General features: G+C 71.5%; 53 protein-coding genes and 2 pseudogenes (1 of these 55 only partly in view). 29 read left to right on the top strand and 26 right to left on the bottom strand.

Translation table 11 applies throughout. The features are described 5' to 3' along the window. The 3 genes in view from ACTWQE_RS13125 to ACTWQE_RS13115 are tightly spaced (at most 10 nt apart) and all read left to right on the top strand, a layout consistent with a single transcriptional unit that may run on beyond the window. A protein-coding gene (locus tag ACTWQE_RS13125) for an ABC transporter permease (RefSeq protein ID WP_443329078.1) crosses the window boundary here: on the top strand, window positions 1-96 show its end. It extends 912 nt beyond the left edge of the window; the window shows 96 of its 1008 coding nt (coding positions 913-1008); its start codon lies off the left edge, out of view; its stop codon occupies window positions 94-96. Between the two features lie 10 nt (window positions 97-106). Beyond that, window positions 107-1165, top strand: a complete 1059-nt coding sequence (locus tag ACTWQE_RS13120) for an ABC transporter ATP-binding protein (RefSeq protein ID WP_443329077.1) — start codon at window positions 107-109, stop codon at window positions 1163-1165. After that, on the top strand, window positions 1158-2309 hold the full coding sequence (locus ACTWQE_RS13115; protein WP_443329076.1) for an ABC transporter ATP-binding protein: 1152 nt from the start codon (window positions 1158-1160) through the stop codon (window positions 2307-2309). Before ACTWQE_RS13120 ends, ACTWQE_RS13115 begins: the two co-directional genes overlap by 8 nt. 88 nt (window positions 2310-2397) lie before the next feature. Here the strand turns inward: ACTWQE_RS13115 and ACTWQE_RS13110 are convergent, their stop codons facing one another. The 6 genes from ACTWQE_RS13110 to ACTWQE_RS13085 form a co-directional block, all read right to left on the bottom strand. After that, window positions 2398-3522, bottom strand: coding sequence for an ABC transporter ATP-binding protein (locus ACTWQE_RS13110; protein WP_443329075.1), 1125 nt, complete (start codon window positions 3520-3522; stop codon window positions 2398-2400). 12 nt (window positions 3523-3534) lie between these two features. Beyond that, a complete protein-coding gene (locus ACTWQE_RS13105) occupies window positions 3535-4599 on the bottom strand; it encodes an ABC transporter ATP-binding protein (protein ID WP_443329074.1) in 1065 nt (354 codons plus the stop codon). 11 nt (window positions 4600-4610) lie between these two features. Then, window positions 4611-5588, bottom strand: a complete 978-nt coding sequence (locus ACTWQE_RS13100) for an ABC transporter permease (protein ID WP_443329073.1) — start codon at window positions 5586-5588, stop codon at window positions 4611-4613. A 109-nt stretch (window positions 5589-5697) separates the two neighbouring features. Then, window positions 5698-7494 carry an ABC transporter substrate-binding protein gene (locus ACTWQE_RS13095; protein WP_443329072.1) on the bottom strand — a complete coding sequence of 599 codons (1797 nt, stop codon included), beginning with the start codon at window positions 7492-7494 and terminating at the stop codon, window positions 5698-5700. Between the two features lie 100 nt (window positions 7495-7594). Continuing rightward, window positions 7595-8626 carry an ABC transporter permease gene (locus ACTWQE_RS13090; RefSeq protein WP_443329071.1) on the bottom strand — a complete coding sequence of 344 codons (1032 nt, stop codon included), beginning with the start codon at window positions 8624-8626 and terminating at the stop codon, window positions 7595-7597. 465 nt (window positions 8627-9091) lie between these two features. After that, window positions 9092-11212 (bottom strand): prolyl oligopeptidase family serine peptidase, encoded by a 2121-nt coding sequence (locus tag ACTWQE_RS13085; protein WP_443329070.1) that lies wholly within the window; start codon window positions 11210-11212, stop codon window positions 9092-9094. A 295-nt stretch (window positions 11213-11507) separates the two neighbouring features. Here ACTWQE_RS13085 and ACTWQE_RS13080 point away from each other — a divergent pair, with 295 nt between their 5' ends. The 4 genes and pseudogenes from ACTWQE_RS13080 (at window position 11508) to ACTWQE_RS13065 (ending at window position 15371) form a co-directional block, all read left to right on the top strand. Beyond that, a complete protein-coding gene (locus ACTWQE_RS13080) occupies window positions 11508-11702 on the top strand; it encodes a hypothetical protein (protein WP_443329069.1) in 195 nt (64 codons plus the stop codon). Between the two features lie 34 nt (window positions 11703-11736). Continuing rightward, complete coding sequence (gene mshB, locus ACTWQE_RS13075; protein WP_443329068.1) at window positions 11737-12651, top strand: N-acetyl-1-D-myo-inositol-2-amino-2-deoxy-alpha-D-glucopyranoside deacetylase; 915 nt, start codon at window positions 11737-11739, stop codon at window positions 12649-12651. Continuing rightward, window positions 12648-13016, top strand: coding sequence for a DUF6113 family protein (locus ACTWQE_RS13070; protein ID WP_443329067.1), 369 nt, complete (start codon window positions 12648-12650; stop codon window positions 13014-13016). The genes mshB and ACTWQE_RS13070 overlap by 4 nt, the downstream gene beginning before the upstream one ends. A 153-nt stretch (window positions 13017-13169) precedes the next feature. Continuing rightward, window positions 13170-15371 (top strand): annotated as a pseudogene (locus ACTWQE_RS13065) (hypothetical protein). A 233-nt stretch (window positions 15372-15604) separates the two neighbouring features. On the opposite strand, the gene ACTWQE_RS13060 reads toward ACTWQE_RS13065, so the two are convergent. Next, on the bottom strand, window positions 15605-16435 hold the full coding sequence (locus ACTWQE_RS13060; RefSeq protein ID WP_443329066.1) for a transglutaminase family protein: 831 nt from the start codon (window positions 16433-16435) through the stop codon (window positions 15605-15607). A 17-nt stretch (window positions 16436-16452) separates the two neighbouring features. Then, entirely contained in the window at window positions 16453-17514 is a 1062-nt protein-coding gene (locus tag ACTWQE_RS13055; RefSeq protein ID WP_443329065.1) for a GNAT family N-acetyltransferase, read from the bottom strand. A 139-nt stretch (window positions 17515-17653) separates the two neighbouring features. On the opposite strand from ACTWQE_RS13055, the gene fdxA reads away from it, so the two are divergent. Together fdxA and dapC are read left to right on the top strand one after the other, a co-directional pair. Next, entirely contained in the window at window positions 17654-17974 is a 321-nt protein-coding gene (gene fdxA, locus ACTWQE_RS13050) for a ferredoxin (RefSeq protein ID WP_018089397.1), read from the top strand. Between the two features lie 99 nt (window positions 17975-18073). Further along, window positions 18074-19168 (top strand): succinyldiaminopimelate transaminase, encoded by a 1095-nt coding sequence (gene dapC / locus ACTWQE_RS13045; protein WP_443329064.1) that lies wholly within the window; start codon window positions 18074-18076, stop codon window positions 19166-19168. 113 nt (window positions 19169-19281) lie between these two features. On the opposite strand, the gene ACTWQE_RS13040 is transcribed toward dapC, so the two are convergent. Continuing rightward, window positions 19282-19707, bottom strand: a complete 426-nt coding sequence (locus ACTWQE_RS13040) for an ATP-binding protein (RefSeq protein ID WP_443329063.1) — start codon at window positions 19705-19707, stop codon at window positions 19282-19284. 301 nt (window positions 19708-20008) lie between these two features. Further along, window positions 20009-20953 carry a heavy metal transporter gene (locus ACTWQE_RS13035; RefSeq protein WP_443329062.1) on the bottom strand — a complete coding sequence of 315 codons (945 nt, stop codon included), beginning with the start codon at window positions 20951-20953 and terminating at the stop codon, window positions 20009-20011. Window positions 20954-21009: 56 nt separating this feature from the next. On the opposite strand from ACTWQE_RS13035, the gene dapE reads away from it, so the two are divergent. Both dapE and ACTWQE_RS13025 read left to right on the top strand, forming a co-directional pair. Next, window positions 21010-22080 (top strand): succinyl-diaminopimelate desuccinylase, encoded by a 1071-nt coding sequence (dapE, locus tag ACTWQE_RS13030; RefSeq protein ID WP_443329061.1) that lies wholly within the window; start codon window positions 21010-21012, stop codon window positions 22078-22080. 92 nt (window positions 22081-22172) lie between these two features. Beyond that, window positions 22173-22994: a TIGR00730 family Rossman fold protein gene (locus ACTWQE_RS13025; RefSeq protein WP_443329060.1), complete on the top strand. Its 822-nt coding sequence runs from the start codon at window positions 22173-22175 to the stop codon at window positions 22992-22994. Between the two features lie 247 nt (window positions 22995-23241). Here ACTWQE_RS13025 and folP read toward each other — a convergent pair whose 3' ends face one another. Next, complete coding sequence (folP, locus tag ACTWQE_RS13020) at window positions 23242-24102, bottom strand: dihydropteroate synthase (RefSeq protein WP_443329091.1); 861 nt, start codon at window positions 24100-24102, stop codon at window positions 23242-23244. Window positions 24103-24437: 335 nt separating this feature from the next. Between folP and ACTWQE_RS13015 the strand changes: the two genes are divergently transcribed. After that, complete coding sequence (locus tag ACTWQE_RS13015; RefSeq protein WP_443329059.1) at window positions 24438-24827, top strand: DivIVA domain-containing protein; 390 nt, start codon at window positions 24438-24440, stop codon at window positions 24825-24827. Then, window positions 24824-25417, top strand: a complete 594-nt coding sequence (locus ACTWQE_RS13010) for a DNA-3-methyladenine glycosylase I (protein ID WP_443329058.1) — start codon at window positions 24824-24826, stop codon at window positions 25415-25417. The genes ACTWQE_RS13015 and ACTWQE_RS13010 overlap by 4 nt, the downstream gene beginning before the upstream one ends. A 353-nt stretch (window positions 25418-25770) precedes the next feature. Here ACTWQE_RS13010 and ACTWQE_RS13005 read toward each other — a convergent pair whose 3' ends face one another. Continuing rightward, window positions 25771-26571 (bottom strand): enoyl-CoA hydratase-related protein, encoded by an 801-nt coding sequence (locus ACTWQE_RS13005; protein ID WP_443329057.1) that lies wholly within the window; start codon window positions 26569-26571, stop codon window positions 25771-25773. Between the two features lie 313 nt (window positions 26572-26884). Here ACTWQE_RS13005 and ACTWQE_RS13000 point away from each other — a divergent pair, with 313 nt between their 5' ends. Next, complete coding sequence (locus ACTWQE_RS13000; protein WP_003966491.1) at window positions 26885-27052, top strand: DUF3117 domain-containing protein; 168 nt, start codon at window positions 26885-26887, stop codon at window positions 27050-27052. Window positions 27053-27525: 473 nt separating this feature from the next. Here ACTWQE_RS13000 and ACTWQE_RS12995 read toward each other — a convergent pair whose 3' ends face one another. Further along, window positions 27526-28188, bottom strand: coding sequence for an O-methyltransferase (locus ACTWQE_RS12995; RefSeq protein WP_443329056.1), 663 nt, complete (start codon window positions 28186-28188; stop codon window positions 27526-27528). A gap of 139 nt (window positions 28189-28327) precedes the next feature. Here ACTWQE_RS12995 and sigE point away from each other — a divergent pair, with 139 nt between their 5' ends. The 5 genes from sigE to ACTWQE_RS12970 all read left to right on the top strand — a co-directional run bounded on the left by sigE (window position 28328) and on the right by ACTWQE_RS12970 (window position 33566). Beyond that, complete coding sequence (sigE, locus tag ACTWQE_RS12990; protein WP_443329055.1) at window positions 28328-29119, top strand: RNA polymerase sigma factor SigE; 792 nt, start codon at window positions 28328-28330, stop codon at window positions 29117-29119. Then, a complete protein-coding gene (locus ACTWQE_RS12985; RefSeq protein ID WP_443329054.1) occupies window positions 29116-30006 on the top strand; it encodes an anti-sigma factor family protein in 891 nt (296 codons plus the stop codon). The genes sigE and ACTWQE_RS12985 overlap by 4 nt, the downstream gene beginning before the upstream one ends. Window positions 30007-30111: 105 nt before the next feature. Then, window positions 30112-32163 carry a trypsin-like peptidase domain-containing protein gene (locus tag ACTWQE_RS12980; protein ID WP_443329053.1) on the top strand — a complete coding sequence of 684 codons (2052 nt, stop codon included), beginning with the start codon at window positions 30112-30114 and terminating at the stop codon, window positions 32161-32163. A gap of 120 nt (window positions 32164-32283) precedes the next feature. Continuing rightward, window positions 32284-32751 (top strand): sec-independent translocase, encoded by a 468-nt coding sequence (locus ACTWQE_RS12975; RefSeq protein WP_443329052.1) that lies wholly within the window; start codon window positions 32284-32286, stop codon window positions 32749-32751. Window positions 32752-32870: 119 nt separating this feature from the next. After that, window positions 32871-33566, top strand: coding sequence for a hypothetical protein (locus ACTWQE_RS12970; protein WP_443329051.1), 696 nt, complete (start codon window positions 32871-32873; stop codon window positions 33564-33566). A gap of 240 nt (window positions 33567-33806) precedes the next feature. Here ACTWQE_RS12970 and ACTWQE_RS12965 read toward each other — a convergent pair whose 3' ends face one another. The 3 genes from ACTWQE_RS12965 to ACTWQE_RS12955 all read right to left on the bottom strand — a co-directional run bounded on the left by ACTWQE_RS12965 (window position 33807) and on the right by ACTWQE_RS12955 (window position 36840). Then, window positions 33807-34940, bottom strand: a complete 1134-nt coding sequence (locus ACTWQE_RS12965) for an Mrp/NBP35 family ATP-binding protein (protein ID WP_443329090.1) — start codon at window positions 34938-34940, stop codon at window positions 33807-33809. A gap of 75 nt (window positions 34941-35015) precedes the next feature. Next, on the bottom strand, window positions 35016-35576 hold the full coding sequence (locus ACTWQE_RS12960; RefSeq protein WP_443329050.1) for a DUF1003 domain-containing protein: 561 nt from the start codon (window positions 35574-35576) through the stop codon (window positions 35016-35018). Continuing rightward, complete coding sequence (locus tag ACTWQE_RS12955) at window positions 35566-36840, bottom strand: magnesium transporter MgtE N-terminal domain-containing protein (RefSeq protein WP_443329049.1); 1275 nt, start codon at window positions 36838-36840, stop codon at window positions 35566-35568. The genes ACTWQE_RS12960 and ACTWQE_RS12955 overlap by 11 nt, the downstream gene beginning before the upstream one ends. Window positions 36841-37014: 174 nt before the next feature. On the opposite strand from ACTWQE_RS12955, the gene ACTWQE_RS12950 reads away from it, so the two are divergent. Then, entirely contained in the window at window positions 37015-37761 is a 747-nt protein-coding gene (locus ACTWQE_RS12950) for a hypothetical protein (RefSeq protein ID WP_443329048.1), read from the top strand. A 137-nt stretch (window positions 37762-37898) separates the two neighbouring features. On the opposite strand, the gene ACTWQE_RS12945 is transcribed toward ACTWQE_RS12950, so the two are convergent. Next, window positions 37899-38432, bottom strand: coding sequence for a hypothetical protein (locus ACTWQE_RS12945; protein ID WP_443329047.1), 534 nt, complete (start codon window positions 38430-38432; stop codon window positions 37899-37901). 195 nt (window positions 38433-38627) lie between these two features. Between ACTWQE_RS12945 and ACTWQE_RS12940 the strand changes: the two genes are divergently transcribed. Then, window positions 38628-39503 carry a DMT family transporter gene (locus ACTWQE_RS12940; RefSeq protein ID WP_443329089.1) on the top strand — a complete coding sequence of 292 codons (876 nt, stop codon included), beginning with the start codon at window positions 38628-38630 and terminating at the stop codon, window positions 39501-39503. An 81-nt stretch (window positions 39504-39584) separates the two neighbouring features. On the opposite strand, the gene ACTWQE_RS12935 is transcribed toward ACTWQE_RS12940, so the two are convergent. Next, complete coding sequence (locus ACTWQE_RS12935; RefSeq protein ID WP_443329046.1) at window positions 39585-40691, bottom strand: magnesium and cobalt transport protein CorA; 1107 nt, start codon at window positions 40689-40691, stop codon at window positions 39585-39587. A gap of 486 nt (window positions 40692-41177) precedes the next feature. Here ACTWQE_RS12935 and ACTWQE_RS12930 point away from each other — a divergent pair, with 486 nt between their 5' ends. Further along, entirely contained in the window at window positions 41178-41762 is a 585-nt protein-coding gene (locus tag ACTWQE_RS12930; RefSeq protein WP_443329045.1) for a suppressor of fused domain protein, read from the top strand. Between the two features lie 164 nt (window positions 41763-41926). On the opposite strand, the gene ACTWQE_RS12925 is transcribed toward ACTWQE_RS12930, so the two are convergent. Next, entirely contained in the window at window positions 41927-43180 is a 1254-nt protein-coding gene (locus ACTWQE_RS12925) for an MFS transporter (RefSeq protein WP_443329044.1), read from the bottom strand. A gap of 164 nt (window positions 43181-43344) precedes the next feature. Between ACTWQE_RS12925 and ACTWQE_RS12920 the strand changes: the two genes are divergently transcribed. The 3 genes from ACTWQE_RS12920 (at window position 43345) to ACTWQE_RS12910 (ending at window position 45671) form a co-directional block, all read left to right on the top strand. After that, a complete protein-coding gene (locus ACTWQE_RS12920) occupies window positions 43345-43983 on the top strand; it encodes a DUF6758 family protein (protein WP_443329043.1) in 639 nt (212 codons plus the stop codon). A gap of 158 nt (window positions 43984-44141) precedes the next feature. Then, the gene (locus tag ACTWQE_RS12915; RefSeq protein WP_443329042.1) at window positions 44142-44996 is read left to right on the top strand and encodes a PHP domain-containing protein; all 855 of its coding nucleotides are present in this window, start codon (window positions 44142-44144) and stop codon (window positions 44994-44996) included. Window positions 44997-45065: 69 nt separating this feature from the next. Beyond that, on the top strand, window positions 45066-45671 hold the full coding sequence (locus ACTWQE_RS12910; RefSeq protein WP_443329041.1) for a MarC family protein: 606 nt from the start codon (window positions 45066-45068) through the stop codon (window positions 45669-45671). A 95-nt stretch (window positions 45672-45766) separates the two neighbouring features. Here the strand turns inward: ACTWQE_RS12910 and ACTWQE_RS12905 are convergent, their stop codons facing one another. Next, a complete protein-coding gene (locus tag ACTWQE_RS12905; protein WP_443329040.1) occupies window positions 45767-45919 on the bottom strand; it encodes a hypothetical protein in 153 nt (50 codons plus the stop codon). 261 nt (window positions 45920-46180) lie between these two features. Here ACTWQE_RS12905 and ACTWQE_RS12900 point away from each other — a divergent pair, with 261 nt between their 5' ends. Beyond that, complete coding sequence (locus ACTWQE_RS12900; protein ID WP_443329039.1) at window positions 46181-47113, top strand: NYN domain-containing protein; 933 nt, start codon at window positions 46181-46183, stop codon at window positions 47111-47113. A 352-nt stretch (window positions 47114-47465) separates the two neighbouring features. Here the strand turns inward: ACTWQE_RS12900 and ACTWQE_RS12895 are convergent, their stop codons facing one another. Both ACTWQE_RS12895 and ACTWQE_RS12890 read right to left on the bottom strand, forming a co-directional pair. Further along, complete coding sequence (locus tag ACTWQE_RS12895; protein WP_443329038.1) at window positions 47466-48332, bottom strand: alpha/beta fold hydrolase; 867 nt, start codon at window positions 48330-48332, stop codon at window positions 47466-47468. 426 nt (window positions 48333-48758) lie between these two features. Beyond that, window positions 48759-50579, bottom strand: a complete 1821-nt coding sequence (locus ACTWQE_RS12890; RefSeq protein WP_443329037.1) for a DEAD/DEAH box helicase — start codon at window positions 50577-50579, stop codon at window positions 48759-48761. A gap of 464 nt (window positions 50580-51043) precedes the next feature. Between ACTWQE_RS12890 and ACTWQE_RS12885 the strand changes: the two genes are divergently transcribed. Further along, window positions 51044-51781 (top strand): ferritin-like fold-containing protein, encoded by a 738-nt coding sequence (locus ACTWQE_RS12885; protein WP_443329036.1) that lies wholly within the window; start codon window positions 51044-51046, stop codon window positions 51779-51781. 163 nt (window positions 51782-51944) lie between these two features. Here the strand turns inward: ACTWQE_RS12885 and ACTWQE_RS12880 are convergent, their stop codons facing one another. From ACTWQE_RS12880 to ACTWQE_RS12865, 4 genes are all read right to left on the bottom strand, one after another. Next, on the bottom strand, window positions 51945-52211 hold the full coding sequence (locus tag ACTWQE_RS12880) for a hypothetical protein (protein WP_443329035.1): 267 nt from the start codon (window positions 52209-52211) through the stop codon (window positions 51945-51947). A gap of 301 nt (window positions 52212-52512) precedes the next feature. Then, window positions 52513-52740 (bottom strand): DUF3107 domain-containing protein, encoded by a 228-nt coding sequence (locus ACTWQE_RS12875; RefSeq protein WP_443329034.1) that lies wholly within the window; start codon window positions 52738-52740, stop codon window positions 52513-52515. A gap of 144 nt (window positions 52741-52884) precedes the next feature. Further along, on the bottom strand, window positions 52885-53526 hold the full coding sequence (locus ACTWQE_RS12870; RefSeq protein WP_443329033.1) for a TetR/AcrR family transcriptional regulator: 642 nt from the start codon (window positions 53524-53526) through the stop codon (window positions 52885-52887). A gap of 157 nt (window positions 53527-53683) precedes the next feature. Then, the gene (locus tag ACTWQE_RS12865; protein ID WP_443329032.1) at window positions 53684-53902 is read right to left on the bottom strand and encodes a hypothetical protein; all 219 of its coding nucleotides are present in this window, start codon (window positions 53900-53902) and stop codon (window positions 53684-53686) included. A 124-nt stretch (window positions 53903-54026) separates the two neighbouring features. Between ACTWQE_RS12865 and ACTWQE_RS12860 the strand changes: the two genes are divergently transcribed. Together ACTWQE_RS12860 and ACTWQE_RS12855 are read left to right on the top strand one after the other, a co-directional pair. Further along, window positions 54027-54998, top strand: a complete 972-nt coding sequence (locus ACTWQE_RS12860; protein WP_443329031.1) for an alpha/beta fold hydrolase — start codon at window positions 54027-54029, stop codon at window positions 54996-54998. A gap of 8 nt (window positions 54999-55006) precedes the next feature. Beyond that, window positions 55007-55788: pseudogene (locus ACTWQE_RS12855) on the top strand (hypothetical protein); the annotation flags it as partial.

Raw genomic sequence — 55788 nt, 5'->3', positions numbered from 1 at the left:
CTGCTCTGGCCGGCCGGCGCGCTGAGCATCACAGTGCTGGCGTTCATCATGCTCGGCGACGCGGTGCGCGACGCCCTCGACCCCAAGCTGCGCTGAGGAGCCCGCCATGACCACCCTGCTGGACGTGCGCGACCTGCGGGTCGAGTTCCGTACGAGGGACGGTGTCGCCCAAGCCGTCAACGGGGTGTCCTACGGCGTCGACGCGGGGGAGACGCTGGCCGTGCTCGGCGAGTCGGGCTCCGGCAAGTCCGTCACCGCGCAGGCCGTCATGGGCATCCTCGACACCCCGCCCGGCTTCATCACCGGCGGCGAGGTCCTCTTCCGGGGCGAGGACCTGCTCACCATGGGCCGGGAGGACCGCCGGAGGATCCGCGGAGCCAGGATGGCGATGATCTTCCAGGACGCGCTGTCCTCGCTGAACCCGGTCGTTCCGGTGGGCGCACAGCTCGGCGAGATGTTCCGGGTCCATCGGAGGATGTCCCGCCGGGACGCGAAGCTGAAAGCCGTGGAGCTGATGGAACGGGTGCGGATCCCGGCCGCGCGCAGCCGCGTCGGTGACTATCCGCATCAGTTCTCCGGCGGTATGCGGCAGCGCATCATGATCGCTATGGCGCTGGCCCTGGAACCGGAACTGATCATCGCGGACGAGCCGACCACCGCTCTTGATGTGACGGTCCAGGCCCAGGTGATGGATCTCCTTGCCGAGCTGCAGCGCGAGTACGGGATGGGTCTGATCCTGATCACCCACGACCTCGGTGTGGTCGCCGACGTCGCCGACAGGATCGCGGTGATGTACGCGGGGCGGGTCGTGGAGACCGCACCGGTGCACGAGCTGTACAAGCGCCCCGCGCACCCGTACACCCGGGGCCTGCTCGACTCGATCCCGCGCCTGGACCGGAAGGGGCGGGAGCTCTCCGCCATCCGGGGCCTGCCGCCCAACCTCATGGCCGTCCCGCCCGGTTGCCCCTTCCATCCCCGCTGCCCCCGGGCCCAGGACGTCTGCCGGACCGACCGGCCGCCGCTCCATCCGGTCACCGAGCCGGGGTTCCCCGTGCCGGCGGACGGGGCCGGCCCTCCGGGGGGCGGGCGGGGGGCGGAGATCCGCGCGGAGATCCCCGGCCGCGCCAGTGCCTGCCACTTCTGGAAGGACGAGCTGAATGCCTGAGCCGATCCTCGAAGTGCGCGAGCTGGCCAAGCTCTACCCCCTCACCCGGGGCGTCGTGTTCAGAAAGCACATCGGCGCGGTGAGGGCGGTCGACACGGTCTCCTTCGACCTGATGCGTGGTGAGACCCTCGGCATCGTGGGGGAGTCCGGCTGCGGCAAGTCGACCCTGGCGAAGCTGCTGGTCCATCTGGAGCGGCCGACATCCGGACGGATCCGCTTCCGGGGCGAGGACGTCAGCAGGCTGTCCGGCCGGGCGCTGAAGGCCGTACGCCGGAACATCCAGATGGTCTTCCAGGACCCCTACACCTCGCTCAACCCCCGGATGACCGTGGGCGACATCGTCGGCGAGCCGTACGAGATCCATCCCGAGGCCGCGCCGAAGGGCGACCGGCGACGGAAGGTGCAGGAGCTGCTGGACGTCGTCGGCCTCAACCCGGAGTACATCCACCGCTATCCGCACCAGTTCTCCGGAGGCCAGCGCCAGCGCATCGGGATCGCCCGCGGCCTCGCCCTCCGGCCGGAGATCATCGTCGCGGACGAACCGGTCTCGGCCCTGGACGTGTCCGTCCAGGCGCAGGTGGTCAACCTGCTGGAGAGGCTCCAGGACGAGTTCGACCTGTCGTACGTCTTCATCGCGCACGACCTGTCGGTGGTCCGGCACATCTCCGACCGGGTGGCGGTGATGTATCTCGGCCGCTTCGCCGAGACCGGCACCGAGGAGCAGATCTACGAGCATCCGACCCACCCCTACACCCAGGCGCTGCTCTCGGCCGTGCCGGTCCCCGATCCGGAGGCGCGCGAGCGGCGGGGGAGGATTCTGCTGTACGGCGATGTGCCGTCCCCGGCCGACCCGCCGTCCGGCTGCCGGTTCCGTACGCGCTGCTGGAAGGCGCAGGAGCGGTGCGCGCTGGAGGTGCCCGTGCCGGCGGTCCCGGAGGCGTTCCGCCACGCCGGGGGCCCGGCGGCACATGACTCGGCATGCCACTTCGCCGAGGAGAGGCCGGAGGTCGTAGCGGCCCGGCCCACGGAACCGACCGGACGGGGAGAGCCCCCTCGGCCCGAGGAGCCGGCGGAGCCGGGCAGCAGCGTGCGGCAGGGCGACCGGGTGCGGCCCGACGGGGAGACGCCCCAGCCCCAGCCCTGACAGGGGACAGCGTCGCCGGTACGCCGGACCCCCGTCCGCGGGGCGCGGCGGGCGCGGGTCCGGCGTGACCGGAGCTACCGGCCCGGCGTCACGTCGGGTCCTTGGACGCCTCGATCGCCGCCAGCGCGGGATCGAGGATGACGTCCTCCTCGCGCGCCGCGGTCGTCGGCTCCTCGGGGAAGTGGCACGCCGTCAGGTGCCCTTCGCGGTTGCCGCTGATCCGCACCAGCGGCGGCTCCTGGGTCGCGCACCGCTCCTGCGCCTTCCAGCAGCGCGTACGGAACCGGCAGCCGGACGGCGGGTCGATGGGGGACGGCACGTCGCCGGCGAGACGTATCCGCTCGCGGCCCTCGCTCTCCTCCTCATCGGTCAGCACGGCCTCCGGGACGGCCGACAGCAGCGCGTGGGTGTACGGGTGACGGGGGCGGTTGTAGAGGGAGTCCCGGTCTCCGACCTCCACCACCTTCCCGAGGTACATGACTGCCAGCCGCTGCGAGAAGTGCCGGACGATGGCCAGGTCGTGCGCGATGAAGAGGAAGGCGATCCCCAGCTCCCGCTGGAGCTCCTGGAGCAGATTGACGACCTGGGCCTGGATCGAGACGTCCAGGGCCGAGACCGGCTCGTCCGCGACGATCAGCTTCGGCTCCAGCGCCAGGGCCCGGGCGACTCCGATGCGCTGGCGCTGGCCGCCGGAGAACTCGTGCGGGAAGCGGTTGTAGTGCTCGGGGTTGAGACCCACGGTCTCCAGCAGCTCGCGTACCCGCTTCTCCCGGCCGCCCGGCGGGTTGATGCCGTTGATCTCCATCGGACCGCCGATGATCGTGCCCACCGTCTGCCGCGGATTCAGTGACGAGTACGGATCCTGGAAGATCATCTGGATCTCGGAGCGGATGGGGGCCAGCTGTTTGCGGCCCGCGTGCGTGATGTCCTGCCCGCGGTAGAGAATCTTCCCGCCCGTGGGCTCCAGCAGCCGGGTGAGCAGCCGGCCGGTGGTGGACTTTCCGCAGCCGGACTCGCCGACCAGGCCGAAGCTCTCGCCCGCGTGGACGCTCAGATCGACGCCGTCGACGGCCTGCACCGCGCCGACCCTCCGCTTGAAGGGGAAGCCGCCGTGCACGGGGAAGTGCTTGGTCAGACCCTCGGTGCTGAGCAGGGGTTCCCCCGCGGCGGAGGCGGAGTCCTGAGGCTCGGTCAGGGTGAGATGGTCACTCATGTTTCGGTCTCCCTAGCCCAGCCGGGGCTTGATCTGCTCGATGAAGAACGTCTGCTTCTGCTGCGCCGTGAGATGGCAGGCCGCTCCGCGCCCGGCGGGCAGGGAAGGCCGGTCCGCGGTGCACGACAGACCGGCTCCGACGTCGCCGGCGAAGGCGCAGCGAGGATGGAACGGGCAGCCCGGCGGCGGATTCAGCAGGCTCGGCGGGGTGCCGGGGATGGGCGCCAGCGCCTCGTTGACATCGCCGCCGAGCCGCGGCATGGAGCTCAGCAGACCCCAGGTGTACGGGTGCCGGGGCGCGCGGAGCACCTCCCTGACGGTGCCCCGTTCGACGGCCCGACCCGCGTACATGACCAGCACATCGTCCGTGACATGGGCGACGACGCCCAGGTCGTGAGTGATCAGAATGATCGCCGAACCGAACTCCTGCTGAAGGTCCTTGAGCAGATCGAGGATCTGTGCCTGGACGGTGACGTCGAGCGCCGTCGTCGGCTCGTCCGCGATCAGCAGCTGGGGGTTGCAGATCAGCGCCATCGCGATCATCGCGCGCTGCCGCATACCGCCGGAGAACTGGTGTGGATAGTCGTCCACCCGGAGCGTGGGCTGCGGGATGCCGACCTTGTCCAGCATCTCGATCGCCCGTCGCCGGGCGTCCCGCTTGGACGCACCGGTGTGCTTCCGGTACGGCTCGGCGATCTGCCGGCCCACGGTGTAGTACGGCGAGAGCGCCGTCAGCGGGTCCTGGAAGATCATCGCCATCTTGTTGCCGCGCAGCGACTCCAGGGTGCGCTCCCGCGCGCCGGTGATCTCCTGGCCGTCCAGCAGGATCTCGCCGGAGATCTCGGTGGACTCGGGGTTGTGCAACCCCAGTACGGAGAGGTTGGTCACCGACTTGCCGGAGCCCGATTCGCCGACGATGCCCAGAGTCCGGCCGCGCTCCAGATCGAAGGAGAGACCGTCGACGGCCTTGACGACGCCGTCCTCGGTGGAGAACCGGACGTACAGATCGCGGACCGAGAGGAAGGGGTCCGACCCGGTCGGGGCCGGAGTGTCCTCGGTCTTGGTGAGTGTGGTCACGGGTCGCTCTCCTAGGACAGACGCACGCGCGGGTCGATGAAGGCGTACAACGCGTCCACGATGATGTTGAAGAGAAGAATGAAGGCGGCGCTGAAGAGCATCACGCCCATGGTGAGCGGGAGGTCCTTGTTCTGGACCGACTGCACCGCGAGGCGTCCGATGCCGGCGAGGCCGAAGGTGTACTCGGTGACGATCGCTCCGCCGAACAGCGCGCCGAGGTCCATGCCCAGGATGGTGACGATCGGGGTGAGCGAACCACGCCAGGCGTAGCGGAAGAAGACGAACCGGCTCGACATGCCCTTCGCCCGGGCCGTACGGACGTGTTCCTCCTGCAGCTGCTCGATCATCGTCGAGCGGGACATACGGGTGTAGTTCGCGGTGAAGATCGCCGACATGACCAGCCAGGGAATCAGCAGACCCATGAACCAGCGCGCGGGGTCCTCGGAGAGGGGCACATAGGCCGGGGCGTCGAGCCAGCCGGTGCTGTAGACGAAGATGCCGAGCACGACCGGGCCGAGGAAGTAGATCTGCATCGAGTTCAGCACCAGGGACACGGAGCTGAAGGTCTTGTCGATCAGCGTGCCCTTCTTCCAGGCGGCGATCATGCCGGCGCCGATGCCCACGGTCAGGAAGGACACCAGCCCGCCCACGGTGAGGGAGACCGTGGTGGGGAAGCGGTCGATGATGGTGTCCCAGACCTGCTCGTTGTTGTTGAAGGAGACACCGAAGCAGGGCGCCGGGCAGTGGCCGACGGCGAAGTCGCGTCCGGCGACGATCCCCGACATGTACTCCCAGTACTGCAGCAGTACGGGCTTGTCGAGGCCGAGGTTCTCGTGGATGACCTTCAGCGCGTCGGGGGTGCAGTTCTTGCCGCAGGCCAGCAGAGCCGGGTCCTGCGGTACGGCGAAGAAGAGAAAGAAGGTGAAGGCACTGATCAGAAGGAGAATGGCGCCAGCGCCGAACGTCCGGCGAAGGAGAAATTGAAGCATGGCAGGTCGCTGCTCTCAGGACGGCGGCTGTGACGGGGGGTGGGCGGAGCGGGGCCCCGGGAGTGCGCGCTCCGCCGTGCGGGCACTCCCGGGGACTGCTGCCGAGGGGTTACTTCTTGAGGAACAGGCGGGTGACGTCGATGTAGTTGGTCACCGTGCTGTACCGGGCGCCACCGATGTTGGAGCCGTAGATCTGCAGCTGCTTGGTGTAGTACAGCGGGGCGGCCGGGTTGACCTTCTCCACGATGTACTGGTGCAGCTCGGTCCACTCCTTGGTGGCCTCCGCCGGGTCGGCGATCTTGACGATCCGGGCGATCTCGGCGTTAACATGCTTGTCGTTGATGTGCGAGTAGTTCGCAGCGCCGTCCTGGATCTGGGTGCCGTCGTAGGACGGCGGAACGACGGTGCCGGCCGACGGCCAGTCCTGGCCCCAGCCCGTCATGTAGACGTCCAGGTTGTTCTTGACCTTGCCGACCTGCTCGTACCAGGTGGCGTTGTCGATCTCCTTCTTCTGGACGTCGAAGCCGGCCTTCTCCAGGGCGTTCTCGATGATGACGGACTGCTTCTGGCGGTGCGGCACGTTGGCGTAGGCGTAGACGAGCTTCATGCCCTCCTTGCCGGCCTTCTTCAGCAGCGCCTTGGCCTTCTCCGGGTCGCCGTTGGGCTTCTTGAGCTTGCCGTACGGGTCGTAGCCCTTGACATAGCCCGGGAGGGTCGGGGCCAGCAGACCCCCGGCCGGTTCACCGCCGTAGGTGCCGCCGTCGGGCCGCAGAACCTGGGCGTTCGGCATCGCGTAGGTGATCGCGTCGCGGATCCGCTTGTCCTTGATGCGGTCCATGTTCATGTTCAGCTGCCAGACGTACGGCTGGTATCCCCGGATCGTCCGCTTGCTGGCCGCCGGGTCCTGGACGACGGCTTTGACCTGCGTCGAGTCGACGGAGCCGCTGAACTGGACGGCGTTCTTGGCCTCTCCGCGGTCGGCCAGAATCCGCTTGGTCTGGTCGGCGCGGCTGTGGTTGAGCGTGATGTTGAACCCGCCGACGTACTGGTGGCGGACGGAGTCGGTCTTCGCGTCCCAGTTCGTGTTCTTGACGAGCTTCATGGATTTGCCGGCCTTGAAGTCGGCGATCTTGTAAGGGCCGAGCGAGACCGGCTTGGTGTCGTACTTCTCCTTGGTGTCCGTCTTCTCGGGCACGATGGAGTAGCCGGGCATGGTCAGGGCCTGCGGCAGGTCCGGCTGCGGCTCCTTGAAGTGGAACGTGACGGTCTTGTCGTCCGGCGTCTCGAGGACGGAGTCCGGCAGGTGCTTGCCCTTGTACGGGCCGTCCGGCAGCGCCTCGCGGTACGTGGTGCCGGCGCCGGAGAGCCACTGCTGCAGATAGGTGGGGCCGTCGGATAAGAACTTCGCGTACAGCCGCTCGACCGAGTGACGGACGTCGGCCGAGGTGATGGGGTGCCCGGTCTCGTCCTTGATGCCGTCCTTGAGCGTGTACGTCCAGGTCTTGCCGCCGTCGGACTGCTTGCCGGAGTCGGTCGCGAGGTCACCGACGACCGTCTTGTTGCCCTTCTCGTCCTCCTTGAACTGCGTCAGGCCGCGGTGGATCAGCTTGGCCAGCAGGTTCGCGTCGCTGACGTAGATCTGCCCCGGGTCCTGGTGCGAGAAGTCGTCCTCCTGGAAGACGCGGACGGTCCCGCCGTTCCTGGCGCCCTTGACCTGCTCGGCCGGGCCGGTGGAAGCCTTGGCGTCGCCGTACTCGACCGCCTTCGACTGCGATGCGGCGTCCTCCTGGGTGCTGGACTTGTCCTCGCTGTTCTTGCTGCCGCTGCTGCATGCCGTCAGCGCCAGCGAGCCGGCCGCAAGGGCGACGACGATGGCGCGCGCTCTGCGCGAACGAATCGAATCCATGACGCTGAATCCACCTGTCTGTCGGTTGTTGTCCCTCTGCTGCGCTGCCTGCATCCGGTGTCCCGGAGTAGGGGAGGCAGCCGCCCCCTCAAGTGGACGATCAACGTCCTGCTTTGGGGTCGAAAGCGTCCCGGACGGAGTCGCCGAGAAGGTTGAAGCTCACGACGAAGATCACCATGGCCACGCCCGGGAAGAACATGTACGTCGGGTCCTCTTCGTAGATCCGGCCCGCGATGGCGAACATCCGGCCCCAGTCCGGGGTCGGCTCGACGTATCCGACACCGACGAAGGAGAGGAAGGCCACGCTGAGGATCGAGGACGGGAGCATGTACGTGCCCTGCACCAGGATCGGGGTGACCAGGTTGGGCAGCAGCTCCTTGCGGATGATCCGCCAGCGGGAGGCCCCGGACACCTTCGCGGCCTCGACGAACTCCCGCTCGCGCAGGGAGAGCACCTGGCTGCGGACCAGGCGGGACATCCCCATCCAGCCCAGGAACCACATCACCAGAATGATCGCTGTGGCCCGGATGTAGGTGGGGGTCTCCTCCTGCGGGTCGACGAAGACGGCGACGACCACCGGCATGAAGGCGATGAAGAACAGCTGGCTGGGAAAGGCGAGCAGAAAGTCCGTCAGCCGACCGAGCCAGTAGTCGACCTTGCCGCCGAAGTAGCCGCCGACCAGGCCGATCAGCACCCCGGTGGTGACCATCGCGATCGTCACCACCACGGAGGTGTAGAGCGAGGTGCGCATGCCGTAGATCAGTTGCATGAACACATCGCGGCCGAGGTCGGGCTCGAGGCCGAACCAGTGCTCGCCGGAGATACCTCCGTTGGGGCCGGTGGGGAAGCCGAACTCGTCCAGCAGGTCGAGGCTCTCCTGGCCGTAGAGCGTGTAGGGGTCCTTGCCGTACAGCCACGAGATGACCGGGGCGAGCGCGGCCACCACGAAGAATAAGAGCACGACAAACGCCGAAATCACGCCGGTGCGGTCGCGCTTGAAGCGCATCCACATCAACTGGCCTGGTGAACGGCCTTCGAGAGACCGGTCCTTCCGGTCGGATCCCTTCGCCGGGTTCGCGGAAACCTTCGCTGCATCAGTTGTCGTCACGGCAGCATCGGTTGGACTAGACATGGCGTTTCCCTGCCCCCGGAGCGAAATGTGCTTGACAAAGAACGGGTGCGCTATCGCTGCTGAATGAGCGGAACTCTTGCGAGCGATTCAACGCGCGTCAAGGGGCAAAGCGGTGGGGAGGGGTCGACTCCACGCTTCTTGAGCGAAAATTTCGCAGATTGAGGTCATCGCGTGCTTGACGGGAACGGTCAGTGACCGACTTTTCCGTAAAAACATCCATCAACTTCGTTAACATGGCGGTAACTTAACCGTCGCAACACCGATATACGGACGAGTCAACCTGGTGAACGTACGGCCGTGCGGGTGCCGTGGACCGGCCGGAGGCGGTGTTCCGCCGCCGGCCGGTCGCCTGCCCGGGGCTCTGTCCTGCTCAACCGGGGCACCCCGGTGAAAGGCCCCGTGAACACCGCCACGGCTGTATGGGCATCGGTGCCGGCCCTTTATGGACGCTGTCCGCGTCCGACCTCAGGAAACGCCCAGCGATCGCTTGAGAAAGGCGACTTGGAGCAGGAGGAGGTTTTCGGCCACCTGCTCCTGCGGAGTCATATGGGTCACGCCGGACAGCGGGAGCACTTCGTGCGGGTGGCCGGCCGCGAGCAGCGCCGAGGACAGCCGCAGGGTGTGTGCCGCGACGACGTTGTCGTCCGCGAGGCCGTGGATGACCATCAGCGGCCGGGCCTCACCCGCCGCGGCCGACAACCCCTCGTCCGTGACGAGCGAATTCGCCGCGTAGACCTCCGGCCGGCGGTCCGGCCGGCCGAGATACCGCTCCGTGTAATGCGTGTCGTACAGCCGCCAGTCCGTGACCGGGGCGCCCGCCACACCCGCGTGGAAGACGTCGGGGCGGCGCAGCACCGCGAGCGCCGCGAGATAACCGCCGTAGGACCAGCCGCGGATGCCGACCCGGCTCAGGTCGAGGGGGTGTGATGCGGCCAGTGCCCGCAGCGCCTCCACCTGGTCGTCGAGCGTCACGCCCGCGAGGTCGTTCGCGATGGCCTTCTCCCAGGCGGGCGAGCGCCCGGGGGTTCCGCGGCCGTCGGCGACGACGACGGCGAAGCCCTGGTCGGCGAACCACTGGGATGTCAGATGCGGGTTGTGGGCGGCGACGACCCGCTGACCGTGCGGGCCTCCGTAAGGATCCATCAGAACGGGCAGGGGGCCGTCCCCGTCGCGGTGGCCGGACGGCAGCAGTACGGCGCACGGAATACGGCGTGCGCCCCCTTCGCACAACCGTGCGCGGGCCGTCAGTACGGGTTGCTCCGCGAACGAGGCGATGGTCGCGACGGGCTTGCCGTCCCGGAGGACGCGGACCGTGGCACCGGGGCCGGTCAGCGAGGTGGAGGCGAGCACGGCCACCGCGCCGGAGCGGACCGCCGAATGCACCCCGCGGCGTTCGGAGATCCGCTCCACCCCGAGGTCGCTCACGCGGTGGACATGGATCTCACCCGTTTCGGGCGCGGCCGCCTCGGGACCCGCCGAGGCCGAGACCAGTACATCGTCGTCGGATACGTCGAGGACGGCTCGTACGTGAAGCTGGGGGCCGGTCAGGGGCCGGTCCCCGACCATCAGCACCCGCGCCCCGCCCTCGTCGGCGATCCGGACCAGCCGGCCGTCCGGCGTCCAGACGGGGACGCCGGGGAACAGATCCAGCCACACCGGGTCCTCGTCGGCGTGCAGCATCCTGGTGAGGCCCGTCCCGGTGTCCACGGCGAGGCACAGCTGGCTGCGCTGGTCACGGGCCTGGACGAGGAGGAGGGGCGGACCGGCGGCGGACCAGTGCACGCGCGCCAGATACGGATAGCGCTCGCGGTCCCACTCGACGTCGGTGCGGGAGCCGTCCAGACCGAGGAGGACGAGCCGTACATCGGCGTTGGGCGTCCCGGCGGCCGGGTACGCCACCTCGGCGGGCTGCCGGTCCGGGTTGGCGGGGTCGGCGATCCACCAGCGCTGTACGGGGGATTCGTCGACGCGGGCGACGAGCAGCCGGTCGCTGTCGGGCGACCACCAGAAGCCGCGGGAGCGGTCCATCTCCTCGGCGGCGATGAACTCGGCGAGGCCATAGCCGGTACGGTCGCCGTCGGGTGCGGCCAGGGCCCGGTCGCCCTCGCCGTCGGCGCCGACGACGCGGAGGGCGCCCTGTGCGACATAGGCGACGTGCCGTCCGTCGGGGGAGGGGCGCGGGTCCACGACGGGGCCGGGGACGGACAGTTCACGGGCCGTGCCGACGCGCAGCTCCGCCGTGAACAGCCGACCGGAGAGCGCGAACGCGGCCAACTCGACGGCCTCGTCCACCGCGTAGCCGACGACGCCCGCCGAGCCTTCGCGGCTCCGCTCGCGCCGCGCCCGTTCCTCGGCGGACAACTCCTCCGACGCTCCGCCGAGCAGGGCGGCCGGATCGGCGGCGATGCGCTCCTGGCCGGATTCGAGGTCGTACACCCAGAGCAGATGGGCCCGGTCGGTTCCCGTCCGGGACCGCAGAAAGGCCACACGGGAGCCGTCCGGCGACACGGTGAAGGCCCGCGGGGCTCCCAGGGTGAAGCGCTGGGTGCGGGCGTGCTGGCGCGGAAAGGAGAGCTGTCCGGTCATGCGGCGACCCTAATCCGGGAGAGGCCTGGCGGGAGGGCGGTCGGGGAACCTGTCGTTCCGGTGCCGTCGGCGGTGCGCCGGTTCCCTTCGGCGGACGGCGCGGCCGGAACCCTCCGCCGGGCCGCGGAGGGGCACGCCCGGGCGGGGCGACCCCTGCGCCCCTCGTCTGCTCCCGTGCACCGATCCGTGCCGACGCACGGAAAGTTATGATCAGTTGCGCATGGTGGGTATGAAGCCCGTGGCATCTGTATGTTGTGCGTCCGTTGGCCCGACCGCGTCTTGGAGGTGAACCGTCGTGGCACTCTCGATTTCGGCGGTGGTGCTGCTGGCGATCATCGTCTTCCTGCTGGTCCGGAAATCCGGACTCAAGGCCGGACACGCGGTGGTCTGCATGCTGTTGGGGTTCTATCTGGCGAGCTCGTCCATCGCCCCGACCATCAGTGAGCTGACGACGAACGTCGCGGGGATGATCGGCGAGATCAAGTTCTGAGAACCCAAGGGCCCCGGGCTCGTACGCTGTAGCCATGACCGACCTGCCCTCATCCGGGCGTCGCCTGCTACTGGTGCATGCGCATCCGGACGACGAGACGATCAACAACGGCGCGACCATGGCCAAGTACGCGGCGGAGGGTGCCCACGTCACCCTGGTGACGTGCACCCTCGGCGAGGAAGGCGAAGTGATCCCGCCCGCCCTCGCCCATCTCGCCGCGGACCGCGAGGACGCCCTCGGCGACTACCGCCTGGGCGAACTCGCCGCCGCCATGGAGGAGCTCGGCGTCACGGACCACCGTCTCCTCGGCGGCCCCGGCCGCTACCGCGACTCCGGGATGATGGGCGTCGCCTCGAACGACCGGCCCGAGTGCTTCTGGAGAGCCGACGTCGACGAGGCGGCGGCCCATCTCGTCGAGGTGATGCGGGAGATCCGGCCGCAGGTCATGGTGACCTACGACGAGCAGGGCGGCTACGGTCACCCCGACCACATCCAGGCGCACCGCGTCGCCATGCGGGCCGCCGAACTCGCCGCCGAGCGCGCGTACCGGCGGGACCTGGGCGACCCGCACGTGATCGACAAGATCTACTGGAACTGTCTGCCGCGTTCCGTCGTGGAGGCGGGCTTCGCGAAGCTGCGTGCCGAGTCGCTCGAGTTCGCGGGGATCGCCGAGCCGGAGGATCTGCCGGGCGTGGTCGAGGACGCGGAGGTGACGGCCTGGATCGACGGCCGGCCGTACGCGGCGGCGAAGACGGCTGCCATGCGCGCCCATGCCACCCAGATCGCCGTCGACGGTCCCTTCTTCGCGCTCTCGAACGACCTGGGGCAGCCGCTCCTGGTGGAGGAGCACTACCGGCTGGTGTGGGGGAGCCCGGAGGGCGATCTTCCGGAGAACGATCTGTTCGCCGGGGTCTCCCGGGTGGAGGCCTCGGGGAGGGCCGCGCGGTGACCGCGGGGCGACTTGCCGCCTATGCGGCTTTCTTTCTGGTGGGTGTGGCCACCGGGGCGGCGGGCGCGCTCGTACAAGCGGCGTGGTTCCCGGGCGGGTTGCTGCTCGCGCTGCTCGCCATCGCCGGTCTCTGTTATGGGGGAGTGAGGACGACCGGCACCCGCGTCGGAGCGGGCGCGGCGGCGGGCGGCTGGCTGATCGCCGTACTGCTGCTGACCCCTGCCCGGCCGGAGGGCGACTTCCTCTTCGGCGCGGGCCTGGGATCGTACGTCTTTCTGCTGGGCGGGATGCTCGTCGCTGTGATGTGTGCCACCCTGCCGCACCTGCCCCCCTCGGGCGGACAGCCCGCCCGACGTGGCAAGTGACGTGACAAAACGCTCCACCCTGCCGAGTTCCGGCCTGGACGGACGATGCGGTGGGCCAGGGTGGGGCGTCGGCACCGCCCAGTATGGTGGTGCGCGCCGCCGAGCCGCCCGCGCGAGGTATGACGGGCGGCGGAGCTAACCGGGAGAACCGCCTTGAGCCGTGAATCTGACAGTTCGTCCTCCGGGCCCAACGGGCGCGCAGGAGCCGCATACCCGTCGGGGACCCCACCGTACGGTTCCCACGAGTATCCGTCGCTGCACCCGCCGCAGGACGCCGTGTACGACGGCCCCGAGGCCGAGGAGACCGGTCCGGTCCCGAAGCCGCAGGAGCCCAGAACCGAGACCACGCTGACCACCCGGATCCGGATCAACATCCCCGGCTCCCGGCCCATCCCGCCGGTCGTCATGCGCAAGCCGGTCGAGGAGAGCGACGCCGAAGCCGCGGCGGCCGCGGCCCCCCCGGCTTCGCCGGTCCCGCCGTCGGCTTCTGTTCCCGCACCCCGGGAGGAGCCCAAGGCCGCGTCGGGCAGTGACGGCGGCAGCGATGCCAAGACCAGTGACTGGTTCGCGCCGCGGAAGTCGTCCCCGACGCCGGCACCGCCTCCCGCGTCGGCTCCCGCTCCTCCTCCCGCGGGCCGCGAGCAGCAGCGCTCGGACGTGCCGTACTTCTAGGAGGGTGCGGGCGGCGGCAGCGGCTCGACTCCCGCGTTCGGCACCGGCTCGGACACGGGTTCCGGGCCCGCGTTCGGCGGCTCGGGCGCCGCTTCCGGCTCTCCGTTCGGCTCCGGTCCGGATGCCGCTTCCGGTTCCGGCTCCCCCTATGGCGCTGGCCCGGACACCGGATCCGGGCCCGCGTTCGGCTCCGGATCCGGCTCCGGATCCACGCCTCCCGTCGGTTCCGGCCGTCCCGGCTCCGGGCCCGCCGGGCCGACCAGTGCCGCGAGCGGCGACATGCCGCTCCTGCCGAACGACTTTCTGCAGGGCCCCGGCGGCGCCGGCCGGGGTGAGGACTCCCAGCGGCTGAGCCAGCAGCCTCCCGGCCCCGGCGACCGCCGTCCGCATGCCCCCGGCATCGGAGCGGTCGGGGGAGCGCCACCCCGCCCCGGCCCGGCCGTGCCCGGCGGACCCGGCGGTCCGGGGTCGCCCTTCGACCGGAGCGCTCCTCCCGGCCCCAGCGGTCCTCCGGGACTCGGCGGTCCTCCCGGGCCCGGGGGTTCCGTGGGCCCGGGGCACGGCGGCCCCGCGGCGCCGCCCGGGGGCGGACCCGATCACGTATCCGGGGACACCCTGGTCAGCGGCTTCCCCGCGGTCCCGTCCTCCGGTCACTCCGCCTTCCCCGGCGCCCCGACGTCCGACCGCGGCCCGCAGCCCGCGCCGGACACGGCCGGCGCATCCACCCGGCCCCAGAAGAAGGGCCGCTCCAAGCCGGTCCTCGCCGGCGCCGGGGTGGTCGGCCTGCTCTGCGTCGCGTACGGCGCGGGCCTGCTGCTCGACCACGCGGAGGTCCCGAACGGCACCACCGTGCTCGGTGTGGACATCGGCGGCTCGACGAAGGTAGCCGCGGAGGCGAAGCTCGACGAGGCCCTCGGCACCCGCAGCGAGGCGCCCCTGACCGTCACCGTCGACGGCAAGGAGCAGCAGCTCAAGCCGTCCACCGCGGGGCTGGCCATCGACACCGAGACGACGGTCCGCAACGCCGCGGGCCGCGACTACAACCCGGTGTCCGTCATCGGCTCGCTCTTCGGCGGCGCCCGTGAGGCGGAGCCGGAGATCGTGGTCGACGAGGAGAAGCTCACGGCCGCGCTGAAGACACTCGCGGGCGAGACCGGTGGCTCCAAGGACGGCGGCATCAAGTTCGTGCGCGGCAAGGCTGTCGCCGTACCGGGCACGACCCACAGGGCGCTCGACGTCGACCGGTCCGTCGCGGCCGTCGACGAGGCGTACCGCGGGCGGGCCGAGACCGGGCAGGGTACGCCCGTCGACCTGCCCGTCGGGACCAAGAAGCCGACGATCAGCCGGGCCGAGATCGACCGGGCCATGAAGGACTTCGCCGAGCCCGCGATGTCGGGACTGGTGACGGTCCAGACCGACGCCACGCACAAGATCGCCTTCAGCCCGGAGAACTCGCTGCCGAAGTTCCTTGAGATGAAGCCGATCGGCGGACGACTCGTGGACACCTACGACCTCAAGGCGCTCAAGAAGCTGTACGGGGGCACCTTCGAAGGCGTCACGGTCCAGCGCGGCAACGGGCAGAAGACCCCCGTCACCCCGCAGGACGTGGTCGGCGCGCTGCGCACCGCCCTGAAAGAGGAGGACCCCGCCAAGCGCATCGGAGTGATCGAGACGAACCCGTAGCCACCGGCCGTACGGGAGGCGTACGCGCCTTCGAGCCCCCGCCGGATCTTCCGGGCGGGGGCTCGGCCGGTTCGTACGGCCGGTGATCGGCGGCTCGGCCCGGTACGGGCCTCCGCCCGGGCGGCACCTGCCGCCAGGCCTGGGATCCGCCCGGGACCGCCGTCAGGCGCCGCCGGAAAGGGCCGCCGGGCTAAGGAGTGCCGCCGCCGGGAAGTGCCGCGGCACCTGGGGCGTCAGTTCAGCATGGCCCGTGCGGCGAGCGCCTGGCGTTGCACCGACTCCGCCGCCCCCGGGTCCACCGGGGCGATCACCTCCGCATACGCGTCGAGCTCCGCCGCGCCGCTGCGGAACTCCCCGCGTTCGACGAGCAGTTGGGCGCGCTCATAGCGCAGCCGTGCCGGATGGCTGGGCAGCAGCAGGGAGAGCTCCACCGCCCACAGCTGGACGTCCGAGTGCTCCGGCCGGGCGGCGGCCCAGGCGCGGATGTTGTTGAGGATCCGCAGCACGACCTCCAACGGCTCGGCGGGGGAGAGCATCGACGGGGTGAGCGGTGAGCCGGTCGCACCGGCGACCAGCATGTCGGCGTCCGCCCCCGTGAGCACCCGCCCTCCCGCGAACGGGTCGACGAGCACCTGGCCGTCCCGGTCACCGAAGCCGACGACGAAGTGTCCCGGCAGAGCCACCCCGTACACCGGGGCGCCCGCCCGGCGCGAGACCTCCATCCATACCACGGAGAGCAGGATCGGCAGTCCGCGCCGACGGCGCAGGACGTGGGGCAGCAGCGACGACTCCAGCCTCCGGTAGTCCGCCGGGGTGCCGTGGAACCCGTAGCGCTCGCCGAGCAGGTCGGTGACGGCCTGCGCCCAGCCGCGAGGCCCGTCGGCGGGCCGGAACGGCATCAGGCCGGCCAGCCGGTCCAGCTCGATCTGTGCCTCGTCGATCTGGGCCTCGCCCGTCGAAGGCTCCGCCTCCGCGGCGACGAGCAGACACAGGAGGGCGAGGTCGGGGCGCTCGGAGCGCGCCGCCTCCGCGAACCGCTGCCGACGGGCTGTGGTGTCGTGCATAGGAGCCTCGTACCCGCTCAGTGGGGGCCGTCCTCGGGGGCCCGCCAGTGGTGGTAGGAGTGATGCGTGCGGAAGCCCATGCCGTCGTAGAGCGCACGGGCCCCTTCATTGTCCGCCTCGACCTGGAGATAGGCGGCGGACGCCCCCTCGTCCAGCGCCTGGCCGGCGAGCGCCGCCATCACGGCGGAGGCCAGTCCCTCCCGCCGCCTTGCGGGATCGACCTCCACGGCGGTGAACCCGGCCCAGCGCCCGTCCACCACACACCTGCCGATCGCGGCCGGGGGCCCGCCCCCGGCGCCGGGGCAGGTCGCGAACCATACGGAGGGCCCGCCGTGCAGCACCTGCATGACCTCGGGGGCCGGGGAGACGGAGCGCTGGTAGCGGCTGAGCCAGGCGTCGTCGATCCCACGGGAGAGCGTCACCCCGTGGGTGTCGTCAGGGGACTGGACCAGAGACGCGAGCGGAGCCGTACGGATCAGCGCGGAGACCTCGAGGGTCCAGCCGTACGTCTCCAGCCGGGCGGCCAGATCCTCCTGTGCGTCGGTGGTGGCACCGGTGCTGACCTGCATGTACGCAGGTCGCCCCCGCTCGGCGTACCAGTCGGTGACCCGGCGCAGCGCCTGTTCCAGTGGCAGTCCGGGGTCGCCGAGCGGCAGTACCGAGTTGGCGCGCCGGGTGAATCCACCGGACCACCGGAGCTCCCATTCCCCGAGCGGCTCGCTCTCGACCGGCGGCCAGGCACGGGCAGCGACCCGGTCGAGCTCCTGCCAGGTCGCGGACGGACCTCTGCTGCGGGCCGGTGCCGTCCCCGGGGGGCGAGCCCCGTGAGGCGTGGCGGTCGGGCCGCGGGCGGGCACGACCTTGGCCGCGACCAGCGTTGATTCCGCGATGCGGACGGTCTCGCCGGTCCGGCGTGTGATGCACAGCACGCCGCCGTCCCAGGATGTGAGCACACCGACCGTGTCGGTGAACTTCTCCGCCCCGTTGCCCTCCTCGGCCAGACGCCGTACCGATACCCTTTTGCCCACGTCAGAAGCGGTGATGGAGACTATGAGTCGTCCGCCCGTGGTGAATTCCACAGCTTGGTCCGCCCCTCCTGTTCGTCTCGTGCCCCGGAACGGAGATACTAGGTGGCGGGCATCGACGACGCCGCGCTCCCGCGCGCCCGCGGCGGAGCCGCAAATCGGTCCGCCGGCCCTATCGAGGAGGAACGACAGCGTGACCTACGTCATCGCGCAGCCTTGTGTCGACGTCAAGGACAAGGCGTGCATCGAGGAGTGCCCGGTCGACTGCATCTACGAGGGCTCCAGGTCCTTGTACATCCACCCGGACGAGTGTGTCGACTGCGGTGCCTGTGAGCCGGTCTGCCCGGTCGAGGCGATCTTCTATGAGGACGACACTCCCGAGGAGTGGAAGGACTACTACAAGGCGAACGTCGAGTTCTTCGACGAGCTCGGCTCGCCCGGCGGGGCGTCGAAGCTCGGTCTGATCGAGCGGGACCACCCCTTCATCGCAGCGCTTCCGCCGCAGAACCAGTAGGTCTGACGGCGGAATCACGGCGCTTCGGTCCCGTACGGGGGGTGGCCTCCGTGCGGGACCGAGCCGTGTCACGAGCCGCGTCACGAGAAAGAGAGCACCGTGCCCGCAGTCTCCTCCCGCCTTCCGGTCTTCCCATGGGACCGGCTCGAGCCCTACAAGGCGGATGCCGCCGCGCATCCGGACGGCATCGTGGACCTCTCGGTGGGCACCCCCGTCGACCCGGTCCCCGAACTGATCCGGCGCGCGCTGACGGACGCCTCGGACAGCCCCGGCTACCCGACCGTGTGGGGTACCGCCGAGCTCCGCGACGCGATCACCGGCTGGGCGCGGCGGCGGCTGGGTGCGACGGACCTGGAGCACACCAACGTCCTGCCGGTGGTCGGGTCGAAGGAGCTCGTGGCCTGGCTCCCCACCCAGCTGGGCCTGGGCCCCGGGGACCGCGTCGGTCACCCGCGGCTCGCCTACCCCACGTACCAGGCCGGGGCGCGGCTCGCGGGCGCCGAACCGGTCGTCTACGACACCCCCACGGAGCTGGACCCGGACGGGCTGCGGCTGCTCTGGCTCAACTCGCCGTCCAACCCCACCGGCCGTGTGCTAGGCAAGGACGAGCTGCGCACCACGGTGGCCTGGGCGCGTGAGCACGGTGTGCTGCTGTTCAGCGACGAGTGCTATCTGGAGCTGGGCTGGGAGGCCGAGCCGGTGTCCGTGCTGGACCCGGAGGTGAACGGCGGGAGCCATGAGGGCATCGTCGCGGTGCACTCGTTGTCCAAGCGTTCCAATCTGGCGGGCTATCGCGCGGCGTTCCTCGTCGGGGACGCGGCCGTTCTCGGGGAGCTGCTCGCGATCCGCAAGCACGGCGGAATGATGGTTCCGGCGCCGGTCCAGGCCGCCACCGTCGCGGCGCTCGGGGACGACACGCATGTGACGGAGCAGCGGGCCCGGTACGGTGCCCGCCGCACGGCGCTGCGCGGCGCGCTGGAGGCGAACGGCTTCGGTATCGAGCACAGCGAGGCGAGCCTCTATCTGTGGGCGACGCGTGACGAGCCCTGCTGGGACACGGTCGGGGATCTCGCCAAGCGGGGCATCCTCGTCGCGCCGGGCGACTTCTACGGTCCGGCGGGCGAGCGGTTCGTACGGGTGGCGTTCACCGCGACCGACGAGCGGGTGGCGGAGGCCGTACGCCGCCTGGGCTGACCGGTCCGACCGTTGGGAAATGGCGGCTGGTCCGGCTGGTCCGTGCCGACCGGTGACGGAGACATGCGAAGGGGCCCGGGGAGCGATCTCCCCGGGCCCCTTCCGCGAAGGTGTCAGCCCACCGGGGCCTTGAACGGCAGCTGGCCCGCCGGCAGCGAGGGGCCGCCGCCGGCGCCCTTGGCGGTGGCCCTGGCCGTGTCGCCGAGCAGGCGGCCCGTGCTGCCCGATGCGTCACCGGCGGCCTTCTGGGCGGTCGGCGCGGTGGTCTTGCCGACCTTGCCCACGGCGTCGGCGGCGCTCGGCAGGGACTCCTTCACGGCCCTGCTGCCGGAGTCTCCCGCTTGCTTGCCGACGCTCTTCGACGTGCGGTCGACGGTGTTGCCGAGGTTGGCACCGTCGAGCGAGCCCACTCCACCGAGGTGGGACGTGCTCGGCAGGTCCGCAGCGCTCGCCGTACCGGCCGCGCCGACGAGGGGAGCGGCGCCCGCTGCGACCAGCAGCGCGGCTCGGGCGATCCGACGCGTGAGGGGGAGGGACATTGTGCTCCTTTGACGGAGAGATGCTTGAGCTTCTGACGGATGTGGCATGTCCGCCGGGCGGACGCAGTGACTACCGCGTGAGCAGCCCGAAGGTTGCGGCGAACCACGGTAAAGAGTTGGTAATGCGTCGCATTATCCGGTCTGGAGAAAAACGGGCAGAAACGGGCTCGGCGGAGCGACTGCGGAACCGTCACTTCCCTTTATTTGCAAGGAACTCGCGGAGTCCTGGAATGCCTCGTCCAGGCGCCGGAAAAGCGCTACGCCGCTTGACGTGCGTGCCGCTATCGGGGGTGCACTCGCACTAATGCGCGGCGGTGATGATGACCGCGTCGGAGTCCGCGGCCGGGTGCGGCACCGACCCTTCTCCGGCCTTCCGCCACCCCTGCCCGGAATCACCGGCGCTCCACACCTGGCCGGCGTAGGAGACCTGTGCGATGCGCAGCTCGGAGGAGTGGGCCACCGCCCAGTGCGCCACTTCCCAGCCGTGCCGGCCCGAGCCGCCGCCGGCCGCGGTCGACGGCGGCTCGGCGGGGACGGTGACGACCTGCCCGGAGCCGCCCGTGGCGCGCTGGTCCCGGCCCGCGCCCGGGCGGGGCAGTACGTCCGGGCCGAACTCGCGGATCAGCTCCGCCCGTACCCGTTCCGGCTCGCCGCGTTTGCCGTCGCCGCCGGGCGAGGTGCAGCTGAAAGCACCGGCCGTACGCCCCGTGAGCGCGGACGCCAGCAGCGAGGCGTCCGGCTCGTGCTTGGCGTACGCCTGCGGGAATCCACTGCGCTGTACTTTCTGTGCGGCCACGGTCAGCGGCAGCCGGGAATAGCCGGGCACCTTCACCAGGTGCTCGTAGAACTTCCCCGCCGAGTAGACCGGGTCCTTGATCTGCCGTGCGTTGCCCCACCCCTGTGAGGGCCGCTGCTGGAAAAGGCCGACGGAGTCCCGGTCCCCGTAGTCGATGTTGCGCAGCCCCGATTCCTGCATCGCGGTGGCGAGCGCGATGGTGATCGCTCTTTCCGGCAGTCCCCGGGAGGAGCCGACGGCCTCGATCGTGGCGGCGTTCGCGGCCTGCTCCGGCTGCATCGCGTACGCGGCGCCGTTCTCTCCGGGGCCTCTCACCACGCAGCGCGGGGCCCCGGGACCGCCGGTGGTGAAGTGCACGGCCAGATATCCGGCCAGTGCCAGCAGCACGGCGCAGGCCGCGCCGATACGCAGCAGGCGGCCACGACGGGCGGTGGAGGACGGCTGGGACACGGGCCCACGGTACCGGCCGGGTCCGGACGCCGACGGTACGGGCTAGGGTCGGGCCCATGCATCACCCGAGACTCGATCTGTCCCTGGACGCCGCGGCTCTGACCGCACGGCTCGTCGACTTCCGGTCCGAGAGCGGCCAGGAGAAAGCCCTGGCCGACGCGGTGGAGGAGGCGCTGCGCGCGCTGCCGCACCTGACCGTCGACCGGGACGGGGACGCGGTCGTCGCCCGTACGAACCTGGGCCGCCCCCAGCGGGTCGTCCTCGCCGGGCACATCGACACCGTGCCGATCGCCGACAACGTGCCCTCGCGCCTCGACACCGACGGCGTGCTCTGGGGCTGCGGCACCTCGGACATGAAGTCCGGCGTCGCGGTCCAGCTCCGTATCGCCGCCACGCTGCCCGAGCCCAGCAGCGACCTCACCTTCGTCTTCTACGACCACGAGGAGGTCGCCGCCGAGCTCAACGGGCTCAAGCGGCTCGCCGAGAAGCACCCCGACTGGCTGGCGGGCGACTTCGCCGTCCTGCTGGAGCCCACCGACGCCAAGGTCGAGGGCGGCTGCCAGGGCACCCTGCGCGTACGGGTCGAGACCACCGGCAGGCGCGCCCACTCCGCGCGCAGCTGGCTCGGCGAGAACGCCATTCACAAGGCCGCGCCGGTCCTCGCCCGCCTCGCCGCCTACGAGCCGCGGCGGGTGGACATCGACGGCCTCACCTACCGCGAGGGTCTCAACGCGGTGATGGTCGAGGGCGGGCACGCGGGCAACGTCATCCCCGACTCCTGCGCCGTCGTCGTCAACTTCCGCTTCGCCCCGGACCGCGGCGAGGCCGAGGCCCTCGCGCATGTCCGCGAGGTCTTCGACGGCTTCGAGGTGGTGCTCACCGACTCGGCGCCCGGCGCGCTGCCCGGTCTGTCCCACCCCGCCGCCGCGGAGTTCGTCCGTGCCATCGGCACCGAGCCCGCACCGAAGGACGGCTGGACCGATGTCGCCCGGTTCTCCGCGCTGGGCGTCCCCGCGGTGAACTACGGGCCCGGCGACCCCAAGCTCGCCCACACCCGTGAGGAGCATGTCGCGGTCGCCGCGGTGCTGGAGGCGGAGGAGAAGCTCCGGGCCTGGCTGTCCCGCTGAGTTCCCCTGTCCGTAACCCCCGGGGGCCTACCCTGAACTGCAACATTCTTCCCCTGCCTCACGGCAGGGAGGACCGGCGGAGGGAGCACACGGTGGACAACGCCGAACCTGAAGGCACCCCGGGTACACCGGACACCCCCGGCACCCCGGAGGAGAAGCGGCTGGGTCCGGTTCTGCGCCGCCGTCACCAGGTGCAGCCCAGCACGACCGACCAGCGGCTGCTGGACTCGCCGCAGGGGGAGACGGACTGGGTCCACATGGACCCGTGGCGGGTTCTGCGCATCCAGTCCGAGTTCGTCGAGGGCTTCGGCACGCTCGCCGAACTCGGACCCGCCGTGAGCGTCTTCGGATCGGCGCGCACGCCACCGGGAACACCCGAGTACGAGATCGGGGTGCGCATCGGGCGGGCCCTGGTGGACGCGGGGTTCGCGGTGATCACGGGCGGCGGGCCCGGCGCGATGGAGGCCGCCAACCGTGGTGCCTGCGAGGCGGGCGGGGTCTCCGTCGGCCTCGGCATCGAACTCCCCTTCGAGCAGGGGCTCAACCGGTACGTCGACATCGGCGTCAACTTCCGCTACTTCTTCGTCCGCAAGACGATGTTCGTGAAGTACGCGCGGGGGTTCGTGGTGCTGCCCGGCGGTCTCGGCACGCTGGACGAACTGTTCGAGGCGCTGACCCTCGTACAGACCCGCAAGGTGACCCGCTTCCCGATCGTCCTGTTCGGCACCGAGTACTGGCAGGGCCTGGTCGACTGGCTCCGGAACACCCTCATCGTGCAGGGGAAGGCCGCGCTCAGGGACCTGGAGCTCTTCCACATCACCGACGACGTGGACGAGGCCGTCGCGCTGGTGAGCAAGGAGACCGCCACGGGCGCGCCCACGGAGTGGTCGGTCGATGCGCGGCCGCCCGAGTAGCGGGACGCGACCGACACGTCCGGCCGGGGGTGCCGCCCGGACCGGTGTCCGTGCCGCCGTGCAGGCTCTGAGCCGGCCCCGCGATGCTTGGCCGCGGGCCTCTGCGCGGGTCCGCCCCCGCCCGGCGTGGCGTGGGTGCCTGCGGCCGCCTTGCTGCGCGCGGCGTGACGCCCGGTGTCCGCGTGCCGTGCTGCCTGTCCTGTCCCTGCCTTCGGGCGGACGACGCCACGGGGGGAGAGGGAACGCTCTACGCGAGTCCCCGGCGGGCGACTGCCGGGGACCGGTGGCCCGCAATCGAGGCGACCATGTCGAGCACCTGCCTCGTCTCGGCCACCTCGTGCACGCGGTAGACCTGGGCACCCAGCCAGGCCGAGACCGCGGTCGTGGCGAGCGTGCCGATGAGTCGTTCCCTGACCGGGCGGTCGAGCGTCTCGCCGACGAAGTCCTTGTTCGACAGTGACACCAGGACCGGCCAGCCCGTGGCCGTCATCTCGCCGAGCCTGCGCGTCGCCTCCAGTGAGTGCCGGGTGCTCTTGCCGAAGTCGTGCCCCGGGTCGATCAGGATCGCGTCGCGCCGTACGCCCAGGTCGGCCGCGCGTTCGGCCAGCCCGAGGGTGACGCGCAGGATGTCGGCCATCACGTCGTCGTACGCGATGCGGTGGGGACGGGTGCGCGGCTCCGCCCCGCCCGCGTGGGTGCACACCAGACCGGCGCCGTAGCGGGCCGCGACCTCCGCGAGCCGGGGGTCGACGCCGCCCCACGCGTCGTTGAGCAGATCCGCGCCCGCCTCGCACACGGCCTCCCCGACCTCGTGCCGCCAGGTGTCCACACTGATCACCACGTCCGGGTGGCGCCCGCGGACCTCGGCCACGAAGCCGGCCGTACGCCGTACCTCCTCCTCGGCGCTCACCTCCTCGCCGGGGCCCGCCTTGACCCCGCCGATGTCGATGATCGCGGCGCCCTCGGAGACCGCCTGGTCGACGCGGGCGAGCGCGGGCTCGTCCCGGGAGGTCGACCCCCGGTCGTAGACCGAGTCCGGGGTGCGGTTCACGATCGCCATGATCACCGGCTCGTGCTCGCCGAACTCGCGCGTCCCCAGCCGCAGCACCACGCGTCACCTCCTCGGGCCGCCCGGAGGACGGCAGACCTGACCCGCCTGCGGGCAGTCGATCCACGACAGCTCGCCTGATCGTCCCGGCGTGCCCCGGGAGACCTTAACGTCTGCCGCGGGTCGCGGAACCGGGGCCCGCGATGTGCCGGGGCCTGCGCTCCCGGAGCCGGGAGGCGCTGTTTGCCGGCGCCGGGAGGACGTGCCGGGGCCTTCCCCACCGGTCCTTCCGTCGAGCGGGGCCGGGGGCGGAGCGCGCCGGGGGCGCGGCGCTCGTGGCACGATCGTGGTCTACAGATTCGGTTACAGCTCCGTACGGCCCCGGGGAGATCGTCGTGTTCTGGTTCCTGCTCGTCGCGCTGGTCTCGGTGGTCGCCGCGTTCCCGCCCGTCGTAGTTGGCGGTGACGACGGCGTCGCGCTGCCGGAGGCGCAGCCGGACCGGCTCCACGACCCGCTGCCCGCGGACCGGCCGGTCGGCCGTGCCGACATCGAGGCACTGCGTCTGCCGATGACCGTGCGTGGTTACCGGATGACGGAGGTCGACGATGTCCTAGGCCGGCTGGGTGCGGAGCTGGCCGAGCGCGACGCCCGGATCGCCGAGCTTGAGGCCGCCCTCGCGGGCGCGCAGGCCTCCGCGTTTGGGCAGCGCAGTCCGACGGCCGAGGGGCCCGGCGCGGACGGCCCGCGGAACGAGCAGCCGGGCGGCCCGGGCGCGCGCTCATGAGGACGGCAACCGGCGCGGTCGCCGGCCCGGACGGACGCCTGCGCTGCCCGTGGGGGCTGTCCTCGGAGGACTATGTCTCCTACCACGACACCGAGTGGGGCCGCCCGCTCCACGGTGACGACGCGCTCTTCGAACGGCTGTGCCTCGAGGCGTTCCAGTCCGGCCTGTCCTGGCTGACGATTCTCCGCCGCCGCGAGGGCTTCCGCGCGGCTTTCCGGGGCTTCTCGATACCGGCCGTCGCCGCCTTCACCGAGGCGGATGTGGATCGGCTGCTCGGGGACACCGGCATCATCCGCAACCGCGCCAAGATCGAGGCGTCCATCGCCAACGCGCGGGTCGCCGCCGAGCTGGCGGAGGGCGAGCTGGACGCGCTGATCTGGTCGTACGCCCCCGACCCGGCCGGCCGGCCCGCGCCCCGCGCGATCGCCGACATCCCCGCGATCACTCCCGAGTCGACGGCCCTCTCGAAGGACCTCAAGAAGCGCGGCTTCCGCTTCGTGGGGCCGACCACGGCCTATGCCCTGATGCAGGCCTGCGGCCTGGTCGACGACCACTTGGCGGACTGCGTCGCGCGGGGCGGCGGGACCTGAGGGGCGGGCCGACCTCCGGGCCTCCCTCCCGCCGAAGACCGTGGGGACCGGCCCTTTCTCCAGGGGGCGACGGGCCCGTACGCCTCCCCCGAGCAGGCATACTGCCCCAGCTCCAGCCCGTTGGGAGTCCGCCCCTGAGAAGGCTCATCGCGCGGGACCGTCGGCGACCGGCCCCGGCCCGGGCCAGGCCGTACGCCCCCGGAGCCTCGGCGACTGCCCCGGCCCGAGGAAGGCTCCCACCGCCAGGGGCCTCGGCCCGCCCCGAGACCGTGTCCACCGCTTCAGGAGCCTCGGTCCGCCCCCATGACCGCAGCTACCGCTTCAGCAGCCTCGGCCCCGCCCCATGACCGCGGTTACCGCCCCAGAAAGGTCGGCTTCTCCTTCTTCACAAAGGCCTCCACCGCGATCCGGTGGTCCTCCGATGCCCCGGCGCGGACCTGGAGTTCGTCCTCCTTCTCCAGCGTGGAGGCCAGGCCGTGGTCGGCTCCATGGGCCAAGGCTTCCTTGATCGCGGCGTACGCGGCGGTGGGGCCCTTCGCGAGGCGGCGCGCGACCGCCTCCGCCTCCGCGGCGAGGTCCGCGGCAGGGATGACCTTGTTGGCGATGCCCAGCTCCAGCGCCTCCTGTGCGCTCACATTGCGCGGGAAGAACAGCAGGTCGGCGGCGCGGCCGTGGCCGATCAGCCGGGGCAGGGTCCAGGCCACGCCCGAGTCGCTGGTCAGCGCGACCCCGGCGAACGAGGTGTTGAAGGCCGCGGTGTCCGCGACCACGCGGTAGTCGGCCGCGAAGGCAAAGCCCGCGCCGGCGCCGGCCGCCACTCCGTTCACCCCCGCCACCACCGGCTTCGGCATCCCGGCGATCGCGGTGACGATCGGGTTGTAGTGGTCCCGCACGGTGGTCATCGTGCTGCCCCCGCCCGCCTCGCGGTCGGCCGCCAGAAGGCCGATGTGCTCCTTGAGGTCCTGGCCGACACAGAAGGCGCGTCCGCTGCCGATGAGCAGGACGGCCCGTACGGCGGGGTCGTCCGCGGCCTGGCGCAGGCTGTCCCGCAGCGCGACCTTGGTCTCGACGTTCAGCGCGTTCATGGCATCGGGACGGTTCAAGGTGATCGTCGCGAGTCCGTCGGTCACCTCGTGAAGCACGGTATCGGCCATGGTGGGTCCCCTCCGTCAGTGGCTCGGGCAGTCAGGGCCAGCATGGCGGAGATCGTCCGCGGTGGCACCGGCGGCAGGTATGTGACCTCGGTCAAACAGGACCGGCGACACCCGTGGTGGGGAAGCCGCGCAGTATCGCAGGCCGATCGCCGATTTTGAGTGGTTTTGCGTAAGCGCGTTGCAGAAGGGATGCCAACCGATGTTGGTCATCGGGGTCCGCCATGCGGGATAATGGCCTGGAAGCAATGTGTTCGATGCCGGTGACACCTGGGTTGTCGGCTGCGATGAGCTGGTTTCAGGAAGGGGAACGAGCATGGCGGCCATGAAGCCGCGGACGGGCGATGGCCCGCTCGAGGTGACCAAGGAGGGGCGGGGCATCGTCATGCGCGTTCCGCTCGAAGGCGGCGGTCGTCTCGTCGTCGAGCTGACCCCGGACGAGGCCGACGCGCTCGGCGACGCGTTGAAGAAGGTCGTCGGCTGAGGCGCAGGGCCACAGCTCTTTCACTGCCACTGCCCCGGCGGAGGCGCGCCATCCCGCGCAGCCCGACGCCGGGGCAGTGGCATGTTCCGGCGCATGCGCGCCGCCCCCCGTGGAGTTGATCAGGCGCCAAGTGCCCAGGGCTCGCGTGGCGCCGTCCCTGCGCTCTCTCCCGTGGCGTCGGCAGCCGCGAGGGCCTCGGTGTCCGCGGCGCGCGTCGGCGTTGCCGGGCATCCGCGCGCCGGCCGAAGCCCGTTGTCGCGTACGAGCTGGTCGCGGCGCCGGGGCACGATGCCCGGCGGCGCCGGGACCCGGCGCACCTCCGTCAGCGGCAGCGGGGTCGGTCGTACCGCCTCGGACCGGGGCGTACGGCCGGTTCGTCGACGAGGCGGTGGCCGTGGGGCGCGGACGAGGGGGTGGACCGGAGCCCGGCTTCCCGGCCGTACGGCTTGCGCCCCGGCGCATTGCCGCAGCGGTCAGCGTTTGACCGCGCAGAGCAGCCCGTCGCCGACCGGCAGCAGCGAGGGGAGCAGCACCGTGCTCTCGCGTACGGCGCGAAGGAGTTCACGCAACCGCTGGATCTCCGCGGGCGGAGTCGCCGAGTCCACGGTCCGGCCGTCCGCGAAGACACCTTCGAAGATGACCAGGCCGCCGGGGCGCAGGAGGCGCAACGATTCGGCGAGATAGTCCAGGCACTCCGTACGGTCGCCGTCGCAGAACACCAGGTCGTATCCGCCGTCCGCCAGGCGCGGCAGGACATCCAGCGCGCGGCCGGGGATGAAGCGGGCGCGGTTGCCCGCGAACCCGGCGGCGCGGAAGGCCTGACGCGCGAACTGCTGCCGCTCCGGCTCGGTGTCCACGGTGGTCAGTACGCCGTCGGGGCGCATGCCGTACAGGAGATGAATTCCGGACACGCCCGTCCCGGTGCCGATCTCGGCGACGGCCTTGGCGTCCGCCGCGGCGGCGAGCAGGCGCAGCGCGGCACCGGTGCCGACCGACACCGAGCGCAGGCCTGCCTCGCGGGCCCGGTCGCGGGCCCAGCGCAGCGCCTCGTCCTCGGCGACGAACGCATCGGCGAACGCCCAGCTCGTCTGGCGGTTGCCGGTAATGGCCCTCTCCTGTCCCCGTAGTCGACGCAACCGTGACTGTATCCGTTGCCCCGGGAACCCGCTGATGGGACCGGGCGTTACCGAGAGGGGAACGGGAAAGGGGACCGACGGGACCGTGGCTAAAATGCGGGTCAAAGATCCTTATCCGGAGCTAACGGGCGAGGTGGATATGGTAGGGGCTCTACTGGACACCACCAGAGCCGACAGGGGAGGTGCGGCTGCGGCCGGTGACCGGGGAGTGCTGAGGCGCTTTCGCAGGTCGGCCGGCGAGCCGAGATCCGTGACCGACACCGCTGACCGTCTCCACGCCACCACCGACTCCGCGCCGACAGCGACCTTTTCCACGACTGCGTCTTTCGGTGACGAGGCGGATGCGCAGGCCTGGACCCCTCCCACCTGGGAGGAGATCGTCAGCACGCACAGCGCACGGGTCTACCGCCTCGCCTATCGCCTGACCGGGAACCAGCACGACGCGGAGGACCTCACCCAGGAGGTCTTCGTCCGGGTCTTCCGCTCGCTGTCCACCTACACCCCCGGCACCTTCGAGGGCTGGCTGCACCGGATCACCACCAACCTCTTCCTGGACATGGTCCGGCGGCGCCAGCGCATCCGGTTCGACGCGCTCGGCGACGACGCCGCCGAGCGGCTGCCGAGCCGTGAGCCCTCGCCCCAACAGCACTTCCACGACAGTCACTTCGACGCGGATGTACAGCAGGCGCTGGACACCCTCGCGCCCGAGTTCCGCGCGGCGGTGGTGCTCTGCGACATCGAGGGGCTGTCGTACGAGGAGATCGCGGCGACGCTGGGTGTGAAGCTCGGTACGGTCCGCAGCCGGATCCACCGCGGCCGCTCCCATCTGCGCAAGGCGCTCAAGCACCGGTCGCCCTCGGCCCGCGCCGAGCAGCAGCGCTCGCTCGCTGCCGCGTTCCCGGCCATCGCAGGAGAGGGCGGGGGGGCGTGACGGCGTCCGGCGGCGCGAGCCACGCCGAGCAGCACCTGGGCGACCGTCTCGCCGCGCTGGTCGACGGAGAGCTCGGGCACGAGGCCCGCGAGCGGGTGCTGGCGCACCTGGCGACCTGCAGTACGTGCAAGGCGGAGGCCGACGCGCAGCGTCAGTTGAAGAGCGTCTTCGCCGAGACCGCCCCTCCGCCTCCGTCGGAGGGGCTGCTCGCCCGGTTGCAGGGTCTGCCGGGCGGCGACGGCGGCCAGGGGAGCCCCTTCGGTTCGGGGCCGGGCTTGGGGGGTGGTGCCCTCGGAGGGCCGCAGAACTTCTCCTACGTGCCGTCGCGGGGGCATGGCGGGGCGGACGAGTCCGGTTTCCGCATCCATGATGTCGAGCGGTCGGCCTCACGCGGCCGCCGGTTCGCGTTCGCGGCAGCGGGGGCGGTGTCACTCGCCGCGTTCGCTCTCGGAGGCGCGCTGCCGCTGGAGGCGGCTGTCGATGTGTCCGGTGGACGGGGTGAGTCCGCGCCGACCCCGGTGCGTACAGCTCCGGCGGGCGGGGCCGCGTCGGTGAGCGGCGGTGACGCGCTCCTGGCCGCATCGGCGGCGGGCGGGCACCACTTCCCGCTCGTCGCGCCGACGGGTGTGCGCGGACCGTCCTCTCCCGCGCCGACCACCCATCCGTCCATCCCGCTGCTCCCCTACACCTCGCCGCTGCTCCCCACCGCCCCGGCGCTGAGTCCGCTGATACGCCCGGTGGCGGCCGGGCACCAGGGCACGCCGTTCGGCACGGCGTTCGCCGGCACCGCGCCGGCCCGGCCTGCCGCGTCCTCCACCTCGCCGGAAGGCGCGGCGCCGGTCGTCGCCGCGACGGCTCCTGACGCCCAGGCGTCCGCGGGTCACTGAGGGTGTCACTGCGCACGCCCGCGCAGACCTGGTTGAATCGCCGACGCGGGGGTGGGCGGGGTGCTGGCGCAGCCCGTGCGATACCGGGCGAACTGTGGGGAGAGCATGGACGAGGGGACGGCCGCCGAGCCGGAGTCGAAGCCGAATTGGTGGAGCCGGCCCCGGCGGGACGTGGGCGGCCTGCGGGGCGTCGAAGCGGAGCCCGCACTGACGCAGTCCGCGGAGCAGACCGGCGCGGCGGCCGTATCGGAGACGGCCGCGGGCTCCTCGGGCGGCACGACGGCGGTCCCGGGCGGCGCCGCGGCCACGCCGGATCCCGGTACCGCGGCGGACGGCCCCGCGGCCGTACCGCGTACCAGTACCGCGCCGGACGGCCCTGTGGCCGTATCAGCTGGTACCTCGCCCGCATCGGGCACCGGCACCACGTCGGACCGCTCCGCGCCGGCACCCGGTACCGGCAGCGCATCGGACGGCCCTGCGGCGCTGTCGGCGGGTACCGCGCCCACCCCGGGTTCCGGTACCGCGGGGGATCGCTCCGCTGCCACCGGTGCGGCACCGACGGAGCCACCGGCCATGGACAGCGGACGCGCGGACACCGCCCCCGCTGCCGCCGCACCCATGGACAGCGCATCCGCGAGCGAGCCGTCCGCCCCACAGCAGAAGGTGCAGCCCCGGCACGCCCCCGACCCGTACGGCACACCCCCCTACGGTGAGCCCGGCCCATGGGCCCCGGCACCTCCCGTGCAGCGCCCCGTGGCCACTCCGCCGCACGGCACCCCGGTCCCCTCTCCGGCGGTCTCTTCCCAGGCGACCCCGTCGCACGGCCTTCCCGCCGCCACCGCGCCGGCCGGCCCTGCCGCTCCCGCCACGGTGACGTCGCAGCTGCCGCACGGAGCAGCCGCCGGGAACGCGCCGACCGGTGCGTACCCCCTGCCGCACCAGTACGGGCCGGGGCCGCGGGAGTCCGGCCACTGGCAGCAGTACGACCCATGGGGCGCCCCCCGGCTGACCGGTGCCGCCCCGGCCGGCACCGTCGAAGCCCCCCGGCGCCCCTCACACCGCGGCAGCCTCCTCGTCGGAGCGCTGGTGCTCGCCCTGGTCGCGGGCGGCATCGGCGGGGGGATCGGCGCGTACGTCGAGCGCAACGGCGGCATCACGGAGGTCGAGCTGCCGCAGGCCTCCGCGGAGGCGGGCGACCGGGACCCGGAGAGCGTCGCCGGAATCGCCGCCGCCGCACTGCCCGGTGTCGTCACGCTCCACGTCAAGGGCAGCGACGCGCAGGGCACCGGCACCGGCTTCCTGCTCGACAAGCGCGGCCACATCCTGACCAACAACCATGTCGTCGCGCCCGCGGGCTCGGACGGCGGCATAACCGTGACGTTCAGCGGCGGCGAATCCGCCCCCGCCGAGGTCGTGGGGCGGGACAGCGGATACGACCTCGCCGTCGTCAAGGTCCGGGGCGTCTCCGGCCTCAAGCCCCTGGCCCTCGGCAACTCCGACTCCGTACGGGTGGGCGACCCGGTCGTCGCCATCGGCGCCCCCTTCGACCTGGCGGGCACGGTCACCACGGGCATCATCAGCGCCAAGGAGCGCCCGATCACCGCGGGCGGGGAGAAGGGTGACGGCAGTGACATCAGCTACGTCGACGCCCTGCAGACCGACGCCCCGATAAATCCCGGCAACTCCGGTGGCCCGCTGGTGGATTCCCGGGCGCGTGTCATCGGCATCAACAGCGCCATCAAGGCCGCCGACGGCGGACCGGGCCTGGAGGGCGACCAGGGCGGCAGCATCGGTCTCGGCTTCGCCATCCCGATCAACCAGGGGAAGCGGGTCGCCGAGGAGCTGATCAACACCGGCCGGGCCACGCACCCTGTGATCGGTGTCACGCTCGACCTGCAGTACTCCGGCGACGGCGCACGCGTCGCCACCAGGGCGGGCGGCGGCGGACCGGTGAAGCGGGGCGGCCCCGGTGACCAGGCCGGCATCGAGCCCGGCGACGTCATCACCGAGGTCGACGGCGCCCGGGTGCACAGCGGTGAGGAACTGATCGTGAAGATCCGCAGCCACCGCCCGGGCGACCGGCTGCGGCTGACGCTGGAGCGCGACGGCGAGCGGCGTACGCTCCGGCTGACCCTCGGCAGCGCGAGCGGCCGCTGATGATGTACCGCCCACCCGGCGCAGCCGGGTACCGTGGACCAGGCCCCGACCCGTCCCCCGCCCGCCGCGGGGAGGCCCCGTCCGACCAGCCCGGCCGTGGACATCTCAAGGAGCTGCAGGGTGTTCAATGACATAGGCGCACTCGAGGTCGTCGCGCTCGTGATCCTTGCGGTGCTCATCTTCGGTCCTGACAAGCTGCCCAAGCTCATCCAGGACATCTCGCGCTTCATCCGCAAGGTCCGTGACTTCTCCGAGGGCGCCAAGGCCGACATCCGCTCCGAGCTGGGCCCGGAGTTCAAGGACTTCGACTTCGAGGACCTCAACCCGAAGACGTTCGTGCGCAAGCAGCTCATGGACGACGACGACCTCGGGCTCAAGGAGATCCGTAACGGCTTCGACCTCCGCAAGGAGATGTCCGAGGTGTCCGACGCGGTGCACGGGCGGGGCGGCGACGCCGCTGCCGGAGGAGCGTCCGGCACATCGCTCAGCAAGCAGTCCGGCACCGCGGCCGGCGGCTCCGATCTGCTCCGCAAGGATGGTCACGGCGACCCGGACGAACGTCCGCCCTTCGACTCCGACGCCACGTGATCCCCCCGTATGTCCGACTGGACCGACCGGTGTGGCTATCCTCCCTGTGTCCGGGGTGAGGTCGCCCGAGGGGGGCGGTTCGCCCTAAGACGACGGGGCAACAAGGAGGCACCACGCAGATGGAGACGACGAGTCGGCTGGGGGCGCAGGGGGCGTCCGACGAGCCCAGCCCGTCCGACGACGTGGAGGCCGGAAGACCGGCGGCGGAGCTCCCGGGCGGCCGCAGCCTCGACGGCTATCTGCTGGCGGGCTTCCCCTGGTACGGCTTGGACGAGGCATTCTCCGGTCCGCGCTGGCTGATGCAGGTGGGTACCGCCGCCGACGGTACGGTCGAGCACGGATCGACCGGGCACGGCGAAGAGCCCTCCGTGAGGGTGGAGACCGAGCACGACAAGCAGCGCTTCGCGGTGGTGGTGACGGTCGCCAGCCGCCCGGTGCGGCGCAGCGCCGACGGCACCGGCGTCCTGGAGGCCACCTCGGTCTCCTCGGCGGCCTGGCTGGCCGGTTCGGGTCTGCTGTCATGCACCTGGCCCACCCAGATGGAGCGTGCCCTGCGCGACGACTGGCTGGAGCAGCAGACCGCGATCGCCTGGGAGCTGGCGGACGACCTGTCCGCTCCGGACTGGACGACGCTGTCGCTGCCGGTGGACGGTGTGCCGACGCCCTTCCACTACCGGGAGTCCGAGTACGGCTGGGTGCTGGCGGGCTCCGCGCAGGCCCAGGAGGGCGTGCACATCGGCGCGTACGGGCGTGGCATGAGCGCCTACGGCCTGGGCTTCTCGGTGATCAAGGACATCGCCTCGTACGCCCGCTGAGGGACACGGTTGCCCGTCTCCAGGCCCTGGGACCAGGGCTCCGGGGCGGGCAACGCCGTATTCCGGGACACAGCCGCATCCCGCGACCAGGAGACCGGGCTCCGCGCGCCCTCCGGGGCCACGGGACCAGGGACCCGCATTCCGAAACTCTGCCGTGTGCCCCGTGTGCCCCGTGTGCCCCGTGTGCCCGTGTGCCGAGGCCGGTCCGGCGGCTTCGGTGACCCCTGAGCAGCGGTCGCGTCAGAACTTGTTGCGCGGGGTGATCCCCAGCGCCATGCCCGCCAGACCGCGCTGACGCCCGCCGAGCTTGCCCGCGATGTCCCGCAGCGCGCTGCCCGCCGGGGAGTCCGGGTCGGTGATCACCACCGGCTTGCCCTCGTCGCCGCCCTCCCGCAGGCGTACGTCGATCGGGATGGCGCCCAGGACCGGGACGGTCGCGCCCGTGGTCCGGGTCAGGCCCTCGGCGACCTTCTGGCCGCCGCCCGTGCCGAAGACATCGACCATCTCGTCGCAGTGCGGGCAGGGCAGCCCCGACATGTTCTCGACCACGCCGACGATCTTCTGGTGCGTCTGCACGGCGATGGCCCCGGCCCGTTCGGCGACCTCCGCGGCAGCCTGCTGCGGCGTGGTCACGACCAGGATCTCCGCGTTCGGCACCAGCTGGGCCACCGAGATGGCGATGTCACCGGTGCCCGGCGGCAGGTCGAGCAGCAGGACGTCCAGGTCGCCCCAGTAGACGTCCGCGAGGAACTGCTGGAGCGCGCGGTGCAGCATCGGCCCGCGCCACACCACCGGGGCGTTCCCCGGGGTGAACATCCCGATCGAGATGACCTTCACCCCGTTCGCCGACGGCGGCATGATCATGTTCTCGACCTGGGTGGGGCGGCCGTCCACGCCCAGCATGCGCGGGACCGAGTGGCCGTAGATGTCCGCGTCGACGACACCGACCTTCAGCCCGTCCGCGGCCATCGCCGCGGCGAGGTTGACCGTCACCGAGGACTTGCCGACGCCGCCCTTGCCGGAGGCCACCGCGTACACCCGGGTCAGCGAGCCGGGCTTGGCGAACGGCACCTCGCGCTCGGCCGTACCGCCGCGCAGCGAGCTCGCCAGCTCCTTGCGCTGCTCGTCGCTCATCACATCGAGCTCGACACTGACGCTCGTCACGCCCGAGACGCGGGAGACCGCCTCGGTCACCTCGCGGGTGATGGTGTCGCGCAGCGGGCAGCCGGACACGGTCAGATAGACCCCGACCGCCACCGAGCCGTCCGCGGCGATCTCGACGGATTTGACCATGCCGAGATCGGTGATGGGGCGGTGGATCTCGGGGTCGTTCACCGTCGCGAGCGCATCGCGCACCGCTTCTTCGGCGGGCACTGCGTTGGGGGCGTCGGGCGTGTCGGTAGCCATGCCACCGATGGTACGGCTCCCCACCGAGAGTGAGGAAAACCGTCAGCGGTCGCGTTGGTCACTCTCCGCGGAATGCTGCCGCTCGAGCTCCTTCATCACGTCCTGCAGCTCGGAGCGGATCCAGTCGCGGGTGGCGACCTCGCCCAGCCCCATCCGCAGGGCGGCGATCTCCCGGGTCAGATATTCGGTGTCGGCGATGCTGCGGTCGTTGCGCGCGCGGTCCTGCTCGAGGTTGACGCGGTCCCGGTCCGCCTGCCGGTTCTGTGCGAGCAGGATCAGCGGAGCGGCGTAGGAGGCCTGCAACGACAGCACGAGCGTCAGAAAGATGAACGGGTACTCGTCCCACCGCAGCTCCGTCGGAGCGCTGATGTTCCAGAACACCCACAGGAGGATGACGAAGGTCATCCAGACGATGAAGCGGCCGGTCCCGAGGAAGCGCGCGATCCGTTCCGAGAGCCGTCCGAAGGCGTCCGGGTCGTACTCGGGCAGCGGCCTGCGCCGACGGGTCTGCGGCAGGTCGAGCCGGCGCTGCGGGCGCTCCGCACGCTCCGTGCGCGGGCGTTCCACGCGCTCCAGGCGCTCGGGGCGGCGCTCAACCGGCATGGGCCACTCCCCACGGTCCGGGGATCTCCGACTCGCGCCAGTCGTCGGGCAGGAGGTGGTCCAGGACGTCGTCCACCGTCACGGCCCCCAGCAGATGCCCCGCGTCGTCGACGACCGGCGCCGCCACCAGGTTGTACGTGGCGAGATAACTGGTCAGCGCGGGCAGCGGGGTGTCCGGTGGCAGGGGCTGGAGATCGCTGTCGACGATCGCGCCGACCAGGGTGTAGGGCGGGTCGCGCAGCAGCCGCTGAAAGTGCACGACCCCCAGGTACTGGCCGGTCGGTGTCTCGTCCGGCGGCCGGCAGACGAACACCTGCGCGGCGTGCGCGGGGCTCAGATCGGGGTCGCGCACCCGCGCGAGCGCGACCGCCACCGTGGCGTCCGGGCGCAGCACGATCGGCTCGGTGGTCATGATCCCGCCCGCGGTGCTCTCCTCGTACGACATCAGCCGCCGTACGGAAGCGGCGTCGTGCGGGCGCATCAGGCCGAGCAGCCGTTCCTTGTCGGTCTCCGGCAGCTCGGAGAGCAGGTCGGCGGCGTCGTCCGGGTCCATCGCCTCCAGGACGTCCGCGGCGCGCTCCTCCTTGAGCTTCCCGAGGATCTCCACCCGGTCGTCGTCGGGCAGCTCCTCCAGGACGTCGGCGAGCCGGTCGTCGTCGAGGGCGGCCGCGACCTCCGCGCGGCGCTTGGCGGACAGATGGTGCAGGACGTTGGCGAGGTCGGCGGGCCGCAACTGTTCGAAGGTGGCCAGCAGGTTGGCCGCACCCTGCCCCTCCTCCTCGACCGAGAAGCCGGTGACGGCCGACCACTCGACGGTCAGCGTCTCACCGCGCCGGCGCAGCGGCCCGCCCCTGCCGCGCCGTACGAAGACCTTGTCGATCTCCCAGTCCCGCCGGGCGGGAAGCTGGGCCACCGACACATCGAGGACCGTGACCTCATCGCCGGTCTCGACCAGGCGCACCCGCCGGTCGAGCAGTTCACCGATCACCAGCGTCTCGGTCGGCCGCTGTTCGAAGCGGCGCATGTTCATCACACCGGTGGTGATGACCTGTCCGGACTCGACGCCGGTGACCCGGGTCATGGGGACGAAGATCCGGTGTCGGCTGACGACCTCGACGACCAGCCCGAGCAGCCGCGGCGGCCGTCCCCCCACCCGCAGCATCGCCACGAGGTCACGGACGCGGCCCACCTGATCGCCGTGGGGGTCGAAGACCGCGACACCCGCGAGGTGGGAGACGAAGACCCGGGGGGCGCCAGACGCCATACCGCGCGCCTCCTTATTGCCGGGCAAATCCTTTGATATCGGATTCAGGCTAGCGTGCCCCGGTCGCGGCCGCCGGGACAGCCGGCCCGGACGGCTGCCTTCCGGACCGCGGGTACGGCCCAGGTACGCTGCCGTCTGCTGTCGAGGTCACCGCATTCAGGAGGCAGAGCCGACGTGACTGCATTCCCCCGCACACGGAACGCGGCACTGGTGGGGGCCGTGTGCTCGGGACTCGCCGCGGCGCTCGTGGGGTGCGGCGGCGGTGAGGACCCGGACGCCGGCACGAACGGCGTCGGCAAGCTCTCCGCCGCCAAGATCGAGAGCAGGGCCCGCAAGGCGGTGGACGGTGCGGAGGCGGTACGGCTGTCGGGCAGCGTCGTCACCAAGGGGCGTACGTACAAGCTCGACATGCGCCTGAAGAAGGGCGGCGGGATCGGCCACCTCTCCAGCAAGGGCAGCCGGTTCGAACTGCTCCGGGTCGGCAACGAGCTCTATCTGAAGGCCGACGCCGACTTCTGGGCCCGCCAGGAGGGCGGCTCCTCCACGTCGGACAGCGCCGCGGCCAGCAAACTCGACGACAAGTTCGTCAAGGTGCCCAGCAGCGACCCCGCGTACAAGCAACTCAGCGGTTTCACGGACATGGACCTGCTGCTGGACGGGCTGCTGGGCCTGCACGGCAAGCGCGCCACCGGCGACCGTGGCAGCGTCGGGGGAACCCGTACGATCCGGATCACCGGCGGCGAGGGGTCGGGCGGCTCACTCGATGTGTCCCTGGAGGGCACGCCCTACCCGCTGCGCCTGCAACGGGCGGGCGGCGCGGGAGTCCTCGAACTCGCCGACTGGAACGAGGACTTCGCCCTGAAGGCCCCGGACAAGGGCCATATCGTCGACTACGGCCGCCGGATCACGACCGGCAACTAGGGCCGCCTCAGCCGAGGTTCCCGGTAGCGGGGTGGCCTGGTGCGGTCAGCCGCAAGGCGCCGGATCGCCTGGTCGGAGGCGCTGGAGCCGAGGTCGGACCGGCCCCACCCGCCCATGGGGCGGTGCAGGAGGGCGTCTCAGCCGCGGCTGCGGCCCCTGAGGCCCTTGCGGAGCAGCTTCGGCAGTGCGGCCGGAATCGGGCGGCGCGTGGTGGCCGGAGTCGTCGGGGGCGCGGCTGCCAGCGAACCGTCCGGCAACTCGGCGAGCGAGCCGACGGGCTCCAGCCGGAGCACCCGGCACTCGCGTGCCCAGCGATCGGCGACGTGCTCGGCGTCCGGGGCGTTCAGCCGCTTCCCTTTGAGCTCCTCCACTGCCGCCTGCCAGGCGTCGCTGCCGGGCGTCTGCTCGCTGACGCGGGCCGGCCACGTCACCAGGCGACTGCCCTTGTCCTTGCTGCGTACGGTCACGGTGGCCGGGCCCCCGTCGGCCAGACCGAGCCCGGCGAACGGCTGTTCTCCCGGCCCGTCGCCGACGAGGCAGGCGGCGCCGTCGTGCCATACGTGCCACAGGGCGCGGGTGGGGCCGTCGCTGCCCTGGACCCAGATGAGGCCGGACTTCTTGGTGGCCTCCTCGATGAGGGCGCGATCGATCAGGGCGGGCGTCTGCGTCATGAGGTCACCTTAAGCCTCGCCCGCCGGAGGGGACGGTCCCGGTGCCCGTACGAACAGCCCCCAGCGGCCGGAGGGTCAGTTACGTCCCAGCCGTACGCGCCTTACTCTGAACAGGTCCGTCCCCCGTACCCTCGCGAGGACTCAGTGCCGACAGCCCGTCCCCGTACCGAGCAGAGTGTCCCCGCGGTCCATGACGTGGGGACCGCCGTCCGTGTCGACCTCCTGCTCCTCGCGGTCGCCGTTGGCGGGATCGCGTTCTCCGCGCCGCTCATCGCGGCGACCGCCGCGCCCGCTCTGGCCATCGCGTTCTGGCGCAACGCCATGGCGGTCGGTGCGCTGTCGCCGCTGGCGCTGATCCGCCACCGGACCGAGCTGGGGATGGGGCGCAAGGCGCTGCTGCTGTCCGCCGCGGCCGGGGCCCTGCTCGCGCTGCACTTCGGGCTCTGGCTGCCCAGTCTCCACCTCACGTCCGTGGCGTCGTCCACCGCGCTCGTCACCACGACACCGATCTGGACGACCCTCGTGCTGCGGCTGCGCGGCCACCGCCGGCCCGCCCTGGTCTGGGCGGGCACAGCGCTGGCCTTCCTCGGCGTGGTGCTGCTCACCGGGGTGGATCTGTCGCTGTCGCCGCTCGCCCTCGCGGGCGACGCGCTCGCGCTGGGCGGCGGCATGGCGGCTGCCGGATATGTGCTGATCGGCTCCGTGGTGCGGCGCGACGTGAGCACCACCGCGTATACCTACGTCTGCTACACCACGACGGCGGTGCTGCTGCTGGTGACCTGTCTGCTCTCGGGCTCCGCGCTCGTCGGCTACAGCGGCGTGACCTGGCTGAAGCTCGCCGTGCTGACCGGCTGCGCCCAGCTGCTCGGTCACTCGCTGATCAACCGGGTGGTGCGCGGCCTCGGGCCGTCGGTCACCTCGACCGCGATCCTGCTGGAGGCACCGGGCGCGGCGCTGATCGCGGCGCTCTGGCTCGGACAGAACCCGCCGTCGGCGGCCTACCCCGCGCTCCTGGTGATCCTCGCCGGCCTCGCGCTGGTGATCATGGGAGACCGGCGGCGAGCGGAGTGACAGGGAGTGCCCCCGCACTCCCGACGCCGCGGGCCGCTCCTTGAAGATCGCCCCGGACAGGGCCCAGCCGTCCGAAGGGGATCAGAGCCAGCCGTTGCGCTTGAAGCCGCGGTGGATCGTGAAACAGATCCCCACGATCACGGCCATCACCGCCGGGTAGCCGTACTTCCAGTGCAGTTCCGGCATGTAGGTGAAGTTCATGCCGTAAACGCCGCAGATCATGGTCGGCACGGCGATGATCGCCGCCCAAGCCGTGATCTTGCGCATGTCCTCGTTCTGCGCGACGGTCGCCTGGGCGAGGTTCGCCTGGAGGATGGAGTTGAGCAGATCGTCGAAGGACACCACCTGCTCATTGACCCGGGCCAGGTGGTCCGCGACGTCCCGGAAGTACTTCTGGATGTCCGGGTCGACCAGCCGCATCGGCCGCTCCGACAGCAGCTGCATCGGCCGCAGCAGGGGTGAGACGGCCCTCTTGAACTCCAGCACCTCACGCTTGAGCTGGTAGATACGGCCGGCGTCACCGCCCCGTGAGCGGCCGCCCCCCGATTCCGAGCTGAAGACCTCGATCTCCACCTCGTCGATGTCGTCCTGGACCGCGTCGGCCACCGCGATGTAGCCGTCCACCACCTGGTCGGCGATGGCGTGCAGAACGGCGGACGGGCCCTTGGCGAGCAGCTCCGGATCGTCCTGCAGCCGGTGCCGCAGGGCGCGCAGCGAGCCCTGCCCGCCATGCCGGACGGTGATGATGAAGTCCCGGCCGGTGAAGCACATCACCTCGCCGGTCTCCACGACCTCGCTGGTGGCGGTGAGCTCGGCGTGCTCCACGTAGTGGATGGTCTTGAAGACGGTGAAGAGCGTGTCGTCGTAGCGCTCCAGCTTCGGCCGCTGGTGTGCGTGCACCGCGTCCTCCACAGCGAGCGGGTGGAGGCCGAACTCCTGCGCGATGCCCGAGAATTCCTCCTCCGTGGGCTCATGCAGTCCGATCCAGGCGAAGCCGCCCTCGGAGCGCACCCGTTCCATGGCCTCCCGCGGTGTCAGATGGTCGCGGACGCGGCTGCCGTCCCGGTACACCGCGCAGTCCACCACGGAGGTGGGCGCACCGGGCTGCTCGACGCGGATGCCGTAGCCGGTACCGCCCTTGCGCAGGGCGGGGCGTACGGCAGCGCGCAGGTCACGGATCATCGACATGGCAGGCTCCTTAACGGGCCGGCCGCCGGCGGCTGGGTTCCCCGGGGGAAAGGCGCCGCCCCAAGGAAGAGACGTACGTCTTCTCGTACGTCGGCAGGGCGGGCGGCACCGCTGCGCCGCGGTGACGGCATATCGCTCAAGGCACGGATCGAGGCAAAACGAGGTCGCTCTTCCGTATGTGCCGTGAACCTCAGTGGTTTCGCCGCTGAGCGGCGGGGTACGGAGGGTTCAGATCGCGATGAAGTGGCAGAGCACGGAAGAGCTGTTGGTACTGCACGGTCGACTAGGATCCACCGCAGCCCCACCTCCTCCGGCCGGTCCCCCGTAGGGGAAAACACGGATCGCGACATGCGCCGCGAGACTGATCGTCAGGGCTCGGATATCCGGTGCTGATGTCTGCTGCCCTGATCAGCGGCCAAGACTATCAGTTGTCCAGTGTGTCAAGTCGCCACTTTGCCTGCTGCATACGCGTTCTATGCTCACGGTATGTCAGATGTTCTTCAGCTCGTCGAGGCCCGGCTGCATACGGCGCTGGGCTCCCCGGATGCGCGCGCCTCGGTGACCTTCCTGGGCACCGACCGCATCGAGGTTCTCCGATTCGTCGACGGCGATGTGGTGCGCTACGCCACACTCGGGATGTCCGCGCAGCCCATGACCGATCCCACCGCGGCTCTCACGGACGCCGTGCGCGGCCCGCGCGCGGAGCTGCTGATCTCCGTACGGCCCGGGGGCGCCGATACCGACAAGCTCCTTCGCCCGCTCGCGGTGCTCGCCGCGTCCCCGCAGGTCGAGGGGGTCGTCGTGGCGCCGGGGGCTTCGCTCGACGTCGGTGAGCCGCTGTGGCCGGGGGCGCCCTTCGAGTCCGTGCTCGTCGCGGAGTCGGGCGGTCTGGTGGAGGACCTGGAGCTCAGTGCGCCGATGGACCCGGTCCGGTTTCTGCCCCTGCTGCCGATGACGGCCAACGAAGCCGCCTGGAAGCGCGTCCACGGCGCGGGGGCCCTGGAGAAGCGCTGGCTTGCGCACGGTACGGACCTGCGCGATCCGCAGCGCAGGTCCGTGGGTCTGGACTGAGGCGGCCGGACCGGACCCGGACCGGGCGACGACCCCGGCGGCGAACGGCTCGGGCGCGGTGGACCTCGACAGGGCCGGGCGCGGTGTACGTCGGTCGGGCTGGACGTCGGCCGGGGCGGGCGGCCTGGGCGGCCGCCGGGTGGGTCCGAGGGGACGTCGGCCGCTCAGGCGGGCTGGATTGCGGCCGCCGCCGCGTCCTCGCGCTGGTGTTCCGGCACCGGCCCCTCCGGCGTGAGGGTCAGTGAGCGGCGCCGGACCGCCACGACGCCCGCCCCCGCCACGGCCGCGGCCGCGGCGACCACGAACGGGATGTGGGGGTCGGTCCACTCCTCGATCCTCGGCGCCAGATACGGGGCCGCAGCGGCCGCGAACCAGCGGACGAAGTTGTAGCCCGCGCTGGCCACCGGCCGTGGGGCGTCCGAGACACCCAGCGCCAGCTCCGTGTAGACGGTGTTGTTCACGCCGATGAAGGCGCCGGAGAGGATCGTGCAGACGACGGCGGTGGTGTGGCCGCCGTAGCCGAGCGCCAGCAGGTCGGCGGCGAAGAGCATCAGCGAGCCGCCCAGCACCTTCAGCGAGCCGAAGCGCTTCTGGAGGCGGGGAGCCACCAGCACGGAGAACACCGCGAGCAGCACACCCCAGGCGAAGAAGACCGCTCCCGAGGTGTACGGGGTCAGGGCCAGCACGAACGGCGTGAAGGCCAGGACCGTGAAGAAAGCGTAGTTGTAGAAGAAGGCCGAGGCGGCGGCGGAGGCGAGCCCGCCGTGCCCGAGCGCCTTGACGGGGTCGAGCAGGGAGGTCTTCCGGGCAGGCCGGGGCTGCTCCTTCAGGAAGGCCGTGATGGCGACGAAGCCGATGGCCATGAGGGCGGCGGTGCCGAAGAAGGGGTAGCGCCACTCCATGTCGCCGAGCACCGCGCCCAGCAGCGGACCGCATGCCATTCCGAGGCCGAGCGCCGACTCGTACAGCAGGATGGCCGCCGCGCTGCCGCCCGCCGCCGCGCCCACGATCACCGCGAGCGAGGTGGAGACGAAGAGCGCGTTGCCCAGACCCCAGCCCGCCCGGAAGCCGGCCAGCTCACCGACGGAGGTGGAGGTGCCCGAGAGCGCCGCGAAGACCACGACGAGGGCCAGTCCGGCGAGCAGCGTCCTGCGGCCGCCTGTCCGGCTGGAGACGAAGCCGGTCACCAGCATCGCGAACGCGGTGATCAGGAAGTAGGAGGTGAAGAGGAGCGAGACCTGGCTGGGCGTGGCCTCCAGCCCCTTGGCGATCGACGGCAGGATCGGGTCCACCAGGCCGATGCCCATGAAGGCGACGACCGCCGCGCCGGCCGTGGCCCAGACGGACAGGGGCTGGCGCAGGATGCTGCGACCGCCTTCGTCGAACGGATCCTCCGCGGCGTTGCTGCTGCTCTGCATGGGGCGCTTCGTCCTTCCGGGCGACGGGAGATCGTTGAATAGTGCACATACTAAGTTAGGTACTTTAACTAATGCGGACTACATGTATATTGGCCCGCAGGCAGCGCAACCGGACGGGTGATCGTCCTTGACGCGGAGACGGCCGGGGAGGACCGTTGGAGCCTATGAGGGGCGAACCCAGTTGCCCGAAGTGCGGTGGCCGGGTCCGGGCGCCCGGTCTCTTCGCGGACTCGTGGCAGTGTGATCTGCACGGCACAGTGCACCCTCTGCAACCCGTCGTACCGCCGAGCGTCGAAGCGCTCGGCGTGGTCGTGAGCCGGACTCATGTCCCCGTGTGGATGCCGTGGCCGCTGCCCATCGGCTGGCTCTTCACCGGCATCGCGTGCGCGGGTGACGACCGCAACGGCGGCCGTGCGACCGCTGTCGCGTGTTCAGGACCGGGCCCGCTGGGGGGTGTTGGCGAGCTGCTGCTGGTGGCCGAGGAACTGGGCGTCGGACTGGGTGCCCGCTACGCCGGAATCCCCGGGCCCGACCCCGGAGAGCGGATGAGCGTGGACAAGCCGCCTCAGGCCAAGGTGCTGGCCGCCGGCCGCCCCACTCCGCTCTGGCATGTCGAGGGGGTGCCCGAGGACCGGGCGGTCTTCGCGGGCGAGGCGCGCGGGCTGTGGCTGTGGGCGATCGTCTGGCCGGAGCTGTCCGGGCTGCTGATGTACGACGAGCTGGTGCTCACCGATCTGCGGGACGCCGGGGCCGAGGTCGAGCTCGTGCCCTGCGGAGCGCTCTCTCCGCGGATCCTCTCCTGACACGGCCGGGATCCTGACCGGAGGCGGTCGAGGCCGGGCGGATGCCCGCACGGAGCGCGGACCCGCTCCCGGCCAGGACGGTCGCGTGGGACCGCCTGCCCCGCCCGCCCGTTATCCTGGAGCGTCCCGACCCGACGACCGCTGCTTGGAGACGCGCCGTGCGCATTGATCTGCACACCCACTCCACGGCTTCGGACGGTACGGACACCCCCGCCGAGCTGGTGCGCAACGCCGCGGCGGCCGGGCTCGACGTCGTCGCGCTCACCGACCACGACACGGTGGCCGGGTACGCGGAGGCCGCGGCCGCGGTGCCGCCGGGCCTGACCCTGGTCACCGGCGCCGAGCTGTCCTGCCGGCTCGACGGCGTCGGCCTCCATATGCTCGCGTACCTCTTCGACCCGGACGAGCCGGATCTGGCCCGCGAGCGCGAGCTCGTACGTGACGACCGGGTGCCGCGCGCGCAGGGCATGGTCGCCAAGCTGCGGGAGCTGGGTGTGCCGGTCACCTGGGAGCGGGTCGCGGAGATCGCGGGTGAGGGAGCCGTCGGCCGGCCGCATGTGGCGACGGCGCTCGTCGAGCTGGGTGTCGTCGACAGCGTCTCGGACGCCTTCACCCCGGACTGGCTCGCCAACGGTGGCCGCGCCTATGTCGAGAAGCACGAGCTCGACCCCTTCGACGCCATACGCCTGGTCAAGGCGGCCGGTGGAGTCACCGTCTTCGCGCACCCGATGGCCGTCAAGCGCGGTGAGTGCGTTCCCGAGAGCGCCGTGGCCGAGCTGGCCTCCGCGGGTCTCGACGGCATCGAGGTCGACCACATGGACCACGACCCGGCCACACGGGCCCGGCTGCGCGGACTCGCCGCCGACCTCGGCCTGCTGACGACCGGGTCCAGCGACTTCCACGGCAGTCGCAAGGCCTGCCGCCTCGGGGAGAACACCACCGACCCCGAGATCTACGGCGAGATCGTACGGCGTGCGACCGGCGCCTTCCCGGTGCCCGGCGCGGGTGGCTGAGCCTCACATCTCCTCACCGCCCTCTCTCCGGCTCCGCCGGCTCGTACCACTCCTCTGCAAGGCCGTGCTGTGTTCGACTTCGCTCTTTTCGGGTCCGTCTTCGTCACCCTGTTCGTGATCATGGACCCGCCCGGTATCACGCCCATCTTTCTCGCTCTGACCTCGGGCCGGGCCGCCAAGGTCCAGCGCCGGATGGCTCTGCAGGCGGTCCTCGTCGCCTTCGGTGTCATCGCCGTGTTCGGCATCTGCGGTCAGCAGATCCTCGACTATCTGCATGTCTCCGTCCCCGCGCTGATGGTGGCGGGCGGACTGCTGCTCCTGCTCATCGCCCTCGATCTGCTGACCGGTAAGACGGACGAGCCCACGCAGACCAAGGACGTCAACGTCGCGCTCGTACCGCTGGGTATGCCGCTGCTCGCCGGGCCGGGCGCGATCGTCACCGTGATCCTGGCGGTGCAGCGTGCCAAGGACTTCGGCGATCAGCTGTCGGTGTGGGCGGCGATCGTGGCCATGCACGCGGTGCTGTGGGTGACCATGCGGTACTCGCTATTGATCATCCGATTGATCAAGGACGGTGGTGTGGTGCTGGTCACCCGGCTGTCCGGCATGCTGCTCTCCGCGATCGCGGTGCAGCAGATCGCCAACGGTGTCACCCGGTTCATCCAGGGCGCCTGATCCCCGGTGGGGTCCCCGGCCCGGCCGGGGCCCCGCCCCCGGAACGCAGGAGCGCCCCCGCACGCGAGTCGTGCGGGGGCGCCGGTGCGCAGGCGTTACCGGGCAGCGGTGTCGGCCGGGCGGATGTAGATGCGCTGGCCGATCGCGGCGGCCTGCTGCACCATCCGGTTGACGGAGGCGGCGTCCACGACGGTGCTGTCCACGGCCGTGCCGTCGACGTCGTCGAGGCGCATGATCTCGAAGCGCATGGCTTCTCCCTTCGTCTGATCCTCCTACAGGAGAACTACTCGTGCGGGATTCATTCCACAGTCGGCCCGCGATACGTCATGGTCATTGCTTGACCGTTAAGAGTGGATTGCGTGCATTCCGTGACGCGTGATCCATAGGGTGCAACCGAGGTGCCCCTGGAAACATTCCCTACGCTAAGGAAAAAATTCGGATGGCTAACTACTGGATGCTGGGGCGGCAGGTTGTCGCCCTCGTCGGGCAGCCCGGACAATGACCTCGCTATGAACGACGCCCAGCCCTCCGGGCCCACCGACCTCGCCGCGGTCACCGCTGGTATCGAGCAGACGAACGAGCTGCTCCAGCGGGTGCTGGCCAAGGTCTCGACCACGCCGTCCATCCACGCGGTCTTCGCCGACGCCGGTTATGTGTACGCGGCCATAGGGCGGCTCGTCGCCGGAACGGAGGACCGGCGCGCCTTCGATCTCGACTCCGAGGGACTGATCGACGCCTTCATCGACAAGGCCCGGACGATCTTCCCGGACAGCCGGCTGCTCCGGGTCTACTGGTACGACGGCGCACGCCGCCGCCTCCACACCACCGAGCAGCAGCGGATCGCCGAGCTGCCGGACGTCAAGGTGCGGCTGGGCAACCTCAACGCCAACAACCAGCAGAAGGGTGTCGACTCCCTCATCCGCACGGATCTGGAAACCCTCGCCCGCCACCGTGCGATCAGCGACGCGGTGCTCATCGGCGGTGACGAGGACCTCGTCTCGGCGGTCGAGGCGGCGCAGAGCTACGGCGCACGGGTGCATCTGTGGGGGATCGAGGCGGTCACCGGGCGCAACCAGGCCGACCCGCTGCTGTGGGAGGTCGACAGCCAGCGCACCTTCGATCTGGACTTCTGCAAGCCCTATGTGACGCGGCGGCCGCTGCTGTACGACGCGTACGCCGAGCCCGCGGGAATGGTCTGCCCGGCTCCGGGCCGCGACGACGTGCGGTTCGTCGGGGCCCGCGTCGCCGCCCAGTGGCTCGTGGAGCGCGGCCGGGAGTCCCTGGCCGAGCTGCTGCCCGGCCACCCGTATCTGCCGGGCTCGACGGACCAGGAGCTGCTGAACGAGGCGGAGGGGCTTCTCCAGCACTCCCTGCGGGGCCACGCCGATCTGCGACGAGCACTGCGGGACGGCTTCTGGGACCACCTGCAGGCGCAACTCTGAGCAGCGCGGTCCTGGGACAGGCTGCCGGGCAGGGCCCGGGCCCTGCCCGGACGGTCCTGCCGCGTCCGGGTCTGTCCCGGCCCTGTCCGGCTGGTGCCGGGGGCTGCGGCACGTCGCCGAGGTCCGCGGCCGCTTGCTACTCCGTGGTTCTCCGGCGCGGGAAAACCGGGCGGGCCCTCGGAAACGGGCCGGACGGCCGCATCCGGTAGCGGTGCATCTGAAGCTCCCGGCGGTACGTCTCCGCCTGCCCGCGAACGGCCGACTCGTCCCCGCTCGCGCGGCGTCCCCCACCGCGCTCGCCGCGGCCCTGCCGGGTGCGTCCGATAGAGCGGCTGCCGGTCCGCTCAGAGCGTCACGCGCTCTGCCAGAAGTCGGCCAGCGCACGGGCCGTCGGCTGCGGCTGCTCGGCGCCGGGGGAGTGCTCGGCGCCCTCGATCACCGCGCGCCGGGCACCGAGCCGCCCGGCCATCTCGTCCATCAGCGGCACCGGCCAGGCGTAGTCGATCACGCCCGAGAGCACCAGCTTGGGCAGCGGCACGGCCGACAGCTCGGCCACCCGGTCGGGCTCGCCGATCAGCTGTTTGCCGGTGGCGATGAGCTGCTCGGGGACCGTGGCGAGCCAGCGCCGGTGCAGAAACTCCCGCACCGCGGGAGGGGTCCCGTCCTCGGCGGCCTCCGGAGGGTCCAGCTCGCGCATCGCCTGCCAGACGGACTCCATGTCCAGCACCAGAAGCGCGTCGATCAGCAGTTTGGTACGGGCCTGCTGGGTCTCCGAGATGGCACCCGGCCCCGAGCTCATGATCGTGAGCGAGGCGAACGGCGCACGGTTCGCGAGCACGGCGGCACGGGTGATCAGGCCGCCGAGGGAGTGCCCGAGCAGATGGAGCCGTCCCGGATCCTCACCGATCGCCTCCGCCTGGGCGAGGACGTCCCGCGCCAGCTCCCGCTGGGCGTACGCGCCTTCGGCCCGGGGTCCGCCGGACTCGTACTGCCCGCGCCCGTCGGCCGCGACGACCCGGAAGCCCATGTGGGCGAGCGGTTGCAGCAGCGCGATGAAATCCTCCTTGCTGCCGGTGAACCCGGGGACGAGGAGGGCGGTGCCGCGCTGTGCAGTCCCGGCGGGGGGCATGGCCTCGTGCACCGCGAAGTCACCGCGTGCGGTGTCGAGACGGTGTGCCCGGGCGCATGGCGGGAGCGTGAGGAATGGCGGCCTGCTCATGCGGTTGAGGCTAGCGGCCGTCCGTGACGTCCCGGCGTCAAGCGGGCGGCCCCGCCGGGACTGGTGTCCGGAATCCGCCGAACGGACGGACGTTTCGGTACTCTCGGCGCCGCAGAGCCGTGTCCACGTCGTCGCAGGTGGCGGAGAGAGCCGTGGAACGTTGTCACCGGGAGAGCCCGGAGGGGCCCCAAGCCGGGCGGCGAGGCCGTCCGTGGACGGCGGCTGCGGCCGACAGCCACCTGGCACGACTGAGCCCCCGTCGTCCGCCGCAGGCGGCTCCAGATCCGCGGACTGCCGGCGCAGCAACGCCGGTGGCATGAGTGGCCCCGGCGGCTTCGCAGACGCTCGCCGATCAATTCGGGCGAACGCGGACAACGCCGTCGGCCCGCCCCCGGGGAGGGAGCGGGCCGACCGGTGCGGACTGCGTCAGCTCTCCGTGGCCTCCTCGGCCTGTGCGGCCGCGGAGCGGGTACGGCGGCGACGGCGGGGCTGCGAAGCCGCGCCGTCCGCCTGCTCGGCGACCTGAGGTGAGGCCGTCCCGGTCTCCTCCGCGGCCGGGGCCGCGGAGGGCGTACGACGCCGTCGGCGGGGCTGCGCGGCATCGGAACCGCCCTCCGGGCCGCTCGCAGCGGTCCCGTCGGCGGCCGCCACCCCGGCATCCGCCGCGGCCTTGGCCCCGCCCCCTGCGGTCTTGTCGCCGGCAGAGCCTCCGCGGGTACGGCGGCGGGCCGGCTTCGCGTCGGTGCCCTCGGCGGTGTCCACGGCCGCCACCGCGGCATCGGCGGCCTCGGATGCGGCGCCGCCCCCGCGGGTACGGCGACGGCGGCGCGGCTGCTTCGGCTCGGCCGGAGCGTCGGTCCGCGCGGTGCCCTCGGCCGTGTCGGCGACGGTCGGGGCGGCGGCCTCGTCGGCCGTGCCGTTCTGGCCGTCCCGGGCGGCCCCGCTCCGGTCCACTCCGCCGCGGGTACGGCGGCGCTGGCGCGGCGTGCGGGTGCGCTTCGGGCGCTCCTCCTCCGCCGGGGCCGGGCCACGGCCGCCACGACGACCGCGGCCACCGGTCTCGCCGAGGTCCTGGATCTCCTCGGCGCCGAGGCCGGCGCGGGTCCGCTCGGCGCGGGGCAGTATGCCGGTCGTCCCCTCGGGGATGCCCAGCAGCTCGTAGAGGTGCGCGGAGGTGGAGTAGGTCTCCTCCGGGTCGTCGAACGGCAGGTCCAGCGCCTTGTTGATCAGCTTCCAGCGCGGGATGTCGTCCCAGTCGACCAGGGTGACGGCGATACCCGACTTGCCCGCGCGGCCGGTCCGGCCGATGCGGTGCAGATACGTCTTCTCGTCCTCCGGTGACTGGTAGTTGATGACATGCGTCACATTCTCGACGTCGATGCCGCGGGCCGCGACGTCGGTGCACACCAGCACATCGACCTTGCCGTTGCGGAAGGCGCGCAGCGCCTGTTCGCGGGCGCCCTGGCCGAGGTCGCCGTGGACCGCGCCCGAGGCGAAACCGCGCCGGGAGAGCTGGTCCGCGATGTCGGCCGCGGTCCGCTTCGTACGGCAGAAGATCATCGTGAGTCCGCGGCCCTCGGCCTGGAGGATGCGGGAGACCAGCTCCGGCTTGTCCAGGGAGTGGGCGCGGAAGATGTGCTGGGTGGTGTTGGCGACGGTCTGGCCCTCGTCGTCCGGCGCGGTCGCGCGGATGTGCGTGGGCTGGGACATGTAACGCCGCGCGAGGGAGATCACCGCACCCGGCATGGTCGCCGAGAACAGCATCGTCTGGCGCTTGACCGGCACGAGCTGGATGATCTTCTCGACGTCGGGCAGGAAGCCCAGGTCGAGCATCTCGTCGGCCTCGTCGAGCACGAGAGACTTGATGGAGGCCAGGCTCAGCTTCTTCTGGCCGGCCAGGTCCAGCAGCCGCCCGGGGGTGCCGACGATCACATCGACGCCCTTCTTGAGGGCCTCGACCTGCGGTTCGTACGCCCGGCCGCCGTAGATCGACAGCACCCGGACGTTACGGACCTTGCCTGCCGTGAGCAGGTCGTTGGTGACCTGCTGGCAGAGCTCGCGGGTGGGGACGACCACAAGCGCCTGCGGGGCGTCGGTGAGCTGCTCGGGCTCCGCGCGGCCGGCCTCGACGTCGGCGGGGACGGTGACGCGCTCCAGCAGCGGAAGACCGAAACCGAGCGTTTTGCCGGTTCCGGTCTTGGCCTGTCCGATGACGTCGTTGCCGGAGAGGGCGACGGGGAGCGTCATCTCCTGGATGGGAAAGGGGGACGTGATGCCGACGGCCTCGAGGGCTTCGGCGGTCTCGGGGAGAATCCCGAGGTCTCGGAACGTAGTCAGGATGCTTGCCTCTTCTGTGAGACGCGGCGCGAAGGGGCGAGGAGGGTCGTACCGCGCCGGGATTTCATCGGCCGTGGGTGGCCGAATGGCGCAGGACCACTGGTGCTCTCGCGCATCCGCTCGCGCCGCGAGCGGAACCCTCACCGGAGGGGCGTACCTGTCATACGCTCCACGCGGAGGGCTGTCGGTCGGAGCCGATCGGGCCTCCGACCGGGCATCCGCATTCATGCGATGACCCACCGAATACTCGGCGGGTGCATTACCACTGTACCCCGGATTCGCGCATCTGTGGGGAGTGAGTCCTGCGGCTCTGTGCGCCCTGCGTGTCTGACCAGGGCCTTCCGTAGGAGGCGGAGCGGGCTATTGTGCGCTCCATGGAGACGCCTGACGAGACCACTGACCCCGCCTCGAAGCTCACCGGGATCGCCGCTCAGGACTGGGCGCAGGCATCCGCCGACCCGCAGTACCGGGCCGCGGTGGTGGACCTGCTCGGCGCGCTGGCGTACGGCGAGCTGGCGGCCTTCGAGCGACTGGCCGAGGACGCCAAGCTGGCACCGACGCTGGAGGACAAGGCGGAGCTCGCGAAGATGGCATCGGCCGAGTTCCACCACTTCGAGCAGTTGCGGGACCGGCTGACGGCGATCGACTCGTCTCCGACCGAGGCCATGGAGCCGTTCGCTGCCGCGCTGGACGAGTTCCACCGCCAGACCGCCCCCTCCGACTGGCTGGAGGGGCTGGTCAAGGCGTACGTCGGGGACTCGATCGCCAGTGACTTCTACCGCGAGGTCGCGGTGCGGCTGGACTCCGACACCCGGAAGCTGGTGCTGCGGGTGCTCGACGACACCGGCCACGCGTCGTTCGCCGTGGAGAAGGTACGGGCCGCGATCGAGGCCGAGCCGCGCGTCGGCGGACGGCTGGCCCTGTGGGCCCGGAGGCTCATGGGTGAGGCGCTCAGCCAGGCGCAGCGGGTCGTGGCGGACCGGGACGCGCTCTCCACGATGCTGGTCGGCGGGGTCGCGGACGGCTTCGATCTGGCGGAGGTCGGCAAGATGTTCTCGCGGATCACCGAGGCCCACACCAAGCGGATGGCCGCGCTGGGGCTCGCGGCCTGACCATGTTCCGTACAGCCCGCTCCGTGCACCGGATCCGGAGGCGGGGCGTCGCACTCCGAGGCGGCCCGCCGGATCCGGCCCGCCGGGTGCGGCTTTCGCCGTGCGTGCGGAAGCCCCCTGGGCCCGGGGCGTCGTAGAACGGCGGCCCGGCGGCCGTGAGCCGTCAGGCCGCCGCTGATCGGCGCACCCGGCCCGGTGGCCTGATCAGCAGTGAGAGCAGGGCCACACCCATGACCAGGGCGCCGATGAGCGTGGCGAGGGGATGGCCGTCGCCCACCACGGTGTGAGTGAGCAGACCGCCGAAGAGGGCGGCGACAGCTCCGGTGCCCAGCACCAGCGGTCGCGCCGGAAGTCGCTCGGGAAGCCTGCGGCTGCCCGTATAGGCGACCGCGAGGCCGATGATGACCGAACCGAGCGCTTCCCAGATCATGGTGATGTCCCTCCCGTACAGCAACAACAGGCAGGTGCAAACCGGTCCAGGGGCGGTCGTACCCCCAGCCCCCGGAAGGTAATCCTCCGCACTCGCGCGGTTGGGGGACCGACTTACGACGGCCCGGTGGGGACCGACTTACGACGGCCCGGTGGGGACCGACTTACGACGGCCCGGTGGGGACCGACATACGACGGCCCGGTGGGGACCGACATACGACGGCCCGGTGGTCGCCTGACCACCGGGCCGTCCTTCATGCTCTGCGTGCTGCCGTGCCCGGGCCGCGCGCTCGTCCGTACGGCTATACGGTGCCGAAGCCCACCTTGCGGGCCGTCTGCTCGCCGATCTCCACATAGGCCAGCCGGTCGGCCGGAACCAGGACCTTGCGGCCGTGCTCGTCCACCAGGTTCAGCAGCTGCGCCTTGCCGGCGAGCGCTTCGGCCACCGCGCGCTCGACCTCTTCGGCAGACTGCACGCTCTCCAGAGTGATCTCGCGGGGCGCGTGCTGCACGCCGATCTTGACCTCCACGGCTTCGTCCCTCCGACGGTTTGGGATTCCCCATGGCTGTGCCCAGGGGAGGCTGCGCGGTCCGCCGCGCGGTACCCAGCACACATTAGCCCGGTGCGGGGACCTCCAAGCCGCCATCCGTGCACGCCGGGAGCGAACAACGCCTCAGCGTGACGAGGCGGCCCCGTGCATCGGGAAGCCCGCGATGCCGCGCCAGGAGAGCGAGGAGACGAGCTTCACCGCGGCGTCCCGCGGCACCTTCTGGCCGGAGCCCAGCCAGTAGCGCGCGGTGATCTGCGCCATGCCGCAGAGGCCGACCGCCAGCAGCATCGACTCCTCGGAGGGGAGGTCGGTGTCCTCCGCGATGACCTCGCACACGGCCTTGGCGCAGTCAAGGCTGACCTTGTCGACCCGCTCACGGACGGCGGGCTCGTTGGTCAGGTCGGACTCGAAGACGAGCCGGAAAGCGCCGCCCTCGTCCCCGACGTACGCGAAATACGCCTCCATGGTGGCCGCGACGCGCTGCTTGTTGTCGCTGGTCGAGGCGATGGCCGCACGCACGGCCTGCAGCAGTGCCTCGCAGTGCTGGTCCAGTAGTGCGAGATAGAGGTCCAGCTTGCCGGGGAAGTGCTGGTAGAGCACCGGCTTGCTGACGCCGGCCCGCTCGGCGATGTCGTCCATCGCCGCCGAGTGATAGCCCTGTGCGACGAAGACCTCCTGGGCCGCGCCCAGGAGCTGGTTACGTCGGGCTCGGCGCGGCAGGCGCGTGCCTCGCGGGCGCGCCTCGGTCTGCTCGATGGCTGTCACGCCGCCTCCCATGGGTGGTTGAGTAGCGCGGCGACGCAGTGTGCACCGCGCCCGCCATCGTACTTTTGGGTAACCCGGGTGTGTGCCGTGCGGACCGAGATTTTTCACGGACCGGACACGGCGCGCAGTCGGTCGAAATATCAACAAAAGGTGCAGGTCATGGATAGTCGTCCTCGCCGAGCCGCACCACCCGGGACTGTTCGAGCGCGTCCGCGGGGTCGACTTCCATGTCCGGCTCCGGCAGTGGCTCGTCGTCCTCCTCCGGTGCCACTTCCCGGTGCTGGTCGGCGGCGTCGGCGTCGGGGGCCTCGATATCGATCTCGCCCGGCTCGGGCTCGGGCTCGAAGTTCTCGGCATCGTTGGGATCGACAGTCATGATGGCCCCCCTTTCCTGGACGGGCGCCGCTACACGGTCCGGAACCGGCCGTGTGCGGACGCCATGCCTTCGTGTGACTGCGAACACACGGATCCCCGCGTGATCGTCTCGTAACATTGCCCGCATGTCGTCGACCGAGCTGCCGGGTACCCGGACCTCCCCGGGGGTAACCCCGGACGGCGCCGTGCGGGCGGGACCCGGGGAGGAGCTGCGGTCGGTATCCCTGCCCGGACTGCACCTGGCCGTCCGCTCCCGTCCGCCGGCCCGGGAGGGACTGCCTCCGGCGCTGTACGTCCACGGGCTGGGCGGCTCGTCGGTGAACTGGTCCGCGCTGATGGCCGTCCTCGAGGACCGGGTCCACGGCGAGGCCCTCGACCTCCCCGGCTTCGGCTACTCCTCCCCGCCGGACGACGGCGACTACTCGATCTCCGGTCATGCCCGGGCCGTCGTCCGCCACCTCGACGCCTCCGGTCGCGGGCCCGTCCATCTCCTCGGCAACTCCCTGGGCGGTGCGGTCGTGACGCGGGTCGCCGCTCTGCGGCCGGATCTGGTGCGCACCCTCACTCTGGTCTCGCCCGCCCTGCCGGAGCTGCGCCCGCAGCGCTCCGCACTGCCGACCGCGCTGCTCGCGGTGCCGGGCGTGACCTCGCTGTTCGCCCGGATGACCAGGGACTGGACCCCCGAGCGACGCACCCGCGAGGTGCTCGCCCTCTGCTACGGAGACCCGGGACGGGTCGATCCCGAGGGCTTCACGGCGGCCGTCGAGGAGTACGAGCGGCGGCTGGGACTGCCGTACTTCTGGGATGTGATGACGCGTTCGGCCCGTGGGGTTGTTGACGCGTACACGTTGGGCGGACAGCATTCGCTGTGGCGGCAGGCCGAGCGCGTGCTGGCCCCTACGCTGCTCGTGTACGGCGGCCGGGACAAGCTGGTCTCCTTCCGGATGGCCCGCAGGGCGTCCCTCGTCTTCCGCGACTCCCGGCTGCTGACTCTGCCGGACGCCGGGCACGTCGCGATGATGGAGTATCCGGAGGCGGTGGCGCGGGGCTTCCGCGAACTGCTGAGTGAGTACACCGCCGAAGCGGGCAGGAGCTGAGTCGACGCGTGGGACGTCATAGCCGTCGCGGCCGTACCGAAGCGGTCGACACCACGGAGATAACGGCACAACCGGCCGACCCGCCCGGGGGCGCGGCCGCGTCCCACCCGGCCGCGGAAGGCCGCCGGCGCGGCGGCGAGCCGGAGGGCCGGCCGTACGGCGCTCCGGCGCCGGGGTTCTCCACCGGCGGCGGCACCGGAAGCTTCCCGCGCCCGCAGGCCCTGTCCGGCACACCGCCGTACGGGGTCCCACAGATGCCGCCTGCCCGCGGCGGCCACCCGGAACACCGCGAACGGGGCGGAGGCTGGGGCACCCCGCCCCCGGCGGACACACCACCGCGGGGAGTTCCGGTCCGCGGCGCCCGCAACCCCGGCGCCGGCTCGGCACGCCCGACGCCGCCGCAGGGCGTACCCGCCTACGGGCGGGGGCAGCGCACCCCGGGCGACCCTGCCGGGGCGACGTCCGGCCCGGCCGCCGGACGCGCCCAGGGGCTGGCCGCGGGCCCGGGCGGCGCCGTACGACCGGGGAGCGCGGGCCCGGGAGGCCGCCCGGGGCAGCCGTTCACCACCGGCTCCGCGGCCGGACTCGTGCCCAGGCCGCGGCAGGAGTACATCGACGCCTTCGACGACGACGTCTTCCCCGTGGGAGCTCCCGCGCCGCAGGGCGGCGCGGAGGCCGGACAGCCGGTCACCGCCCCGGACGGGGGCGACGAGCCTCCGGCCGACGGCCGGCAGCCGGGGGCGCATGGCAAGGGCAAGGGCGGCAAGGGGCGCACCTTCGCCGGGGTCGG

This window comes from Streptomyces sp. 8N706 (assembly GCF_052245415.1).
In the GTDB taxonomy this organism is placed as follows: domain Bacteria; phylum Actinomycetota; class Actinomycetes; order Streptomycetales; family Streptomycetaceae; genus Streptomyces.
Note: the sequence above shows the minus strand (reverse complement) of the source record. Positions and strands in the feature narration are given on the sequence as shown.

Coding starts and splice junctions, on each gene's coding strand:
- ACTWQE_RS12980 (WP_443329053.1), top strand. CDS start 30,112: ATGGACGAGGGGACGGCCGCCGAGCCGGAGTCGAAGCCGAATTGGTGG.
- ACTWQE_RS13090 (WP_443329071.1), bottom strand. CDS start 8,626: ATGTCTAGTCCAACCGATGCTGCCGTGACGACAACTGATGCAGCGAAG.
- ACTWQE_RS13000 (WP_003966491.1), top strand. CDS start 26,885: ATGGCGGCCATGAAGCCGCGGACGGGCGATGGCCCGCTCGAGGTGACC.
- sigE (WP_443329055.1), top strand. CDS start 28,328: ATGGTAGGGGCTCTACTGGACACCACCAGAGCCGACAGGGGAGGTGCG.
- ACTWQE_RS12885 (WP_443329036.1), top strand. CDS start 51,044: ATGGAGACGCCTGACGAGACCACTGACCCCGCCTCGAAGCTCACCGGG.
- ACTWQE_RS13115 (WP_443329076.1), top strand. CDS start 1,158: ATGCCTGAGCCGATCCTCGAAGTGCGCGAGCTGGCCAAGCTCTACCCC.
- ACTWQE_RS12905 (WP_443329040.1), bottom strand. CDS start 45,919: ATGCGCTTCGAGATCATGCGCCTCGACGACGTCGACGGCACGGCCGTG.
- mshB (WP_443329068.1), top strand. CDS start 11,737: ATGACCGACCTGCCCTCATCCGGGCGTCGCCTGCTACTGGTGCATGCG.
- ACTWQE_RS13040 (WP_443329063.1), bottom strand. CDS start 19,707: ATGTCCCTCCCCCTCACGCGTCGGATCGCCCGAGCCGCGCTGCTGGTC.
- ACTWQE_RS12925 (WP_443329044.1), bottom strand. CDS start 43,180: ATGCAGAGCAGCAGCAACGCCGCGGAGGATCCGTTCGACGAAGGCGGT.
- ACTWQE_RS13010 (WP_443329058.1), top strand. CDS start 24,824: ATGAGGACGGCAACCGGCGCGGTCGCCGGCCCGGACGGACGCCTGCGC.
- ACTWQE_RS13095 (WP_443329072.1), bottom strand. CDS start 7,494: ATGGATTCGATTCGTTCGCGCAGAGCGCGCGCCATCGTCGTCGCCCTT.
- ACTWQE_RS12900 (WP_443329039.1), top strand. CDS start 46,181: ATGAACGACGCCCAGCCCTCCGGGCCCACCGACCTCGCCGCGGTCACC.
- ACTWQE_RS12860 (WP_443329031.1), top strand. CDS start 54,027: ATGTCGTCGACCGAGCTGCCGGGTACCCGGACCTCCCCGGGGGTAACC.
- ACTWQE_RS13060 (WP_443329066.1), bottom strand. CDS start 16,435: ATGCACGACACCACAGCCCGTCGGCAGCGGTTCGCGGAGGCGGCGCGC.
- ACTWQE_RS13005 (WP_443329057.1), bottom strand. CDS start 26,571: ATGGCCGATACCGTGCTTCACGAGGTGACCGACGGACTCGCGACGATC.
- ACTWQE_RS12930 (WP_443329045.1), top strand. CDS start 41,178: ATGTCAGATGTTCTTCAGCTCGTCGAGGCCCGGCTGCATACGGCGCTG.
- ACTWQE_RS12955 (WP_443329049.1), bottom strand. CDS start 36,840: ATGGCGTCTGGCGCCCCCCGGGTCTTCGTCTCCCACCTCGCGGGTGTC.
- ACTWQE_RS13085 (WP_443329070.1), bottom strand. CDS start 11,212: ATGACCGGACAGCTCTCCTTTCCGCGCCAGCACGCCCGCACCCAGCGC.
- ACTWQE_RS12935 (WP_443329046.1), bottom strand. CDS start 40,691: ATGTCGATGATCCGTGACCTGCGCGCTGCCGTACGCCCCGCCCTGCGC.
- dapE (WP_443329061.1), top strand. CDS start 21,010: ATGCATCACCCGAGACTCGATCTGTCCCTGGACGCCGCGGCTCTGACC.
- ACTWQE_RS12945 (WP_443329047.1), bottom strand. CDS start 38,432: ATGACGCAGACGCCCGCCCTGATCGATCGCGCCCTCATCGAGGAGGCC.
- ACTWQE_RS13100 (WP_443329073.1), bottom strand. CDS start 5,588: ATGCTTCAATTTCTCCTTCGCCGGACGTTCGGCGCTGGCGCCATTCTC.
- ACTWQE_RS12890 (WP_443329037.1), bottom strand. CDS start 50,579: ATGACGCTCCCCGTCGCCCTCTCCGGCAACGACGTCATCGGACAGGCC.
- ACTWQE_RS12895 (WP_443329038.1), bottom strand. CDS start 48,332: ATGAGCAGGCCGCCATTCCTCACGCTCCCGCCATGCGCCCGGGCACAC.
- ACTWQE_RS13110 (WP_443329075.1), bottom strand. CDS start 3,522: ATGAGTGACCATCTCACCCTGACCGAGCCTCAGGACTCCGCCTCCGCC.
- ACTWQE_RS12970 (WP_443329051.1), top strand. CDS start 32,871: ATGGAGACGACGAGTCGGCTGGGGGCGCAGGGGGCGTCCGACGAGCCC.
- ACTWQE_RS12865 (WP_443329032.1), bottom strand. CDS start 53,902: ATGACTGTCGATCCCAACGATGCCGAGAACTTCGAGCCCGAGCCCGAG.
- ACTWQE_RS12960 (WP_443329050.1), bottom strand. CDS start 35,576: ATGCCGGTTGAGCGCCGCCCCGAGCGCCTGGAGCGCGTGGAACGCCCG.
- ACTWQE_RS12880 (WP_443329035.1), bottom strand. CDS start 52,211: ATGATCTGGGAAGCGCTCGGTTCGGTCATCATCGGCCTCGCGGTCGCC.
- ACTWQE_RS13120 (WP_443329077.1), top strand. CDS start 107: ATGACCACCCTGCTGGACGTGCGCGACCTGCGGGTCGAGTTCCGTACG.
- ACTWQE_RS12920 (WP_443329043.1), top strand. CDS start 43,345: ATGAGGGGCGAACCCAGTTGCCCGAAGTGCGGTGGCCGGGTCCGGGCG.